The following is a 57,671-nucleotide window of genomic DNA, read 5'->3' on the forward strand; positions in this document are numbered from 1 at the left end:
CTTCTCGACTTCGCGCTGGGCGTCATCCTGCGAGGTGCCTGTGATCAACACCCTGGCACCAAGCCGGCGAATTTCGGCGACCTTGTTTTGCGGGACGAGGCGCGACATGCAGATTGTCGCAACGGTGCCTTCGGCTTTCGCGGCATAGGCAAGAGCCCGGCCGTGGTTGCCCGTGGAGGCGGCAACGACACCGCGCTTGCGCTCGGCGGGCGGCAGGGACAGGAGCGCGTTGCAGGCGCCACGCAACTTGAAGCTCCCCGTGGTCTGGTGATGCTCGAGCTTGAGGCCAACCGGCACATCGAGGCGTTCTGACAGGGATGGAGAGGGGGCGAAGGGCGTCCTCAGCACATGGGCCGAAATTCGCCGCGCGGCCGCTTCGATGCCGCCGAAGGTCACGGGCAGGAGAGATCCCGACATGCTCACGCTCCAGCCATCGGCAGCGTCATCAGCCGGCCGAGCTGAGAGCGGTGCATGTCGTCGCCGCAAAGGCGCAGGCAGGCCCAGGCGGTCGCCAGATTGCTAGTCACGACAGGTTTGCCGATCGCATCCTCGATCCTGGCGGCGACGGAGGCGGCGCGCACCGCCGTGCATGATACGAACAGCGCGTCCGAACTCGGTGCAGTGGCCTCGCGCGCGAAGGCGACGAGTTCGTCGAGGCCGATGCGCGCCATGTCGCGGTCGTCCGTCAGGCCAAGGCAGGTGAACCGGTCCATCGAAAATCCACGGTCGGTAAAATAGTCCGCCATCGGGCGGCTGGTCTCGAGCGTGTAGGGGGTCAGGACCGAGATGCTGCTGGCACCAAGGGCGCGCAAGCCTTCGACGGCCGCAGCGGTCGGAGTGACGACCGGTACGCCGGGCTTCGCCGCCCGGATTGCGGCCGTGACCTGATCGTCGCCGATGACGACGGAGGCCGACGTGCAGGAATACATCACGACATCGAGCTCTTCGTCGGGGAGGATGAGGCCGGCAGCCGTCGTCAGCTGCGGCTGCATCGCGCGAAGGTTCTCGGGCGTGACGGGGTTGGCATAGTGGATGCGCGCGACATAGACGCCGATGCGCTCGCTTGCGACCATGTGGCGGAAATCCGGCTCCGTCGTGTGATCGGTGGCAAGGATGATTAGTCCGACGCGTTTTTCGAGCGGGCGGTCGTCGAGCCTCGGGTGACGGGAGGCGAGTGCAAGCGTAAGCGTCTTGTCCATCAGCGTTCCTCCACGCGGCTGTAGCGTTCTTCGAGCCATCGCAGGAATACGACGGAGATCAGGCTCATGATCAGGAAGAACACGCCGACCAGGGTCATCGGCTCGATATAGCGATAGTTGCTGTTGGCGATGCTTTTCGCCTGGTTCATCAGCTCCAGAACGGTAATGGCCGACAAGAGCGGCGTCTCCTTGAACATGGCTATCAGGTAGTTCGCGAGCGCCGGGATCATCGGCGGGATCGCCTGGGGAAGGATTACGTGCAGCCAGGTCTGGTGCATGGTCAGGTTGGTCGCCCGGGCCGCTTCCCATTGGCCGCGCGGAACGTTCTCGATGCCGGCGCGGTAGACCTCGGCCGTATAGGTACCGTAGTGGATGCCGAGCCCGATCACGCCGGCGACGAGCGCCGGCAGGCTGATGCCGATGTCGGGAAGCACGTAGAAGATAAAATAGAGCTGCACGAGCAGCGGCGTGCCGCGGATGAATTCGACGAGGAAGCCGACGGTGCGAGCAATCGGCTTGGGTGCCGAAAGCCTGAGGATCGCAAAGAGAAGGCCGACGACGGCGGCGACTGCAGCCCCCAATACGGTGGCGAGGAGGGTTATCTTCAGTCCCTCGAGGAGGGTGGGCATGATCTGCCAGACGAAATTCCAGTCCCATTCCATAGATCAGGCCCTCACGCCGTCAAGGCCGCGCGTCATGCGCCGTTCGAGCCACCGCATGCTGCGCGAGATGACCCAGGACATCGCGAAATAGAGAACGAGGATCACGGTGAACGGGATCAGTGTGTTGCCGGTCTGGGCACGCACGACCTGGGCCTGAAACGTCATGTCCGTCAGCGAGATCAGCGACACGACGGCCGTGCCCTTCAGGAGCTCGATGGCGTTGTTGCAGAAGGTCGGCAGCATCAGCGGCAAGGCCTGGGGCAGGATAATGTGGCGCATCGACTGGTAGCGCGTGAGATTGAGCGCAATGCACGCCTCGCGCTGTTCGCGCCCGATCGCCTTCACCGCGCCGCGCACCACTTCGGCCCCATAGGCCCCGACGTTGAGACCGAGCGCCAGGACGCCGGCCTGTAGTGGCGTCAGCGTGATGCCGGCGAAGGGCAGGACGAAGTACACCCAGAAGAGCTGCACGAAAATAGATGTGCCGCGGAAGAACTCGATATAGGTGGTTGCCAGCGCCCGCACAGCAAAGAAGCGGCTGACGCGCGCAAGGCCCGCGGTAAAGGCCATCACGACGGCGAGTGCCGAGCCCAGTACCGTCAGCTGCAGCGTCACCAGCGCGCCCTGCAATATCAGCCCTATGTAGCCGGACCAGTCGATCATCTTTATCTACGTTCCAATCATCGTCAGCCGTGGGGACGGCTCCCGCGTCGAAAGTTCGAACGAGGGAGCCGGAGTGTGTCACTTGGCGGCGCAGAGCTTTTCGCGGGTGGTCGACATCGCGGCCTTAGCGGAAAAGCCATATGGTTCGATGATCTTGGCGAACTCGCCGGATTCCTTCAGCTTGGCCAACTCGACGTCGAAGGCGTCCCGCAGCGCTTCGTCGCCTTTCTTGAAGGCGGCGCCGTCACAATAGACCGGTGCACCTTCGACCGGGGCGACAACCTCCAGGTTCGGATCGTTGGCCTTCGACATCAGGTCGTTGATCGACAGGACGGGCAGGGAATAGACGTCGATGCGGCCATCCTGCAGCATTTTCAGTCCGCTCTGGCCGTCCGGCACGACAATAACGCGATCGCGCGGCACACCGGCTTCGAGCGCCAGTTTTTCCTCCGTACCGCCACCCGGCGCACCGATCTTCACATCGGGGTTGTCGGCCACGTCCTTGTAGCTCATTAGCTTCAGCGGATTGCCTTTCTTCAGCGCGAAGGCTTCCGCGTCGCACAGCACCGGCTCGGAATAGGCGACCGCTGCACAGCGCTCCGGCTTCATGAAGAGGCCGGCGGTAATGGCATCATGCCGCCCGGCCTGAAGACCGGGGATCATTGCGCCATATTCAGAGATCGACGCGGCGACATCGGCGACGCCGAGACGCTTGAAGATCTCGCGGGCGACATCCGGTGCGGCACCCGAAACCTTGCCGTCGGCGCCGACCGCGGTGAACGGCGGTTCGTTGGCAATCGCAATGCGAGCAAAGCCCTGATCCTTCAATTGCTGCAGCTTGTCGTCGTCGGCCGCGGCCGGTGCAGCGGAAAGGACAGCCACCAACGTCGAAACGCTTGCGGCCATTGACATGAAATGCGTGATTTTCATCGGTATCGGCTCCTCTGGCTGTTCTTCATCTTTTTGGTTGGGGCACATCCCGGCGCGAACGCTCAGACGCGGTGCCCTGCCGCGATTATCTTGCGCAGGAACACTTGCGTGCGCTCCTGCTTGGGATGACGGAAGATGTCGTCCGGCTTGCCTTCCTCGACGATCCGACCACGGTCGAAGAAAAGGATCCGGTCGGCGAAATCATGGGCAAAACCCATCTCATGCGTCACGAGAAGCATGGTCATGTCAGTCTCCGACGCGAGCTTGCGCATGACGTTGAGCACCTCCTCGACGAGTTCGGGATCGAGGGCGGAGGTGACTTCGTCAAACAGCATGATCTTCGGCGACAGCGCGAGCGCGCGGGCGATTGCTACTCGTTGCTTCTGTCCGCCAGACAGCTGCGCCGGCATGCTTTTCGCCTTGTCGGCCATGCCAACCATGTCGAGAAGCTCCATCGCCCGCTTTTCCGCAACAGGCCGGGCCATGCCCTTCGTCAGCATTGGAGCGAGCGTGACATTGTCGAGAACGCATTTGTGCGGAAACAGGTTGAAGTGTTGGAACACCATGCCGATCTTCGCGCGCATCCGCTGGAGATACCGCTCGTCGGCGGCGACAAGGCCGCCATTGCCCGGCATGTGATAGAGCTGCGCTCCATCGACCTCGATATGGCCACCGCTGATCGTCTCCAGCGTCATCAGCATGCGCAGGATCGTCGTCTTTCCTGACCCTGACGGGCCGATGAGCGCGAGCTTCTCGCCCGGCATGACCTGCATCGACAGACCGTCGAGTACGGTCAGCGGGCCGTAGCGCTTGATGATGTTGTCGATGCGGATGATGGGATCGGGCATTCACGTCTTTCCCTTGGTGGGGACCGGTGATGCCCTAACGATGATCGTCCATCTAAATCATGTCAATTGGAATAATAATATCATTACAATTATTCCGAGTCCGCCCATGAATTAAGCGAAGACCTCAAATCGCAAGCAACAGCGCTTCGGGATTTCCAAGCGCCAGCGAGGCGACGATGCCGAGGCCCTGTCGCAATTCCTGCTCGCTCGTCGAGCCGAGGGAGATGCGCACCGCCGGCCGCCAACCGAGTTCGGAGGTGCGGAAGGAAGACCCCGGAGCGATCGCGACGCCCCGCAACCGCGCCTGTGAGACGAAGCCTTCCTCGCTATGGCCCTCCGGCAGGGGCAGCCAGATGTGCAGGCCCTGGGGGTGCGAGCGATAGTCGAGCGTGCCGAGGCTTTCGGCGGCAATCGCATGGCGCGCAGCCAGCGCCCGACGCTGCCAGTCGACCAGTTCCAGTGCGGTTCCGTCGCTGACCCAATGGGTCGCGATCTCGGCGATGGCTGGGGTCGCCATCCAGTTGGAAACCAGGTGCCGATTGGCGACGGCTGCCACGTAGCGGTCGGGCGAGGCGAGATAGCCGATGCGCAGGCCCGGCACGGTGATCTTGGTGAAACTGGTGATGTAGAGCGTGCGCTCCGGCGCGAAGGCCGCCACCGGCTTCAGCCCCGCATCGACGAGCGGACCGAGGATGTCGTTTTCGATGATGGCGATGTCGTGCCGGCGGGCAACGTCGGCAAGGGCTGCGCGCCGCGCCTCGCTCATCAGCGTCGCCGTCGGGTTGATGACCGACGGCTGCAGGAAGATCGCCCGGATGACGCCTTTGCGGCACGCTTCGTCCAGCGCTTCCGGGATCATGCCGTCGTCATCGATGGGCAAGCCTTCGAGGTGGATGCCGAGATAGGTCGACAGCGGCACCAGCGTGTGGTGGCTGACTGCCTCGGTCGCGATCGTCGAGCCGGGCGGCGCGACGCTCATCAGCGCCACCGTCATGGCCGATGTCGCGCCGTTGGTGAGGCTGATGTTGAGCGGCGAGATCTGGAGGCCGCACCGCGCGAGCCATTCGGCGGCGACGCTGCGGTGGCGCGGGAAGACCATGTTGGGGCGGAAGGAGAGCGCCGAGCTGGAAGGCAGGTTCTCCGCAAGCCAGCCGAAGGCGCCGCGCATCTTCTGCAGATGCAACTGTTCACAGACCGGTTTGAGGATCGACAGGTCGATCAGCTCGCCGAGGCGCTCGGGCAAATAGGGCGGTTCCGGCTCCTTCCCCTGGGTCTGCACGAAGCTGCCGCGTCCGATTTCGCCGGACACCAGCCCCCGGCGGATAAGCTCGTCATAGGCACGGCTGACGGTTTGAACGGAAAGTGCCAGCTCGTCTGCGAGTTGACGATGGGTCGGGAGGCGCTGCCCGTTCGACAGCTTGCCGTCCTGGATGGCGCGCGCGAACTGCTCGGCCAGGGAGAGATAGGCCGGGCGGCGGAGCTGTTCGGGATCTGGGCGCCAATTTGTCATGATTTTACACTGCTGAAAATCAGGTCAATTGACAACGCCAAAATCAACACCCAATCTCTTTTCCTGATTTGACATGAAACAGCACGCGCGAAAGCCCCGAAATGAAACTCGACGCCATCGACCTGCGCATCCTTGAAGCGGTCCAGCAGGACGGGCGCATCACCAAGCTGGCGCTCGCCGAAAAAGCAGGGCTTTCGCCGACGCCTTGCTGGATGCGGCTGCGCAAACTGGAAAAGGCCGGCATCATCACCGGCTATCATGCCCGCGTTGCGGTGCGCCGCGTTGCGCCGGTCGCGAGCGTGATGATGGAGGTGACGCTCGGAAATCACCGTCAGGCAGATTTTGAACGCTTCGAGCGTGCCGTCGCGACCATTCCCGAGATCACCGCCTGCTGGTCGGTCGGCGGCGGCGTCGATTACATCCTGAAGATCGTGGCTGCCGACATCGACGCCTACCAGCGGCTGGTCGATGGCCTGCTTGATCGCGAGCTCGGCATCGACCGCTACTTTACCTACATCGTGACAAAGACGATCAAGGATGAAACCGTTCTGCCGCTCGCCGCGTTACTTTCCACTTCGCTTTAGACCATCTGTCTGCGTTCAAGCGAAAATTCAGACAGATTCTCTCTTGGCTGCGCGTCGAACAGACAATTTCTCGTCCGCCGGCTGTCACCATCTCTGCACCACCTGCCGAGGAGATGCCGATGACCGCCGTTTTCGCCCGCCCGCCTTTCCACGATGCCTTGAACCAGCTGAAAGATCGCCATCTGCTACGCGAGCTTGCCTATGTCGGCGGGCGCTGGACCTCTTCGCGCCAAGGCAACAGCTTTGCGGTCACCGATCCTGCGACAGGCGGTTCGCTCGCCTGGGTAGCTTCACTCGACGGTGACGAGACGCTAACGGCGATCGATGCGGCAGTTTGGGCCTTTCCCGGCTGGCGTGATCTTCCTCCCCACCACCGCGCTGCGAAGTTGCGCCGCTGGGGCGACCTGATGATTGGCGCCAAGGACGACCTCGCCTTGATCATGGCACTGGAGCAGGGAAAGCCGATTGCCGAAGCGCGCGGCGAGATCGACTACGCCGCATCTTTCCTCGACTGGTACGCCGAAGAGGGAAAGCGACTGAATGCCGAAAGCGTCACCAGCCATCTCACGGGAGCGGAGATGATCGTGCGGCGGGAAGCGCTCGGCGTTGTCGGCATTGTCACTCCCTGGAATTTTCCTTCGGCGATGGTAACGCGAAAGGCGGCGGCTGCCCTTGCGGCCGGCTGCACGGTCGTCGCCCATCCATCCTCGGAAACGCCGCTCTCGGCGCTTGCGCTCGCCGAACTCGCCGAGCGGGCTGGCATTCCGGCCGGCGTCTTCAACGTCGTCACCGGCAATGCCGCGACGATCGTCGGGCAGATGTGCGCCGACAACCGGGTCCGTGCCATGAGCTTTACTGGTTCGACGGAGATCGGTCGGCTGATCGCCGGGCAATGCGCCCCGACGATGAAGCGACTTGTCATGGAACTGGGCGGCCATGCCCCGCTTATCGTATTTGCCGATGCGGATATCGAAAAGGCCGCCGATATCGCGATTGCAGCAAAGTTTGCGACCTCCGGCCAGGATTGCCTGGCCGCCAACCGCATCTATGTCGAGCGCCCGGTCGTTGAGGCTTTCAACGCCGCCCTTGCGACACGCATCGCCGCGCTGAAGGTTGGCCCCGGCCTCTGTGCGGGTGTCGACATCGGACCGCTCATGCATGAGCGCGCGATCGCCAAGGTGGAGGAGCAGGTCGCCGACGCCTTGAAACGGGGCGCGACGCTCGTTTGTGGTGGCGGGCGGCACGACACAGGTCCGCTATTCTACGAACCGACGCTTTTGACGGATGTTCCCGACGACGCCCTGATCATGCGGGAGGAGACCTTCGGTCCGGTTGCGGCCGTTACCGCATTCGACAGCGAGGCGGAGGTGATCGCCCGGGCCAACGACACGGAATACGGCCTCGTCGCCTATGTCGTGACGGAAAACGGCACAAGACAATGGCGCATGGGCCGTGCCCTGCAATTCGGCATGGTGGCGATCAATCGGGTCAAGATCACCGGCGGGCCCGTTCCGTTCGGTGGCTGGAAACAATCGGGTCTCGGCCGCGAGGGCTCCAGGCACGGGCTCGAGGCCTTCACCGGACTCAAATATCTCTGCATCGACACCGCCGCCTGACATCAAGCGCGGCAAACCCATTCAAGACGACGGCATAAGGATAAAGGCAATGCTCGACCGCAACAACGAACTGACCGCCTGGGACCGGGATCACTTTTTCCACCCATCGACCCATATGGGAATGCATGCGCGCGGCGAAACACCGACGCGGGTCATTGCCGGCGGCGAGGGCGTCTACATCACTGATGTCAACGGCCGCACTAGTCTCGACGCCTTTGCCGGGCTCTACTGCGTCAATATCGGCTATGGCCGCCAAAAGATCGCGGACGCCATTGCCGAACAGGCGAAGAACCTTGCCTATTACCACGCCTATGTCGGCCATGGCACCGAAGCGTCGATCACATTGTCGAAGATGATCATCGACCGCGCGCCTGAGGGCATGTCGCGGGTCTATTTCGGTCTTTCAGGCTCCGATGCCAACGAGACAAACATCAAGCTGATCTGGTACTACAACAACATTCTTGGCCGCCCCGAAAAGAAGAAGATCATCTCGCGCTGGCGCGGCTATCACGGTTCCGGCGTGATGACTGGATCGCTCACCGGTCTTGCGCTGTTTCACAACGCCTTCGACCTGCCGCGCGCGCCGATCCTGCATACGGAGGCGCCCTATTACTTCCGCAGGCCCGACCGTTCGATGGACGAGGTGCAGTTCGCGCAATATTGCGCCGACAAGCTGGAAGAAATGATCCTTGCGGAGGGACCTGAAACGATCGCTGCCTTTATCGGCGAACCGATACTCGGAACAGGCGGCATCGTGCCGCCGCCCAAGGGCTACTGGCAGAAGGTCCAGGCCGTGCTCGACAGATACGACATCCTGCTTATTGCAGACGAGGTTGTCACCGGATTCGGTCGCCTGGGCACGATGTTTGGTTCCGATCACTACGGCATGAAGCCGGATCTTATCACCATCGCCAAGGGACTTACTTCCGCCTATGCGCCGCTGTCCGGGACGATCGTTTCCGACAAGGTCTGGCAAGTGCTGGTTCAGGGATCCGACGAACTGGGCGCGATCGGCCATGGCTGGACCTATTCCTCCCACCCGATCTGTGCGGCAGCGGGGATCGCCAATCTCGAACTGATCGACGAGCTTGGCCTGGTCGAGAATGCCGGTGTGACCGGCGCCTATTTCCGTGAGCGCCTTGCAGACGCAGTAGGGGGGCACAGGCATGTCGGCGAGGTTCGCGGTGACGGAATGATGGCGGCCGTGGAGTTCGTTGAAGACCGGGACGACCGCCGATTCTTCGAGGCCGGCAAGAAGATCGGCCCCCAGGTCGCCGCAGCCCTTGCCGAACGCGGCGTGATCGGCCGGGCCATGCCGCAGGGTGACATTCTCGGTTTCGCCCCGCCTTTGTGCCTGACGAGGGAAGAGGCTGATGTGGTGGTGAAGGCAGCAGCGGCGGCCATCGAAGAGGTGTTCGCACGATGATCACCATGCGCGCGATCCCAAGCACGATGAACGCAGTGCAACTCGTTGGTCACGGGGGTATCGATAAGCTCTTCTACAACACCTCCGTCCCTGTACCGGAACCTGCCGGTGACGAGGTGCTGATAAAAGTCTCGGCTTGCGGCATGAACAATACCGATGTGTGGGTGCGCCAGGGTGCCTATGGCACCGAGGATGATGCCGCAGCGGTTTCTACGTGGCGCCGGCAGGGAAACACACTCACCTTTCCGCGCATCCAGGGCACGGACACGGTTGGCCATATCGTAGCCGTCGGTTCGGGCATCGATCCCGCGAGGATCGGGGAACGAGTCATGGTGGATTTTTCAATCTACAACCGTGACGACGACAGTCTCGCCGACATCGATTACATAGGCCATGGCCGCGATGGCGGCTACGCGCAATACATGGCGCTTCCGGCGCAGAATGCGCATGTGGTTGATACGGACCTGACGGATATCGAGCTTGCAACATTCTGCTGCGCCTATTTGACGGCGGAACGCATGCTCGAGCGGGCTCGTCTCGCTGACGGTGAGACGGTGCTGGTGACCGGTGCATCGGGCGGGGTAGGCAGCGCAATCATCCAGTTGGCGCGCGTCCGCGGTGCCATCCCGATTGCCGTCACGAGCCCAGGCAAGGAGCAATCCGTGCTCGCTCTCGGCGCGCAGGCCGTGGTGACGCGTGGCGACGGTGATCTCGTCGCCGCGATCCACGAGATTGCGAATGGCAGGCCAATCGATGTGGTCGCCGATCTCGTCGCCGGACCGCTCTTCAATGACCTGTTGAAAGTGCTCAGACCGGAAGGCCGATATACGACGGCCGGCGCGATTGGCGGACCGGTGGTCCAGCTCGATCTGCGCACGATGTATCTGAAACAGCTCGAACTGCACGGCTCGAGCCAGGGCAGCCGGGCGGATTTCCGGCGGCTGGTCGGTTTCATCGAAGACAAACGAATCCGGCCGCTGGTCGGCGGCGTCTATCCGCTTTCCAATTTCCATCGCGCGCAGACGGATTTCATGGCCAAGGGCTTCGTCGGCAATCTCGTCGTTGTTCCGGATTGAGCCGCGAACTGGCGGCTCGCGTGGGCCGGCGGCCGCCAGCCGCGTATGCCGGCGCGCGCGTCATCGCCGCCGCAAGGACTTTCGCCTCGATGGCGACGACGCTGACTATGCGGATCGAATGTCCGGCGTCCTATGTTTTGGATCTTCCAAGTGCTTGGCCGGACCCCAGAGATGGCGCATGACGTATCTCAATGACAGGCTTTCCGGCGTCGGCCAGGGGAGGGACTGCTACTCGTTGATAAGACGCGTCTCTCCCGGCGGAAGCCCATGCTCGATCAGCCTGTCGAGGTAGTCGCAGTAAGGGCTGCCTTCATAGAATGGGTGGGCCGCCTCTCGGACGTATCCCGCATTCAGGTTCGGAAATTTCTTCAAAGCCTCAGAGATCCAGACCTTGACTTCATCGGTCTCGCCCGTCCTGAGAGCCAGCAACGCTGCCCCGATGAATGGATAATAGGTTGTGCGCTCGAATGACGCGCCTTCCCGTAGATGCATCCGGGCCGTTAGGAGGTCATCGGGCTCGCCCCTCAGCATCAGGCCAACGCCAAGCAGTGTCTTGAACGCAAACGTAGATGGATCGTGAGGACTGAGGTCGATGGCATTTCGCGCGGCTCTGATCGTTGTATCGGCGTCCCTGAGCCGTACGGCTGCCATTCCATGGGCGAAGTGAAGAAACGCGTAGTTGCGATTTAATGCAAGGCCCTGTTCGGCGACAGGCATGGCCTCAGCCGCTCGCCCGGCCACCGTAAGAAGGAGCGACATCATCGCGTAGGCGATATCGCTCCGCCTGTCGATTTCTAATGCCTTGGTGGCGAACGATAATCCCTCCTTGATGGCGACAGGCACGTCTGCGGCACGTCCCCAAAGGACGAGTGCGTATCGGTGACGCGCCAGGTAGGCGTAGGGAAGGGCGAAATTAGCATCGTGTTCGAGCGCCTGTCGCAGGAATTTCTCGGCAGTGGCTTGCGAACCTGCTTCGAAGGAAAGCAATTCGGCAAGGCCGCGGTGGCACAGCTCCCAAGCAGTGAGGTTGTCGGTCGATTTGGCGAGAGCGAGGCCTCGTTCGTGCGCTCCGAGTTCCGGTTCGATGCCCGCGATAATCCGGCGTGTTATCTCATCCTGCACATCGAAAAAATCGGCGATCGGACGATCCCACCGCTCGGCCCAGATATGTGCTCCGGACAGTGCGTCGATGAGCTGCACAGTGATCCTCAGCCGATCGCCTGACCGCCGAACCGATCCTTCCACGATATAGCGCACGCCAAGTTCTCGGGCGATCTTGCGTACGTCCCTGGCTGTTCCCTTGTCGGCGAAAGTCGAGTTGCGAGCGATCACGAACAGCCATCGAAAGCGACCCAGTTCCGTGATGACGTCTTCGACCAACCCGTCGGCAAAGAAGTCCTGATCGGAGGTAGCGGAAAAACTCTGAAATGGGAGAACCGCGATCGACGCACGTTCCTGTCCGGAGAGCCGAACCCTGCTCGGCTCCGTGCCGTCCACCTCGACCTGCCACACGTCAATTGGGTCGGGAATGTTCTTGACCGACTGCGGGCCGAGCCACGTCATCCCCGCCTCTATCTTGCCTTGCACATGATCGTAGATCGCGCGAGATATGCAGATGCCTCCGGCGGGTGCGATGGTTTCGAGACGCGCGGTGATGTTGACACAGTCGCCGAGAATATCGTCCCCATCGATCACCACGTCTCCCAGATGAAGACCGATACGGAAACGCAGACGTCGGTCTTCCCCTTGCGGAGATTCGCGCGAGATCAAGTTGCGCTGCATCAAAAGCGCCGCTCTTACCGCCAACACTGGCGACGAGAAATCGACTAGCAGCCCGTCGCCCATGGTTTTGACGATGCGGCCACCGCCTTCGCTGATCGCCGGGTCAATCACGCAGGTTCGCGCGTCGCGCAGCCGTGAAATGGTGCCTTCCTCGTCCGCCGCCATGAGACGAGAATAGCCGACCAAATCGGCCGCCATTATTGTGGTAAGGCGACGCTCCACTGTTTCCCCTCCGCCAGGAAAGTACAGTATCGCCTGATAGGCAAATGCGAAAGCACTCTTGAACCGCGCCCATCAGTTGTCGGTCTTGGAACCAACGTCTACCCGGTAGAGGGCCGCTGCCGACTGGTTGCCTTTCGCTTTAAGATGGCGATGGGCCGGGCGAAGAGAGCGTCGATGTCTTCCAGGCGATCCCCGTCACATGACGCCGAAGCGCTCGAAGGCCTCGACGGTGCTCATGCCGGCTTCGATCGCCAGGCGGACCTTGTTTTCCGTTTCGGCTTTCTCAAGCGCGAGCGTGATCGCCTCCTTCTCGGCTTCGCGTGGGATGATGAGAACACCGTCGCGGTCGCCGAAGACGATATCGCCGGGGCGGATACGGATGCCGCCGATCTCGATCGGGATATGGTAGTCGACGACCTTTCCGCGCGGGCCCTGGTCCTGTGCATAGGATCCGTAGCAGAAGGTCGGGAAATCGAGGGCCAGGATGCCGGCGCTGTCGCGGCAATAACCGTCGCAGATCGCACCTGCCGCCTTCAGCTTCATTGCCCGCGTCGACATCAGCTCGCCCCAGACCGCATAGCGCGGCGATGAACCCGAACAGACATAGATCTCGTTTTCCTTCAGGCTGTCGAGTGCGTGGAACATCAGACCGAAAGGTTTGCTGCTGAACTGTGAGTGGCCGCTCGCTTCGGCAGTCGCGAAGAAATCGGCCTCGAGGACCGGCATTGCCCGCCCGACCGCAACCATGTCGTCGCGAAGCGCCTTGATCTGTGGAGGCAGGAACTGATGCTGCAGGCCCATGGTGTCGAGGATGTCACCGACCACGGCGGTGAACAGCCGGCTGCGCATGGCGGCAAACAGCTCGGTATCGTTGTCAAACTTCGTCATGTCTCTTCCTTCAAGCCTTTTGCGCCATTGCCGTCGCGATCCCGTGCATGACGCCTCTGATTTCCGCGAGGCCCTTCAGCCGACCAATCAGCGAGTAGCCGGGATTGATCCGTTCCTTGCCGATATCATCAGCCAGGAGATGTCCGTGATCGGGCCGGAGAGGGATCTGCCAGTCGATGCGATCTTCCGTTACCCGGCGTTCCTGTTCCTGCATCAGCGCAAGGATCACGGCCGGCATGTCGCTCGACCCGCCAAGATGGTCTGCCTCGTAGAAAGAGCCGTCATTCTCGCGCTGGACATTGCGCAGATGGGCGAAGTGGATGCGGGGGCCGAACTCGCGCACCATCTGGGGCAGGTCGTTGTCAGCGCGGGTGCCGTAGGAACCGGTGCAGAAGGTGATCCCGTTTGTAGGGCTATCGACGGCGGAAAGAATGCGCCTGACGTCGGCGGCTGTCGAAACGATGCGTGGCAGGCCATAGAGTGAAAAGGCGGGATCATCCGGATGGATGCACAGCCGGACACCAACTTCCTCGGCGACCGGCACGATCTCTCGCAGGAAACGGGCGAGGTTGTCATGCAGAGTATCTGGCGTCACGCCATCATATTCGGCCAGTGCGGTCAGAAAGCTTGCTCGGTTGAACTGGCGCTCGGTTGCCGGCAGCCCGGCGATGAGGTTGCGCTCGATCCGTTCGATTTTCGCCTGGTCCATCTCCGCCAGGCGTTCGCCTGCGAGCAAAATCTGCCGCTCGGAGTAGCTTTCCTCTACACGCGGTCGCTTCAGCACGAAGAGATCGTAAGCGGCAAAGTCGACGGCGTCGAAGCGCAGAGCATAGCCGCCGTTCGCCAATGGCTGCATCAGCTCGGTGCGGGTCCAGTCGACCACCGGCATGAAATTGTAGCAGACCGTGGAGATGCCCGCGCGAGCCACGGCTCTCAGCGTGTCCTTGTACCAGCCGATATAGCGCGCGCTGTCTGTGGTCGCGAGCTTGATCGAATTGTGGACCGGAATGCTCTCGACGACGCTCCAGCGCATGCCGGCCGCTTCGATCTGCGCCTTTTGCGCCAGGATCGCCTCCTGCGGCCAGGGCGAGCCGTCGTAGATGTGGTGCAGCGCCGAGACGATCCCCGTGGCGCCTGCCTGCCGGATATGGTTGAGCGGCACCGGATCGTTCGGTCCATACCAGCGAAAGCACTCTTCCATCAATCTCATGCCGAACTCCTACCCGCTTCGGTGGTTATTGTTGGACCACATCGAGCAATAATGTCCCATTGGTCCAACAATTCAAGTCTGAAAGCGGATACTTCGCAGGATAAATATCTATTTCGTCGAGCATTTCAAATTTCGGCTTGACGGAAACTGCAATCTGGACCAACAAATAAGACATCGTAGGGAGAGTGGTCGGTGAGCAGTTCAGTCAGGGAAGATGCGTTGTCAGGCGTAGACGTCGTGGAGCCCGGCAAGACCTCGGCCGTCGACCGGCTGGTCGAGCAGATCCGCGACATGATTTCCGAGCGCGGGCTCGGCATCGGCGACGCGTTGCCGACCGAACGCGATCTCGGGGAGCAGTTCCAGGCGGGCCGCAACACGGTGCGCGAAGCGCTGCAGGTTCTGCGCGCCTATGGTTTGGTCGAGACCCGGCCAAAGGTCGGCGCCGTCATCAGCGGCGGCCACGGCGAAGCGATCCGCAGGCTTTTCGCCTTCCACAACGGCATCTCGCCGGACTCTTTCCATGACCTGCAGGGTTTCCGCCGCATCATCGAGACTGGCGTCGGCGAACATATCATCCTCACGGCAAGCGATGCCGATTTCGACCGGCTGGAAGCGATCAATGCTCGCATTCTGGAGGCCGAAAGCGTCGAGCAGGCGGCGGAGTGCGACTACCAGTTCCATTCGACGATCGTCGAACTCTCGGGCAACCGCACCACGCTTGCCGCCTATCACATGCTGCGTTCGGTGATCGAGGAGGTCATGCGGCTCGGCAAGGCGGAACGCCCGGTGCACGCCGCAACCTTCGAGGCCCATGCCGAGATCATCCGAGCGCTGCGCGCCCGTGACCGCATCGCCTACGCCTACCTGATGAGTCGTCATCTGGAGTTCGGCATTCGCTTCGTCGATGCCGCGCCCGGCGGCCAGTCGTCACGATGAAAGCATAGGATTTTGGCCCAGGCCGCTGCCGGTGGACGGAGCGGTCAGGGCAGACATTTGCCGGATCCGCTCGCCCGTTGGTCCGGCAACGCAAACAGGGCAATTGGGAGGAGAACCAACATGAGCAATATGAAACGTCTGGCGCTGGCAACATTGCTCGCGACCGTCAGCTTCGCACCCGGTGCTGCCTTTGCCGGTGGCAAGGCGATTGCCGGCATCGTCTTTCAGCAGGATCAGTATTTCCGCGGCATCCAGATCGGCATGGAGAAGGCGGCGGAAGCCGCCGGCGACGAGCTTCTCGCCGGCAACAGCGACAGCAAGCTGGAGAAGGAAGCGCAGCTGATCGATACCTATATCGCCCGCGGCGTGAACTCGATCGTCGTCGCACCGCTCTCGGCCGATGCTTCGGTTCCGGCGCTGAAGAAGGCGCGCGACGCCGGCATCACGGTGGTGACCTACGGCACGTCTGCCAATGGCGATGTCGCCCAGGCGACGGTGACGAGTTCGGACCGCGATATCGGCATCGGGACAGGCAAGGCGGCGACCGATTTCCTGAAGACGCTCGGCAATGGCGAGAAGGTCAAGATCGGCACACTCGCCTTCAAGGCGCTCTTGCCCGAGCAGTCGAATGCCCGCGTCGACGGTTTCCTAAGCATCGTCAACGATCAGGTCGATATCGTTGCCCAGCAGGACGCCTGGCTTGCCGAGAAGGCGCTAGCGGTCGCAAGCGACATGCTGACCGCCAATCCGGATATCAAGGTGATCTACGCCGCCAATGAAGGCGGCACGATCGGCGCGGTGCAGGCGGTGAAGAAGGCCGGCCTTGAAGGCAAGGTCTTCGTCTTCGGAACCGATGGCTCGGAGCAGCTCGCCAACATGCTCCTGAATTCCGACAACGTACTGCAGGCGACGACCGCGCAACAGCCGCTCGAAGTCGGCAAGCAGGCGATCGAGGCAGCCCAGAACCTGCTCGACGGCAAGACGATCGAGACCAAGGTCAACGTGCCTGTTCTGCCTCTGACCCGCGGCAATGCTGAAGGGGTCGCTGCCTACAAGGAAGGCCTGAAGGCCCTGAAGTAGCGCCTGGACGTGAGCCGGTCGGCGGGTATTTGCCCGCCGCTCCTTCACCGCCGACAGCAGGAAATCCGCATGAGCAATCCGCAACCAAGGTCAGCCGCGTTGCAAGGGGTGCAGGGACGGCTGGACTTTCGGGTCGTAACCAAGCGTTACGGCCCGACTGTCGCCCTTTCCGAATTCACCCACAGCTTCGCGCCCGGTGAAGTCCATGCCCTGATGGGCAAGAATGGCTCGGGCAAGTCGACGCTCGTCAAGCTTCTTGCCGGCGTCACCGAACCGACTTCCGGCATAATCAGCGTCAATGGCGAGGACCGGCATTTCACCTCCCCGCACGATGCTTTCAAGGCGGGCATCGTCACCGTGCATCAGGAGCTTTCCCTGGTGCCGGAGCTTTCGGTCGGCGAGAATATCTTTCTCGGCCGGCTGCCCCACCGTCGCCGCGCCGGCTTCAGCGTCGTCGACTGGCCGGGCCTGCATCGGCGCGCCGGCGAACTGCTGGCCGACATGGGGCTTGCGATCGATTCCCGCCAGCCGGTCTCCGCTCTTAGCGTCGGCCAGCAGCAGGTCGTCGAGATCGTCAAGGCGATGTCCTTCAACCCGTCGATCCTGCTGCTCGACGAGCCAACCTCGGCGCTCGCCTCGCGTGAGGTCAAGCAGCTCTTTGCGCTGATCGAGCGCCTGCGCGCCCGCGGCGTGACGATGATCTACATCACCCATCGGATGAGCGAACTCTTCGAGATCGCCGATACCTGCACGGTGATCCGCGATGGCCACTATGTCGGTTCTGTCGCCATGAAGGAGACGACGCCGCCCGCCATCGTCGGCATGATGTTTGGCGATGCCGCCCGCGCGACACGTCCGCCGCGGCGACAGCTCGATCGTGCAACACCTGTCCTTGAGGTGCGCAATCTCTCCCGGTCAGGGCATTTCCAGGATGTCTCCTTCGATCTCTATCCGGGCGAAATCCTCGGCATCGCCGGGTTGCTCGGCGCCGGCCGCACCGAGCTGATGCGAGCGATCTTTGGCGCTGACCGGATCGACGGCGGTACCGTTGCATTTAATGGTCGTGACATGACCGGTGCGAGCCCGCGCGACATGCGCAAGGCCGGCCTCGGCTATACGCCGGAAAACCGCAAGGAAGTCGGCCTCGTGCAATCTCTGTCGACTGCTGACAACCTGTGCATGGCGAGCCTTGGTCCGATCTCGACCAAGGGTTTGATTTCGCGCCGGCGCGAGCAGCCTTTCATCCGCCGCCAGATCGCCGACCTGCACATCAAGTGCGGTGATCCGGAACTGCCGGTGTCGTCGCTGTCAGGCGGCAACCAACAGAAAGTCGTGATCGGGAAGTGGTTGAACCGGCAACCCTCTGTGATGTTCTTCGACGAACCGAGCCGCGGCGTCGACGTTCAGGCCAAACGCCAGATCTTCGATATCATCTGGCAACAGGCCGCCGACGGCCTTGCCAGCTTCTTCGTCTCGACGGAACTCGAGGAAGTCCTCGAAGTTGCCGATCGAATCCTCGTCATGCACCACGGCGCAGTCGTTGCCGAAGTGGATCCGACGAAAACCGACCTCACCGAACTTTACGGCCTGTGCATGGAAGGGGCCAAGCAATGACACTCGTGAGCCAGACGACGGAATCAAGCGGACAGAACACGCCGCTCAAGTTCCTGAAAACCTATCCGATGGAGATCATCCTCGCCGCCTTGGTGATCTTCCTGATATTCGTGGCACCCGGTTTTGCCTCGACGGGCAACGTCCTCAATGTGCTCAGGACGGTATCGATGCTCGGCATCATCGCCTTCGGCATGACGGCCGTCATCATCAGCGGCGAGATCGACCTGTCTGTCGGCGCCGGCGCCGCACTTGCCGGCTGTATCGTCGCCTGGTTCGCCGACCGCTTCACCGATGTCTTCGGCGATTGGGGCGCGGTCACCGTCGGTTTCGCGGCGGCGCTGCTGCTCGGCTTCATGCTCGGTTTTCTCACCGGCCGATTCCGGCAGTGGTTCAACGTGCCGACTTTCATCACCACCCTTGCGCTCTTTGCCGCACTGCGTGGTGTCGCGAACCTCATCACCGGCGGCTTCCCGATGTCGTCCTTTCCGATCGGCTTTGATTTCCTCGGCGGCGGCTATCTCTTCGGCATTCCGTTCCCGGTTTACATCTTCGCCCTGACCTTTGCCGGCATGCACTTCCTGATGAAATACACGAGCTTCGGCCGCGAGGTTTACGCCGTCGGCGGCAACATGGAGGCCGCGCGCCTCTCGGGCATCGACGTCTGGAGGGTGAAGGCGCTGACGCTTGGTCTCACCGGTGCGCTGACGGCCGTCTCCGGCACGTTGATCGCATCGCAGATCGGTGCTGGAACCGGGACGACCGCAACCGGCATGGAACTAGACGTGATCGCGGCTGTGATCATCGGCGGCACCTCGCTCTTCGGCGGCAAGGGCCGCATCTGGGGCACGCTGATCGGTGTCCTTTTCCTCGGCTGTATTTCCAACGGTATGACGCTGATGAATGTCAGCGAATATTGGCAGTACGTCGTGCGCGGCGGGATCATTCTCGGCGCCGTTCTTCTCAACCAGGTCCTGGAACGGGTGCGTTGAGGTCGGAGCGGGGTGCCCGGCATCCCGCTCTCCAGTGAAAATAGATCACGTTTGTGAGTTCGGACCTGTGCGGCCTGAAACCATCGCGATCCATCGCGGAGACAATCATGACTGAATTTGAAGGAAAGATCGCTCTGGTCACCGGCACGTCCGGAATAGGCCTTGCCTCGGCGATCCGGCTGGCGTCGTCGGGCGCGACCGTGCTCGCCTGCGGCAATGATGTTGCCACCAACGCGATCTTCGATCGGATAGCCAAAGAACGCGATCTGCCGATGTCGACGCGCCTGACCGATGTCTCCGTGGAGGCCGAGGTGGAAGCGGCCGTGCGCGAGACGGTGCTTCGCCATGGCGGCCTCGACATCATCGTCAATGCCGCAGCCGTCCATCCCTATGGCACGGTTCTCGATACCAGTGCGGAGACCTTCGCCCGCTGCCTCGGGGTCAATGTTGGCTCGATCTATCTGACCGGGCGTTTCGGCATTCCGGAAATGATGAAGCGTGGCGGTGGCGCCATCGTCAATATCTCCTCGGTGCAGGGCCATGCCTGCCAGCAGAATGTCGCGGCCTACGTCGCCTCGAAGGGGGCGATCCATGCGCTGACCCGTGCCATGGCGCTCGATCACGCGGCGGCAAAGGTCCGGGTGAATTCGGTGAGCCCCGGATCGGTGCGCACGCCGCTGCTTGCGCTTGCGGCCCGCACCTATGGTGGCGAGGGCGTCAGCGAGGCGGAGGCCTTCGCGCGCTTCGGCGCCGCGCACCCGATCGGCCGCATCGGCGAACCGGAGGAGGTGGCCGAACTCGTCGCCTACCTCGCCTCAGACCGGGCCGCCTTCGTCACCGGCTCGGATTTCCGCATCGACGGCGGTCTCACCGCCGGCATCGGCGTCAAGTAATCAGACAGGAAAATGACAAGATGAAAATCGGCCTTGGGCTCTACCGGGAACAACTCACCCCGGACAATTTTCAGTTTGCGCAGCAGGCGGGTGCGACCCATGTCGTCGCACACCTGACCAACTATTTCGCTGGCAAGGATCCGAAGATCGACAGTGGCGATCAGGGCGGCTGGGGCGATTGTTCCGGCGATCGGCTTTGGTCATACGAGGAGCTGTCGTCGCTGGTGAAGGATGTACGTGCCGGCGGCTTGGAGATTGCGGCGATCGAAAACTTCTCGCCGCGCTTCTGGTCCGATGTGCTCCTGGACGGACCCGAACGGGCTGAGCAGATCGAAGGGCTGAAACAACTCATCCGCGATGCCGGGCGGGCCGGTATTCCCTGCATTGGCTACAATTTCTCGCTCGCCGGCGTCTATGGCTGGACGCGCGGCCCCTATGCCCGTGGCGGTGCGGAATCCGTCGGCTTCGGTGTGGAAAACAGCATTGCGCCCAGCCCCCATGCCCCGATCCCCGACGGTATGGTCTGGAACATGCGCTATCGCCGTGGCGTCACCGGCGCCGCCTCCGTCTCCGTCAGCTCGGCGGAGCTCTGGGATCGCCTTGGCCGCTTCCTGAAGGAAGTCGTTCCCGTTGCCGAAGAGGCGGGTGTCGTGCTGGGCGCCCACCCGGACGATCCGCCGGCGGAGGAGCTGCGCGGAACAGCGCGACTCGTCAACCGCCCGGAAAAATACGATCGGCTGATGGCGATCGTCGATTCCCCGTCGAACGGGCTCGAACTCTGCCTCGGCTCGCTACAGGAAATGCCGGGCGGCGACATCTACGAGCACGTCCGCCGCTTCGCCCGCTCCGGCCGTATCGGCTACATCCATTTCCGCAACGTGCGTGGAAAAATGCCGCGGTATGTCGAGACCTTCGTCGACGAGGGCGATATCGACATGGCCGAGATCATCCGCATCCTGCGTGACGAGAATTATCAGGGCGTGCTGATCCCCGATCATACGCCGGCCATGACCTGCAGCGCCTCCTGGCATGCCGGCAAGGCTTTCGCCCTCGGCTACATGAAGGCGCTGGTGCAGAACGCCGAGGCGCTCGGGCCGTCGCGCTCCGTCCCGGCGAGCCTGGCGGCGGAATAGGAGGCATTGATGGCACGCGAGATCGTCTGTATCGCGCCTGTCGGCGACCGCTGCGGCGAGGGCGCCGTCTGGTCGGCGACGGAAGCGGTCCTCTACTGGACCGACATCAACCGTTTCCTCGTCCATCGCTACGACGAGGCGACACGGGCGGTTCGGACCTGGCTGTTCGAGGAGCCGGTGGTCGCAATCTCGCTGACGCGGGAAGACGGGTGTCTGCTCGTCGCTCTCGGCTCGAAACTGATCTGGTGGTGGCCGCAAACCGACCGGCGCGAGGATCACGGTTTCGTGCTGCCCGGTGCGCCGCGGGTGCGTTTGAATGACGGTCGCGCCGATCCGGCCGGAAACTTCTGGGTCGGGTCGATGAAGAACAACGTCCTGCCCAATGGCGAACTGGGCGAAGTCGGGCCTGACGAGGGCGTTCTCTACCGTGTCGCGCCGGATGGTGCGGTGACCGAATGGCGGGGGGGCCTCGGCATTTCCAACACGCTCTGCTGGAGCCCGGACCAACGCACTTTCTATTTCGGCGATACGCTGGCAAACGAAATCTATGCCTTCGACTATGATATGGAGGCGGGGGCAATATCCGGCGAACGGCACTTCTTCACCGGGTTCGACCGCGGTTCGCCTGACGGTTCGGCGATCGACAGCGAGGGGTTCCTCTGGAACTGCCGCTATGGCGGAGGGTGTATTGCCCGCATCGCGCCCGACGGGAGCCTTGCCGAGGTGATTGAGATGCCGGTGACCAACATCACCACCTGCACTTTCGGCGGCACCGATCTGAAGACGCTCTACGTCACCACGGCAGGCGCGCCTGGCGAACGCCTTGCTGGCAGTCTCCATGTGCTGCGCGTCGAGGTCGCTGGCCTGCCGGAAAACCGCTATGGCGCGCCGCCGCTATGAGTGCGACGACGACACGGCGCGCGCTCGCCTGGGCGCATGGCTGCCTTTCAACACAGTCGCTCGGCGGCATGCTTGGCCCCGTGCTGTTCCTGCTGCCCGATGGACGCCAGGTGAGCCCCTTGCATGTCGCGCCTTGGGGCAATGATCCCAAACGCGAAACGCTGCCGGAAATCCTTCAAGAGCTTCGCGGCGAGTGGCCTTGCGTTCCCTTCGGCAGCGATGCCGAGCGGCTGCTCCCGCCCGGCTGGTCAGCAACCGGCGAGAGTTTCGACGGCGCCGGCGTTCCGCATGGCCATGGCTCCAATGCCCATTGGACCTGGGGCGACTGCGACGACCACCAGATCACCATGGAATGCCATTACCCAGACGATCATCCCATCCGGTTGCTGCGCCGGCGGATCGTTCCTGACCAAAGTGCGGCTGCCGTCGACATCACGCTGGAAATCGAGGTGCGGCTGCCATGCCGCCTTCCGATCGGGCTGCATCCGACCTTCCGGCTGTCGCCGCGGCCAGGCTCGGTTGTGATCGAAGCCGGGAACTTCGACCGCGTCTGGAGTTTTCCAGGCCATGTCGAACCGGGTGCGGCGCTCTTTGCACCCGACCGGCAATGGCCGTCGCTCGCCAAGGTCGAGACACGGAGCGGCTTGACGGTCGATGCGGCGCAGGTGCCGCTTGCAGAAGAGACAGAGGACCTTCTGCAACTCTCGGGCATGGATGGACGTGTGGCGCTTCGCTATCGCGACGAGGGTTTTCGCGCACGACTGTCGTGGCAAAAGGAACATTTTCCGAGCCTGCTGCTCTGGTACAGCAACCGCGGCCGAAAGGCCTATCCCTGGAATGGGCGGCATGTGGCGCTCGGCGTCGAGCCGGTCGCGTCCGCTTTCGACCTTGGGCCGGCCGTCGCTACGGCGGCCAACCCCTTGGCATCATCGGGCGTTTCGACAGCAATCGCCTACGGGCCCGGCCAGACCTTCACCACCCGATATCGGCTTGCTGTCGAAGCTGCGCCCATGGGCTGAGCCGTGGGCTCGCCCGTTCCTTCCCAAGCGAAAGGCCATGACATGAAATTGTTGCGTTTAACGGTCGGCGGAGCCGCCGTGCCTTGCATCCTAGATAACCAGGGGCAGGCACGGGATGTGTCCTCACTGGTGCAGGACTTTACCTCGGAGAGCTTGCCCGGCGTCGACGCTGTCCTGTCGGCTGCGGACCTGTCGGCTCTGCCGGTGGTGCCCGTCATCGATGCGGACATTCTGCCACCGGTCGCAAAGCCCGGCACGATCTGGTGCGTCGGGCTCAACTACTCGGACCATGCGGAGGAGGCGGGCCTGCCGGTGCCATCTGAACCGATCCTCTTCAATAAGGCGGCCGGGACCTATTGCGGGCCGAATGCGCCGCTTCTTCATTCCGAAAAGATGTCGAAGCTCGACTGGGAGGTCGAACTCGGCATCGTCATCGGCAAGCGCGCCTTGAACGTCACGCGGGACGCGGCCATGGACCATGTCTTCGGCTACGCCATCGTCAACGATGTCTCCGAGCGCGCCTGGCAGATGGATCGCGGCGGGCAATGGGTGAAGGGCAAGAGCTTTCCCAATTTCTGCCCGACAGGGCCCTGGCTTGTTACCCGCGACGAAGTGCCGGATCCGCAGGCGCTGTCGATGTGGCTCGACGTCAACGGCGAACGCATGCAGGCGGGCACGACCGCGCGCATGATCTTCGATGTCGCAACCATCGTCTCCTACATGAGCGAGTTCTGCGTGCTGGAGCCGGGCGATCTTATCTGCACTGGCACGCCACCCGGCGTCGGCATGGGCAAGAAGCCGCCGCGCTATCTGAAGCCCGGTGACGTGGTGGAGCTTGGCGTCGATGGCCTCGGCCGCCAACGCCAGACGGTGCAGGCCATTTAACCCGATCGCCAGGAAGGAATGGATCATGAGTGAAAAGACCGGACGATTGGCCGGACGCGTGGCGGTGGTGACGGCGGCAGGCCAGGGCATCGGCCGCGCCGTTGCCGAAAGGCTGATGGCAGAAGGCGCCGAGGTTCACGCCAGCGACATCAACGACAGCCTGCTCGCCACGCTCGCCGGCGCTGCAACGACGCAGCTGGACGCAACCGACAACGCGGCGGTGAAAGACTACTTCGCGGCCTTCGCACGCGTCGACATTCTCGTCCACGCGGTCGGCTACGTGCACCAGGGCACGATCGAGGAATGCTCGGCGGAGGACTGGCGGCGGTCGGTAAACATCACGCTCGACAGCGCCTACAACGTCATTGCCGGCGCGATCCCGAAGATGAAGGTGGGTGGCGGCAGCGTTATCACCATCGGCTCGGTCGCCTCCTCGATCAAGGGTTTTCCTAGGCGCGCGGCCTATGGTGCGGCCAAGGGCGGTGTCATCGGTCTCACCAAGGCGGTCGCGGCGGACTACGTCTCACAGGGCATCCGTTGCAATTCGGTCTGCCCCGGCACCGTCGCCTCGCCCTCTTTGGAAGAGCGCATCGGCGAACTCGGGGTCACGCTCGGGAGCCGCGACGAGGCCTATCGGTCGTTCATCAGCCGGCAACCAGCGGGGCGCTTCGGCACGGTCGAGGAGGTCGCCGGCATCTGCGCCTTCCTCGCGTCCGACGAGGGGGCCTTCATCACCGGTCAGGCGATCAATATCGATGGCGGTATCACGATCTGAAGAGCGCACTTGTCTGCTTTATGTGCGTTTCGGGGCAAGCTCGAATCGAGACCGTCCATAGGAGGTGACTTGGTCAAACCACCAAAGACCGGGGCCATATGATGCTTCGATCTTGGCGCTAAGCGACTTTGGTTCGATTGCGGCCCGAAAGTTTTGCGTCATAGAGTAGCCTGTCGGCCTGTTCGTAAAGTTCTGCGAAGCCGATATCAGCGTTTGGCGGTGCATCCGCCACGCCCATGCTGGCCGTCACGGGTAGACCGAGGCGTGGAACCGCGTTGGCGACGACGAGGGGAATTGCCTGGCGCCGCCGCTCCGCGAGAGCCTGGGCATCATCGCCGCGTACAAGAAGCACGAATTCCTCGCCGCCTAGGCGGAACGCATGAACCTGCGGGTCTGCCTGAAGCGCCTCGGCCACGGCTTTCAACACCGCATCACCGACCACATGGCCGTGAACATCATTGATTGCCTTGAAGTGGTCGAGGTCGAGAACGGCAAGTGTGCCGAAGCCTTCGCCGCGAAACGTCTCGAAATTCTGCTCGATTGCGCGCCGGTTGAGCAATCCGGTCAATGCGTCACGTTCGGAAAGGCGCTCAAGCACGTCGGCCTCGAACCGCGCGCTGTCTCGCTGGCGCTTGATCGTCATGAAGCGGTCCGCCACGCCCAGCGCGGTGAACAAGACTTCACATGCGCATCCCACATAGAACAGGAGCATGGCGTCGTTGCTCTCGAGCCATGGAAACACACCGGTTGCCAGGCGGACCAGACCGGCCATGATGACAGGGGTATAGCCGATCGCCTGGAACTTGGCGGCTCGACTTCCGCGCCGCAGCGCGTCGGCAACCGCCAGTATGAATATGATTACCACGGGCGCAAAAGCCGCCGTGTAGATGGTTGATTGTACAGAACGTCCCACAAACGGAAATGCAGCGTGAGACAAGCTCAGAAACATGGCCCAGGCAGCGCAATAAAGCAGGGCCCGCCGCAGGAGTGGATGCATTCGGCCGGGCTCGATGAAGCTGTGCGTAAACATCGCTCCGGAGGCGACAGTAACGCCGAAGATCACCGTCGTCATCCAGCTCAACGTCATTGCCGGCGGATCGAAGAGAACGACCGCAAGTCCGGAGGTGACCAGGATCGTCAGCAGCAAAGAGACCGTGAGCATGGAGTGCCAGAGCAGGAACGGCTCGCGCAGGATCCGGTAGAAGGCGGCGTTGAAAATGACCGGCATGGACAGCATGCCTGCAAGTGTAGCCAAGAGAAGCAAGGACTTCAGAAGCTCCGGGCCCATGACAAGGTCAGACGGTGACAGATAGGCTCTCTCCAGCGTCATCCGGTGGCTCGGCAAATCGAAGGCGACGACGACCTGTCGTGTGTCGTGGGTTACGCCGGTCAGAGGGACCTTGAAATAACCGCCAGACAGAGAGCTATCCAATTCGTCGGCGGACATGGACCCCTGGCGCATTGCGCCATCTCCGTCGATCGACAGCAGATGCACGGCAACGAGTGCACTGCGCCTTGAAAAGAGATATCGGGGAAGGGCATCGTTCGGACCGATCTCGAAACGCAGCAGTGCCCGCTCGCCCTCTAGCGAATAGATCCGGTCCCCGCACATCCACCGCCCTGTTGCGTTGACGACCGTGACCAGGTCGTCCGACAAACTGCTGGACGTCCAGCACGCGCTCCGAATGTCCCTGGTTTCGGACGCGCCGAGTGTTGCCGGGGCCATAGATGCAAGCATCACTAAGCTCAGCAATATCGTCGCGAGCGCATTTCTCGTGTTATTCCAGGACATGGGTCGACGCTACAAGGTCAACCGTTGAGATGCGGTTACCGGCCTCCAAATCAAACGGTGCGGTTAAACCAAACGCAGGGCGAAGATCGACCAGTCGGACTGACGCGTGACCGTCGATGGCGCAGGTGGGCAAAGTGGATGCGCGGACCCCCATGCCCGGCAAGGTCGCCCGCCCTAGTGATCGCGGTATCGCGATCTGATCATGGGCGCTTGGCGAGCTGGCGCGTGATGCATGTTGGCCCGGAGAATAGCTACGTGCCTTTGCGGGAAAGCAATTCGTCGAGCTGCTCCAGCTGTTCCGGCAATGCGGCCGCAGAGCCCTGTAGTGCTTCCTCAAGCGCCTCCTTGGACGGATAGCTTTCGTGGAAACGCAACAGCGTCTTCCCGCCCTGGTCCTCGAAGCTTACGGTCGTGATCGCGCCCTCATCGCCTTCGTCGTTGGTCCAGACGATGCGCTTGTTCGGCACCACCTCGAGATACTTGCCGTAGAAGGCCATGGTGTCGGAACCGCCGGCGCCGAATTCCAGGCGATATTTGCCGCTCGTACGGACGTCCATCTCGCACGATACAAGTGAAATTCCCGATGCCGATTTTGGCACCCACCACCGCTGGAGCAGCTCGGGCTGGCTCCACGCCTTGTAGACAGTACTCGCAGGCGCATTGAATGTCCGCGTTACGACGAGTTCGCGATCCCCACCGCGCTCGACGGACGTGCGGTTCTGCTCGCCACCTGCACCGCTAACTTGCTGGTTCATCGTTTCCCTCCTTTTCCAGTTCGCTGATGATTTCGTCCAATGCTTCAAAGCGGGTCTCGAACAGCTTGCGATGCGCCTCGATCCATTCGGCCTCCGCCCCGAGGCCGCGTTTCCCAAGTTTGCACGTTCTCACGCGTCCGACCTTTTGCGTGACGACGAGGCCCGCCCGCTCAAGAACCTGAATGTGCTTCTTCATGCCGGTCAGCGTCATCTGGAACGTGTCCGCGAGACTGGTGATCGACGCGTCGCCTTGCCCAAGCTGATCGATTATCCCGCGGCGGGTCGCATCGGAAAGCGCCGCAAATGAGAGATCGAGCGGAGGACAATCATACTGAACCATATAGTTCAGTATTTAGCCTGCGCATGCAGAAAGCGCAAGCGTCCCGATCTTTTCCAAGGGGCGCTTCGTCATTCGAGGTCAGCTCGATCAGTGCAGCTGCTGTGGCACGATGTGGCGACGGTTGACGGTTTCGGGGCGGCCCGTGATCGAAAGCGTGGTATCGCGCTTCTTGCGTTCAGCCACCACCTTGCCCCTGGCAACAACGCAGAGCCGCTCGGCGCGAAGGCGCACCGCCTCGACGGGATTGCCGGCATCGAGCACTACCAGGCTTGCCGATTTGCCGACGGCCAGGCCGAGATGATCGAGCCCCATGATCTCGGCATTGACCCTGGTTACCATGTCGAAACAGCTGCGCATGTCGGCGGGCGAGGACATCTGGGCGACATGCAGCCCCATGAAGGCGACGTCGAGCATGTCGGCCGTGCCGAGCGAATACCAGGGATCGAGCACGCAATCCTGACCCCAACCGACGCGGATGCCTGCCTTCAGCATCTCGGGCACGCGTGTCATGCCACGGCGCTTGGGATAGGTGTCGTGTCGTCCCTGCAGCATGATGTTGATCAGCGGATTGGGGATCGCCGAGACGCCGGCCTCGGCAATCAAGGGCAGCAGTTTCGAGACGTAGTAATTGTCCATCGAGTGCATGGACGTGAGGTGCGAACCCGCGACCCGGCCTCGCAGGCCAAGCCTCTGGGTCTCAAAGGCAAGCTGCTCGATATGGCGCGACAACGGGTCATCGGTCTCGTCGCAATGCAGGTCGACCATCAGCCCGCGTTCGGCCGCGATCTCGCAAAGGTCGATCACGGACCGCGTGCCGTCGGACATGGTGCGCTCGAAATGCGGTATGCCGCCGACGACATCGACGCCCATGTCGAGGGCGCGGATCGTGTTTTCGCGGGCATTCGGCGAGCGATAAAGCCCGTCCTGCGGAAAGGCGACGAGTTGTAGATCGATGTAGGGCGCGATCTCCCTCCTGACCTCGAGCAGCGCCTCCACCGCGAGCAGGCGGTCGTCGCAGGTATCCACATGGGTGCGGATGGCGAGCAGGCCCATCGAGACCGCCCAGTCGCAATAGGCGAGCGCGCGTTGCTTGACGGCCTCATGGGTCAGGATCGGCTTGAGCTCGCCCCATAGCGCGATGCCTTCGAGCAATGTGCCAGAAGCATTGATGCGTGGCAGGCCATAGGACAGCGTTGCGTCCATGTGGAAATGCGGATCGACGAAGGGCTGGCTGACGAGGTCGCCCGAGGCGTCGACCACACGACCGGCCTCGGCGTCGATGCGAGGCTCGATCGCGGCGATCCTGTCACCCCTGATGCCGATATCGGCGACGGTTCCATCAGGCAGCGTGCCGCCCTTTACGATCAGGTCGAAACTCATCTTTCGCCTTTCTGGTACGGGATCATCAAAGCTTTAGGATAGGTGGCACGTCGCGCCACCAGGATCAACGCCAGGATCGACAGCGCATAGGGCATCATCAAGAAAACCTGATAGGGCACGATGCCGCCGGAAATCTGTTGCAGTCGAACCTGATAGGCATCGAAGGCGGCAAACAGGATGGCGCCGACCAGCGCCTTGCCCGGCCGCCAGGAACCGAAGACGACAAGCGCGATGCAGATCCAGCCGCGGCCATTGATCATCTGGAAGAAGAAAGAATTGAAGGCCGAGATGGTGAGGAAAGCGCCGCCGACCCCCATCAGCGCGCTGCCGACGGCCACCGCGCCCATGCGGATGCCGGTGACCGAAATGCCTTGCGCCTCGACTGCGGACGGGTTCTCGCCGGCGGCGCGAACGGCGAGGCCGACCGGCGTGCGATAGAGGATCCAGGCGACGGCTGCGACCGACACGAACGCGAGATAGGTGAGCGGCGTCTGGGTAAAGAGCGCTTCGCCAACGACGGGAATCCTGGACAGGCCCGGGATCGGCAGCGGCTGGAACGGTTCTATCTTTGGCGGCGAGGTCACCTCGGGCAAGACAAGCCGATAAGTGAAATAGGTCAGGCTAGTGGCAAGCAGCGTGATGCCGATGCCGACGACGTGCTGAGACAGGCCGAGCGGAACCGTGAGGGTGGCGTGCAACAGGCCGAACAGGGCGCCTACAAGGGCTGCGACCAGAACGCCGGCCCAGAGATCGCCACCGGAATAGACGGTGAACCAGCCGGCGAACGCGCCGGCCGTCATGATCCCCTCGATGCCGAGGTTGAGAACGCCAGCCCGCTCACAGATCAGCTCGCCCATGGTCGCAAAGATCAGCGGCGACGCGATGCGGATGGCGGCAACCCAGAAGGAGGCGGTAAAGAGGATTTCAAGCGCGTCCATTGTCACCTCCACCTCACCCGGTATCGCGTCAGCAGGATCGCGACAACCATCGTCAGCAGCGAGGTGGCGACCATGACGTCCGCGATATAGCTCGGCACCTTGGCTGCGCGGCTCATGGCATCGGCGCCGACGAAGATGCCGGCGACGAAAATGGCCGATGCGATGACGCCGAGCGGATTGAGCATGGCGAGCATGGCGACGACGATGCCGGTGTAGCCGTAGCCCGGCGACAGGTCGAGCGTCAGGTTACCTTTCAGCCCCGAAACTTCGGAAAAGCCTGCGAGTGCCGCCAGGCCGCCCGAAAGCAGCGCCGTCTTCATCAGCGTGCGGTTGACAAGAATGCCGACGAAGCGCGCGCCGTCTGGGTTATGGCCGACGGCGCGCATCTCGTAGCCGAGAACCGTCTTTTTCATGACGAGCCAGACGAGAACGGCCGAAACGATGGCGATGACGAACCCGTAATGCAGCCGCTTGCCTTGAATGATGCGCGGCAGCTGGGCGTCGGCGATGACCTTTTGCGATTGCGGCCAGCCGAGCCCCATCGGGTCCTTGAGCACGCCTTCAAGCAACATCGACACGAACAGCAGCACGATGAAGTTGAGGAGGAGCGTCGTCACCACCTCGTCGACGCCGAAGCGGGTCTTCAGCACGGCGGGGCCGAGCAGAAGCGCCGCGCCTGCAGCCATGGCGGCGATCATGATCACCGGAATGAGAACGGCCGAAGGCAGAGGAAGTGCGCCGGTCCCCAGCACCACGGTGACGACGCCGCCGATATAGAGCTGGGCTTCCGCGCCGATATTCCAGAGCTTTGCCCGAAAGGCGACGGCGATCGCGAGGCCAGTGAAGATCAGCGGCGTCGCGCGCGTCAGGGTTTCCAACAGCGCGAACTGTGAGCCGGCCGCGCCCTTGGCCACAAGATAGAAGACGGAGAGCGGCGAAGCGCCGGCGGCGAGCACCAGCATCGATGTCAGCACCAGCGTCATGGCGACGGCCGCCAGCGGGAACATCAGGGTCACCGCCAGGGACGGTGCGGGTTTCGGCTCAAGCCGCATCGTCGCCATGCTCCCCGCTATGGCCGGCCATAAGCTCTCCCAGTTCCCGAATGCTGCGCTCGCCGCGCGCGGACGGCGTCGAAAGGCGCCCCTTCGACATGACGATGATGCGGTCGGACAATGTCAGGACTTCCTCGAGGTCTTCCGAAATCAGCAAAATCGCCGCGCCTCGGGTGCGCGCTTCAAGCAGCATGCGGTGAACATAGGCGACGGCGCCCACATCAAGCCCCCGGGTCGGCTGACTTGCCAGGATGATCTCCGGGTCGGGATCGAGCGCCCGGCCGAGGATCAGCTTCTGCATGTTTCCGCCGGAAAGCAGGCGGATGCGGGCGTCGGGCGAGGGGCATTTGACCTCGTAGTCGGCGATCAGTTTCTCGGCGAACTGGCGGGATGCCTTCCAGTTCAGGAAGCCCATGCGGCTGAACCGCGGGCTCCGGTAGCGTTCGGCGATGACATTCTCCGTCACGCTCATGTCGCCGATGCTGCCGATGGCGTGCCGATCTTCCGGAATTCGGGCCACGCCATGGGCGAGTGCGGCGCGCGGTGACCAGTCGCGGACGTTTTGTCCGGCAATGGAGATGCGTCCGCTCGTCGGGCGCCGGGTCCCTGCGATGAGGGCTGCAAGCCCAGCCTGGCCATTGCCGGCAACGCCGGCAAGCCCGGTGATTTCACCGGCAGTGAGCGTGAGCGATACGTCGTCGAGGCCTGCGCCGTTATACGGCGTCGTGGAGACGCGTTCGAGCGCCAGCAGCGGTGCGCCCGGCTTCACCGGACTGACTTCCGCCTGTTTGACCTCCTGGCCGACCATGAGGGCAGCCAGTTCCTTTCGGTCGGTGGAGGCTGTGTCGCGCTCGCCGACGAGCTGGCCGGAGCGAAGAACGAGCACCCGATCGCTGACCGCCATCACCTCGTGCAATTTGTGGGAGATGAAGATGATCGACAGGCCCTTGGCGACCAGCAGCTTCAGCGTCCGGAACAGGGCGTCGGTTTCGGCGGGCGTCAGAACGGCCGTCGGCTCGTCGAGGATCAGGATACGGGCTTCGCGGTAAAGCGCCTTCAGGATCTCGACGCGCTGGCGTTCGCCAACCGAAAGCTTGGAGACGGTGGCAGCCGGATCGACGGCGAGGCCGAAATCGGCGGAGAGCTGTTCGATGCGCCGCCGTGCGGCAGTCCGATCAAGCCGCATGCGCCAGAGGCTTTGGGTGCCGAGCGCGATATTTTCCTGCACCGTCATGTTGTCGGCGAGCGTGAAATGCTGGTGGACCATGCCGATGCCGGCATCCAGCGCCGCGCGCGGATCGCCCGGCGCAAGCAGCTTGCCGAAGGCCTCGACCGTTCCCTCGTCGGCGACGTAGTGACCGAAGAGAATGTTCATCAACGTCGTCTTGCCGGCACCATTCTCCCCGAGCAGCGCGATGACTTCGCCACGCTTCAGCTCGAAGGAAATGGCGTCGTTGGCCCTGAGCGGACCGAAGCGCTTGCTGATACCGGAAAGACGAAGGGCAGGATTGCTTGACACGGGCGTCACCGGGAAGTGGCGTTGCGGGAAGGCTTCCTTCCCGTTCATGAAGGAATAGGCCGCAACCAGCTGAGGGCACATTCTCGATCGCCACGGACCATCACCACCCCATGAACGGCAGCGGGAGCTAGCTCGACTTCGGCTCGGCGTCGTTGATCTCGACGGTGAACGAGCCGTCCTTGATCGCCTTTTCCTTCTCCGCGACCTTGGCCTTGATGTCGTCTGCAACCTTGCTGTCGAAGGCGCCGAGAGGTGCGAGCGAGCAGCCGCCGTTCTTCATGAAGGAATAGACGCCGTAGTCGTCCGCCTTGAACGAGCCAGCCTTCACTTCGGCGATCGCCTTGTCGAGCGTCGGCTCGAAATGCCACAGTGCGGAAGCGACAACGGTGTCGGGATAATCCGCCTGGGTGTCGATGACATTGCCGATGGCGAGGATCTTCCTCTCCTTGGCGGCATCGGACACGCCGAAACGCTCGGCATACAGAAGGTCTGCACCGCCATCGATCTGGGCGAACGCCGTCTCCTTGGCCTTTGGCGGATCGAACCACGAGCCGATGAAGGCAACCTGGAATTTGGTGTCCGGGGCCACTTCCTTCACGCCGGCCATGAACGCGTTCATCAGCCGGTTGACCTCCGGGATCGGATAGCCTCCCACCATGCCGATATTCTTGGACTTGGTCATTGCGCCGGCGATGAGGCCGGACAGGTAGGACGCGTCCTGGATGTAGTTGTCGAACACCGAGAAGTTGGGCACGGCGGCATCGGGCTTGAAGCTCGAGCCCATCAGGAAGGCGACGTCAGGATAGTCCCTGGCGACGGCGCGGGCGGCATCCTCGACGCCGAAGACTTCGCCTAGGATCAGCTTGTGGCCGGCCTCGCAATATTCGCGCATGACGCGCTCGTAGTCATTGTTCGCGGTGTTTTCCGAATAGACATACTCGACGTCGCCGCGTTCCTTGGCGGCATTGGCCGCCTTGTGGATGCGGCTGACCCACTGCTGCTCCACCGGCACGGTGTAGACGGCCGCCACCTTTATCGGGTCTGCAGCGAGCAGGCGACCTGGCAGACCCGCCACAGCCACTGCGGCGGAAGCGCCGGCAATTTTGATCAGATTTCTTCTGGAAATGGTGAAGGCGAAGGAATTGCTATGCATGAAATTCCCCTCTGATTGATTGCGCGTTTTGGAACGCGTCTTTTACCACTTGGTCAATGTAGGTGAAGTTGAAGATTGCAGCAATTGGATGTGTCGGAAAGTTCACTGCGCGCTTGTGGTCGGTCGCCCAGCGCTTTCATGTCCCCATTTGCGATCGAAAGCGGCTCGATATCTCTCGACGCCGCTTTGCGCATCGCCGATGAAACCGACGGGATTTGCCGTGAGTGCCAGGCGGTCAGCCGGGGAGAGGAAAAACCCCGCGATGGATTGCCTTGGACGGAGACGGGGTTCGACGACGGTTGACGTCGATCCGCCGAAGGTAGAACGGGAGCGGGAACCGCCTCAATCACACGGCTTTTCAAGCAATCTTGATGCAGGACGACGATCCAGAGGTGCCGCCGCTCGGATTATTTAGGTGGCATCCTCGACCGTGACGGATTTGGAGCTCTCACCTGCGCAGCAGCGGTCTTATGAATGTCCTTTCGTATCGGAGGATGCACCCGCTTTCATCTCTTATGCGGTCCGCAGCTATGAATTCCGGATCGCTTCCGAACCGCGATCGATGCTTTTCGTAAGCCGCCAGGCTCTGAAAGTTGAACAGAGCAATCGCCCTGTCGCTGGCGCCTTCCGACGGCAGGAAATACCCAAGATGCTCTCCACCGTGCTTTTCGACGAGCTCAATCCAACGCCTGCCAAACTCCTCAAACTCACTGATCTTGCGAGGATCGATGACATAGTCGACGACGCAAGTGATCTTCTTTTGACATTCCATTTCGTTCAGTTAACGATCTTCCGGCCTCCTTTGATCTCCCCGGTCTTTGAAACGTTTCGCTGGGCGGCCGGCCCTAGATCTGGGTGATTGGTGGTTCGACGACGCCGGCATCTGATTGGGGGTCAAGGTAAAATCGGTGCCTTCTAAAAGCTGCCAGCGCGCGTTTCGTTCCCCGTGGGGCCGCTCCAATTTGGGCGAACATCCGTTCAAAGCTCATGTGGGGAGATGGAGGCCCGCGATTATCGCTTGCCGCCGTTGTGCGCCGGCGGCGGTTGTGGATTGGCGGCGATAGCATCGTCAGGGCGGCATGTCCGTTTTGCGTACCGACAGCGTCGGGCGGGCGCCGCACTCGGCAAGGTCGAGCGCAATCTCGGCGCCGGTGTTTCCCATGCCGACAACCAGAACCGACTGGTCAGCGAAGGGCGCAGCGTCAATGTAATCAGCGCTGTGCAGCCGCGTGCCCATGAAAGCCTCGATCTCGGGTAGGCTGGGAACGAAGTGCTCAGCGTTTCTGCCGCTGGCAATGACGACGTGGCTTGCACAGAAGGTATCCGTTCCGGCCTCGACCAGATAGCCGCCGTCGTCGCGAACGATGGACTTGACTGTCTCGCCGAAGCGGTCGCGCGTCGAAACGCTCGGCACTCTTTTAGGAACGCGCCGATCCTAAGAGTTCAGTGGATCGGAGTCTGGTGGCAGTTGCTATTTTAATCTGTCGTGCGTCTGCGATCGAAGCATTTCGTATGCGATGGATCGCCGGAGGCGATGAAAACGCCGTCGGCGCCCATCGACAATGGCTATCTCAGCCTTCGTCAGCACCGAAGCGAAGTTGTGGAAGTGAGCTGCCAACCGTGACTAGGATCGTCGCCAAAGATCGCTGCACGGCAACTGGGGTGGACTTTTGTGTTGGGCCCCAATCTGTGTTCCATAATGCTGATTATGCGATCATCGTGTGTAGCCGCAAAGTTGGAATGTCCTGATTCTGCGAAGGTGGAATGTCACTCTCCCCGGGTTTTGGTGACTTGGGAGATTGCGGATGGGATTGATTGCGATAAGCGAACGCGATCTGCAGCGGATTGAGTCTTGTCGGAGGTCATCGGTGGCCGCATGACGCTGGTGTCAGCGTCGCATGTGCTTGAGTTGAGCACGCACCAGGTTCACCGGTTGCTGGACCAGCCACAGCGCCTCTTCGCAATAAGTGTAGGTCGCTTGTGCGTAAGCGACAACGAATCGCGGCGGATACGGACGCCTTTACAATAGGTCCGACAGAGCTTGTATTGGCCAGCGATCTTCAAATCTTGGACACTTCAAATAGCGCCCCGCAAGCTGCTCGCCATGCAATCCGTCGCGATAAACGACAAGTTGAGGAATTGGGGCAAAAATGCGATGCAACCTATGGCGTCCCGTTGCGAAACAATCTATGGCTTCAAACTGCAGTTACAAGTTGAAGCTCCCGCCTCCCTCCGGCCGAACACAAAGCTCGTTGTAGGATTGGACCACCGCGTCGTTTTCGCGGCGCGTTGAAAGATGGGTTGAGCAACTTATGAAGGCACGCGTTGCGCGGTGATGCAATTCAATCCGGGCATATCAGCTTCCGCCACGTGCGATCTTTAAGCTGTTGTTTTCGGCGATGTGGTTGGGGGACTACAAAGTGCGGGCATGGGGTGTTGGAACGTGGAATGGCCTTGGCTCCAAGTCGAGGCTCGGCCGGGACATGTGCTTGAAAGCATGGTCTGCAGCCTCAGAGGCGATCTCAGGCGCCGTGCTGCCGGGCGTTTTCGGGTTCGTTCGTGCCGGTGCGATAGCGGTAACGCTCTGGTTGGCAAGCGCGCTGGCGGCGCAGGCCGCCGGCAACTGCAATTTCAACGTTACCTTTAACGCGGTCGGCGACTTCCAAGAGATCGATACCAACGGATGCGAGACAACGTGGGGGGGGAGTTACAGCAGTTTCTACAACACGCAGACACCACTCAAGAAGCCAGGCGGAGGCTTCAATTGGGGCCTCGGCGCAAATGATATAGGGGCTTCCACCCCGGAAAACGCAAGCGGCGTCAATAATGGGGTCTATCAATTCGAGTTCGCTGAAACAACCAGCCGACTGAAGATAACGCTGGTAACCGCGCCCTCCCAGAGCACGGACACCTACAACGGCTTCATGTATACCGGTACCAACACCGCAACGGATCCGATAGCCGATACGCCTGCATCGCTGAACATCACCTATACGGGCCAGGCGACTGTCACGGCCGTCGCGCCGAGCGCGGGCCCGACGGGCGGTGGAACGAACGTGACCATCACGGGCACCGGCTTTACCGGCGCAACGGCGGTAGCATTCGGCGCCACGCCGGCAACCGGCTACACCGTCATCAGCGGCACCCGGATCGACGCGATCGCGCCGGCAGGCTCGGCAGGCCAGGTGGATGTCCGCGTTACCACGCCCACCGGGATAAGCGCGATCAGCGCTTCCGACAAGTACACCTATGTCGCCGCACCGACCGTGACCGCCGTGTCGCCGACGGCGGGCCCGACAGCGGGCGGGACGTCTGTGGTCATCACCGGCACCGGGTTCTCGACCGCCAGTCCGACGGGCGCGGTGAAATTCGGCGCGACGAACGCGACCTATACAATCAACAGCAACACCCAGATCACCGCGACATCACCAGCCAATTCGGCCGGCACCTATGACATCACCGTGGCCACACCCGGCGGCACCAGTGCCACCAGCGCGGCCGACCAGTTCACCTATGTCCCGGCGCCGACCGTGACCTCGACGTCGCCGTCAGTGGGCCCGATGGGAGGCGGAACGAGCGTGACCATCACGGGCACCGGCTTTACCGGCGCAACGGCGGTGACATTCGGTGGTGCGCCCGCTTCCACCTACACCGTCATTAACGGTACCCAGATTACCGCAACCGCCCCGGCCGGTACGGGCACTGTGGACATCCGCGTCACCACCGTCGGCGGCACGAGCGCCACCACTGCATCCGACCAGTTCACCTATGTCCCGCCTCCGACGGTGACGTCGCTGTCGCCGACGGCAGGCCCGGCAGCAGGTGGAACGACGGTTACCATCACGGGCACCGGGTTCGCGGTTGCGAGTGGCACCGGGGCAGTGAAGTTCGGTGCTGTGAACGCGACCTATACGATCAACAGCAACACGCAGATCACCGCGACGGCGCCCGCCAGTGCGGCAGGCATCGTCGACATTACCGTGACCACGGCCGGTGGCACGAGCGCCATCAGCGCGTCAGACCGGTACACCTATACCGCCGCACCGACCGTGAGCGGGCTATCACAGAGCGCCGGGCCGACGGCGGGCGGGACAACCGTGGTTATCACCGGCACCGGGTTCTCGGCCGCCAGTCCGACGGGCGCGGTGAAATTCGGCGCGACGAACGCGACCTATACGATCAACAGCAACACCCAGATCACCGCGACGGCGCCGGCCGGTGCGGCAGGCACCTATGACATCACCGTGACCACGACCGGCGGCACGAGCGCCACCAACGCATCCGACCAGTACACCTATGTGGCAGCACCGACCGTGACCGCAACATCGCCGACCTCGGGCCCTGCCGCAGGCGGATCGACGGTAGTCATTACCGGAACCGGGTTCGCCAGTGCTACTGCCGTGTCGTTCGGCGGCACCGCGGCAACCGGCTTCACCGTCAACAGCAACACGCAGATCACCGCGACCGCCCCGGCAGGTACGGGCACGGTCGATATCCGCGTCACCACTGTCGGCGGAACCAGCGCCACCAGCGCGTCCGACCAGTATGTCTATGTCGCGCCACCGGTAGTGACCAGCTTCACCCACGGCACGATCGTTCCCTACAATAGTTCCAGTCAGTCGATCGACCTGTCCACAAACGCGACCAACAATCCGACGAGCTACGCGGTCGGTTCTGCGACCACCGCTCAAGGCGGGTCGGTCAGCGTCAACAGCAGCGGACAAGCCACCTACACCGCGCCGGTCGGCTTCCGCAATGCCAATGACAGCTTCACCTTCACGGCGACCAACCTCGGCGGTACGTCGAGCCCCGCCGTCGTCACCGTGACGGTCGGCAATCCGACGATTGCGATGTCGCTGCCGTCGGCAACGGCCACCGTCGAAAGGGCCTACAACACCGGCGGCGCCGCGGTCGCGTTCTCGGGCGGCAACGCACCCTATACGGTCAACAGCATCAACGGCCTGCCCGCGGGCCTGGTCCATAGCGGCGGCGGTGTCATCAGCGGCACCCCAGCGGTCAACGGCACCTTCACGGTGACCGTCAACGTCACCGACAGTTCGTCGGGAGCAGGTCCCTACAACGCCAATACGACGGCGACGCTGACGGTTTCGCTGCCGCCGGCGCCGGTGGCCTCATCCTTCACCATCAACGGTTTGGCCTACAATACCGGCTCGGCCTCGGCCACGACGTTCAGTGCTGCCCCGCATGCCACCGAAAGCCCGACCGGATATCAGGTGGGCGCGTCGTCCCTTGGCGCAACGGTCAGCGTCGATAGCGCCGGGCTCATTAGCTACACGCCGCCGGTCGGCCTCCGCGGCACCGACACCTTCAACTACGTCGCGACCAACGCGGGCGGCACCTCCAATTTCGGCCTGGTCACGGTGGTGGTGAACGATCCTGCCTTCTCGGTCACGCTGCCGGCCTCCACCGGTACGGTGGGCGATGCCTATAACAGCGGCGGGATCGCCGTCAGCGTCAGCGGCGGTAAGGCGCCCTACACCAACTTCTCGGCAACCGGACTGCCGATCGGCCTTTCCATCAGCAGTGCGGGCGTCATCTCCGGCACGCCAACAGCGGCAGGAAATGCCACGGTCGTGATCACCGCCACCGACAGCTCGGGGGGGAACGGCAGCTTTACCAGCACGGCCTCGGCAAGCATCAGCATCGCCGCGCCGACCATCTCCATCAATCCCCCGACCTTGCCGAACGCGGCGAACGGCGTTTCGTACGGCGCGACGTTGACCGGTACGGGCGGCATTGCACCGTTTACATTTGCGCTCACCGCCGGCTCGCTCCCGGACGGACTCACACTGGCCGCCGATGGCACCATTTCTGGCACGCCGACGGGCGGAGGTACCTACAACTTCACGGTCACCGCGACTGACAGCGCAACGGCGACGGGACCCTATACGGGCGCGCGTGCCTATGCCTTGACCGTCGACACGCCGACGATCGTCCTGTCGCCCTCAGCGGGCGCCTTGCCCGGCGGCACCACCGGTCTTGCCTACAGCCAGTCCTTTGGCGCCTCCGGCGGAACCGGCCCCCACGCCTACTCCGTTACGGGCACGCTTCCGGCAGGCCTGAGCTTGAGTTCGGCCGGCGTTCTCTCCGGCACACCGACCGCAGGCGGCACGTTCACGTTCACGGTCAACGCGACCGACAGCTCGACCGGGACAGGACCCTTCACAGCCTCTGAGAGCTATTCCCTGACGCTTGCAGCTCCGGCAATTGCGGTTGCACCGTCCACCCTTCCGAACGCGGCCTTCGGCGCGGCCTATAACCAGACCGTGACGGCATCCGGAGGCGTTGCCCCCTACAGCTACTCCGTCACATCCGGCACGCTACCACAGGGCCTCAGTCTCAGCCCCGCTGGCGTTCTCTCGGGCGCGCCGACAACGGTTGGAACATTCAACCTCACCATCAGTGCGACAGACGCCGCGACCGGAACAGGTCCCTTCACCGGCACGCAAAGCTACGCGCTCGTCGTCGATCAGGTCCTGCCCATCGCCAATGCCGTGACAACCACGGTTGCGGCCAACTCCGCGGCCAACGGGATCACGCTTGCGATCACCGGCGGCGTCGCTGACAGCGTAGCCGTCGTCAGCCCTGCCACCAACGGCATGGCAACCGCTTCCGGCACGACCATCTCCTACACGCCAACGGCTGGCTACTCCGGAACGGACAGCTTCACCTATACCGCCACGAATGCGGCCGGCACCTCGTCGCCAGCAACCATTACCGTGACGGTGACGGCGCCGACCCTGAGCTTGTCGCCTGCGGCAGGAGGGCTTGCGGATGGAACGAAGGGTACGAGCTATTCGCAAGCACTCTCCGCATCCGGTGGCACCGCACCCTACGCCTACAGTGTGACGGCTGGCGCGCTTCCGGCCGGACTTGCGCTCGACGGCGCAACCGGCCGCGTCAGTGGCACACCGACTGCAACTGGCAGCTTCGGCTTCACCGTCAGTGCCACCGACGCCTATGGTGCCACGGGTTCGGCGGCCTATTCGCTTGCCGTCAAACCGTCGATCGCTGCCTTCGCCTTCACGCCGATGCCAGGAAGCCTGGCCGACGCCATGGCCGGCGAGGACTATAGCCAGCAGATCACGGCGACCGGAGGCACGGCCCCCCTCCTCTATCGGATTGGATCCGGTGCCTTGCCCGGCGGCATGGTGCTCAATGTTTCGACCGGTGAACTGACCGGCCCGCTCGATGCCGCAAGCGCGGGCGACTACACCTTCACCGTGGTGGTCGAGGACAATAACGGCGCGACCGGTTCTGCGACCTACGGCGTGACGGTCAAGCAACGCGGCGCAACCGTCACCGACCAGGTGGTGAACGTCCCCGCCGGCTCGAGCCCGCCTGACGTCTATCTCAACCGCGGCGCGACCGGCGGGCCGTTTACATCGGCCGATGTGACATTCGTCGAGCCCGCCAACGCCGGCACCGCTACGGTTATCCAGGGACGGCTTGCCCAGGCAGGCCCAGTCGCCGGGCCGGTCGGCTGGTATTTGCAGTTCACACCCAATCCGGCGTTTTCCGGCGCGGCAAGGGTCGGTTTCCGCCTGTCGAGTTCGCTTGGATCGTCCAACATCGGCACCGTGACCTACAATCTCGGCTATTCGGCGACAGAGGTGGCCGAGGACATCAACGCCCTTGTCAGCGGCTTCATCGACGCGCGGCAGAGCCTGATAGCCAACGGCATTTACGTTCCCGGCCTTCTCGAGCGTCGGCAGATGCAACAGGCAAGCGATCCGGTCACCGCACGCATGACGCCGTCCGAAGAGGGCATGACAGCGAGTTTCTCGACCAGCCTTGCGCAGTTGGACGCGGCGCGCGACGCTGCGGATGGCATCGAGGGCGCCGCCTTGCCGCCCTTCAACATCTGGATCGATGGCACATTCCTCGCGCACAAACGCGATCAGAACGACGGCAAATGGGGCAGCTTCGCCATGCTCAATCTCGGCGCCGACTATCTGCTTTCGGATCGTGCCCTGGTCGGCCTGTCGTTCCACTTCGATCGCATGACCGATCCGAGCGACGCGGACGCCGAACTGACGGGCAACGGCTGGCTCGCCGGTCCCTATGCCTCGTTCGAAATCGGCAAGGGCATCTACTGGGATACCAGCCTGCTTTATGGCGGTTCGGCCAACGATATCGACACTGCGTTCTGGGATGGCAATTTCGACACGACGCGCTGGATGATCGATACGGCGATCGAGGGAGAGTTCCAGCTCGGCGAAGCAACGGTTCTCACGCCGAAGCTGCGGGCCGTCTACTTCAACGAAAAGGTCGATGACTACTCGGTACGCAACGATGCTGGCGACGAAGTAGCGATCGACGGCTTTGACGCCGAGCAGTTCCGCGTCAGCCTCGGTGCCGAAATCGCCCGCTCCTTTACGCTGGACAACGGATCGGCTCTGACACCCAAGCTCGGCGTCACCACCGGTTACTCGGGCCAGGACGGTTCGGGGCTTTTCGCGTCGATCTCAGCAGGACTCTCGCTTGAAACCGCCGATCTTTGGATGCTTTCAGCTGACTTGCTCTTCGGCATTGAAGGCGATGGCGAAAAAGCGGTTGGTGGCAAAGTCAGGGCCGGAAGGCAGTTCTGACGCAAGCGCGTCGCTGGCCAAGCGAATGCCGTTCCCCAAACCACACCGCGCCCTGTTGGAAAGCGGTCTGGCTTGGGGATGGCCCCCTTGAACCCGGATGACGGTGATCAATCGAACTGCGCTTGTGCAAGGCGGCAGAGGCAGTTGGAAGGCGTCACTCCGGGGCCCCACGACATGAGCAATCGTCACCTTCCACGCCTCCTTTGAGGCAGGGCGCCGGTTTGGGCCGATTGACGGAGTGTCGGATTTTGAGGGGATCGCATCGCCTATAACCGTGCATGGCGCTCACTCTGAGCCGCCCATCACCTAACACGAGAGACCATTTCAAGGCGCCTTAGGCTCATTGCTCGGCGTCATGATGGTCTCGGATAAATCTTCCGGGCCAAGCCAGCAACCGGCCGCGCTTACCGCACGTGCGCGGCGCGTTGGCATATGAGTTGGCTGCGCAATTCGGTCCTCGCATGATCCTGCAGGCGAGCAGCGTAGTTGGTCTGCCATACCCCTCCGTGTCCCTGGCGGCGCGCTGAGAGCGGAGCGCGAAATGCCCACCAACCCGTTACACCCGTTGGCTGCCGCCTGTCCTACCCTTGATCGTGCCGGAAGCACTTTGAATGACGTGCCGCCGGGAACGCCGCAAAAACCATCGCAGCAGCTCTCGTGAAGCAAAGCACCGAAACGACCGGAACTTTGGGCGAAATGGTTCGTTTAGTGACGCCGAAGCTTTCGTTTCGGATCACATCAGGAGCATTTCATGAAATCCATTCTTCTTGCCACTGCGATCACCCTGACGATGGTAGGCGCGTCCCACGCCCAGCAGCAAACCGCGGCGACCGGGGCAGACGCAGTTTTGGCGGGCCCCGGCATCACCATGGGCACCGCCGCGACGATGCCGTTGAAATATGTCGAGATCAAAGGCACAGATTTGGTGACCTCGAAACTTGTCGGCGTCGACATCTACAACAAGCAGAATGAGGCGATCGGTGAGATCGCCGACGTCGTTATCGCGGACGGCAAGTCGGTGATCGGCGTGGTTGCAAGCGTCGGCGGCTTCCTCGGGGTTGGTGAAAGCTATGTTGTTATCGATCCAGCGTCTCTGGCGCTGGCCAACGATGGCGGCACCTGGAAGGCGTTCGTCGACACCAACAAGGACGACCTCTCCAAAGCTCCCAAGCTCGACTATTCCAAGCTGACGAAATAGCCACATCCACCAAAGCTGGCCGCCGGGCAGATGGTTGAATGTCCTTGCGATATCGCAAGTGTCCGGCGGCAGCACCTTTTTTTTCTTTCGATTGGCGGCACGAAACAGGCATCGGAGCGCAGGGTTCGCCGTGTTCAGCCATCCGGTGCAGCGCCTTTGAATGCGACGGCAGCCGATCAAAAGCCGGCACTCTGCACGACAGTCGAATTTCGTGCGGTGGGACGAGTTTACCGCCCTCGCCTCCCGGCCCCGCCGCAATCAGCCCGCTGCCATCCGAGTCTATCAGGATGAAATAGTCGCTAAAAGTCTGGGCCACCTTTGACCGTCACCAGACTGTTGCCCTCGATCGCTGAGATCAAGGATGGCCTCATCGGGGAAAGATCAATGCTTGGTCGCTTCACCTTCATCGCGCCGGCATCGACAGCCGCCCCCGGCGATGGAGATGGCTCGTGCCACCCCGAAGGCGGCGTACCCGCAAGAGACTCATCACCGATGGCATCGGCCTGACGCCACGATGATCGAAATGAATGGCCTATAGCGCGGGCACTGCGACGACGGCTGGGCCCTAAAGACCTCTCGGCATCATCCTATGCATCTCCGGCTCGTGCGACCGATCGTGGACGGAATCGACGGAGCCTCCGGGCCCACCTCAAAAATCGTCCCGCCGCGCGCATCCGGCAGCAGCAGATTTGTTATGTAGTGATGAAATTGTATTGACATTTCAATCAAAAACCTAAGATTTAAAGATAACAACAAATCTATCGGAGTTCGTCTCATGCTGGCCATTGTCGCCGATGACCTGACAGGCGCCCTGGATGCAGCCGCACCCTTTGCCAGCAGAGGCCTTCATACGGAGATCGCGCTCGCCATCGGGGCGATCCCCCAAGCCCTGAGCGAGCAGCCGCAGGTGATTTCCATCAACGTTGCGTCGCGGGAACGGGACGTCGCCGGTGCGAGGATGGCGACCGCAGCGGCACTTGCCGCGTTGCCGGCTGGCACACGTCTGTTCAAGAAGGTCGACTCCCGCCTCAAGGGCCACATCGCGGCTGAACTCGATGTCACGCCCTTTCGTTTAGCGCTGATGGCGCCGGCCATTCCGGATTTCGGGCGCATCGTGAGGAACGGCCACGTTGAAGGTTTCGGCATCGATACACCGATATCGGTTGCCGAGACGCTCGGCAGGCATGCGGAACAATCCATCGTCCCCGACGTCGCAACGTTCGAAGACATGAGCCGTTGGCTACACGCCGCGCAGGAACGGGGGATAGACGTGCTGGTGGGCGCGCGCGGGCTTGCGGAAGCCCTCGCGCACCAGATGACCGCCGGCGCCAAGCCGCTTGCAGCTGAGATCCCCCACGGACCGGGCCTTTTCGTGATCGGTTCGCGCGATCCGATCACACTCACCCAGGTCGACGAACTGCTTGCGTCGCACCGGCCGCGGTTCCTGCCGGCACAAAACGGGCGACTGACTGGCGCCGCCGCCGCCGAAAGCCCGATAACTCTGGTTCAGACCGTTCCTGGGCCTACACCGACCGACCCGCAGGAGGTATCCCGGCTCTTGGCGGAAAGCATATGCCCGGCGCTGACCGACGTTGCCTCCACCTTGCTGCTTTCCGGCGGTGCGACTGCCGAAGCCGTGTTAGAAAAGATGGGGATCACCCGCTTCAGACTCGTTGGCGAGTGCCTGCCCGGCTTGGGCTTGGCCCACGCGGACGGCCGTTGCATCATTGCCAAGTCCGGGGGATTCGGCCAACCGGGAACTTTGAGGGAGATTGCCGACAGGATTCTCCGCAATATGGGATGACAGATGGGACTGGAGAACGGAACGACACGCAAGAGCCTCGCCGACTTTGCCTTCGAGCGGATGCACCGCGCGATCAAGTCCGGCGCATACCAGCCTGATGAGCGGTTGCCGACAGAGCACGAACTATCGGCGGAATTCGAAGTTTCACGTCCGGTCATCCGAGAGGCGCTCCAACGCCTTCGTGACCAGGGATTGATCTATTCGCGCCGGGGCGCTGGCAGCTTCGTTCGCGCCCTCGGCATGAAGGAGCCGCTCGGCTTCGGGCAGTTGGAGAATGTTGCGGATCTCCTGAATTGCTACGAGTTCCGCCTGACCGTCGAGCCGGCGGCCGCTGCAGCCGCCGCCGCCCGCCACGATACCGCAAGCCTCGGCGCCATTCGTCAGGCGCTCGAGCTGATGCGGGATGCCACCAATCGCCAGTCGCACCGGGAGGATGCCGACTTCCAGTTTCATCTCGCGATCGCGCGTGCCGCCAGAAACAGCTATTTCTCGACCGCGATGGAAGCGCTCAAGGACCATATTGCCGTCGGCATGAAATTTCATGGCGCATCGGTCAAGCGCGAGGCCGCCGGCCTCACCCGTGTCTTTGCCGAACATGAGGCGATCGCAGAAGCGATCGCCATCGGCGACGGCACGAGAGCAAAGCAACTGATGCACGATCACCTGACCGGCTCGCGCGAGCGCCTTTTCCAGGCGACCAGGTAAACCGACCCGCCTGGACATCGTGATTTCCGCCAGAGGCGGCGGTTTACAGTGCATACGAAGAAAAATGCCTCGACACATGGCCGAGGCATTTTTGCCGGCAAGAGCGAGCGCCGGACCAGCCTAAAAGGCTGCCTTATAGACCGACAGGACATCCTCGACGGTCATATCCGCCGGATTGTTGTCCATCAGGCGGCGGTTTGCATGCGCCTCACTTGCGTAACGGGGCAGGTCATCCGCAACCGCACCATGAGCGGCAAGCGACATCTCGATGCCCAGGCTCCTGCAGAACCCCTGCGCGGCGCTCAAAAGCTGGGCATCGGACAGCGCACCGCCGAAGCCGAGCGCAAGCGCGACTTCGTCGGTCTTCTTGGCCGCGACCGGCTGGTTGAAGGCGAGCACGTGCGGAAAGATGATGGCGTTGGCGAGCCCATGCGGCAAGCCGAGCCGGGTGCCGAGCGGGTAGGCAATGGCGTGCCCGGCTGCCGTGTTGACGGGACCAAGGCAGATACCGCCATAGTAGGATGCGAGCATCAGCCCTTCCCGCGCCTCGGTATCGGAGCCGTCCCTGACTGCCCGCGACAGATACTTGCCGACGAGACGAAAGCCCATGCGCGCGAAACCGTCGATCATCGGATGCGCCCGCCTGTTGGTGAAGGCCTCGACGCAATGCGCCATCGCGTCGACACCGGTCGCCGCCGTGACCGCCGGCGGCACAGAATAGGTCAACTCGGGATCGAGAACGGCAAAATCCGCGATCATGTGCGGGCTTTCCACTGCGACCTTGTTGCCTTTTTCCGGGTCGGTGATCAATGAACGAATACCGGCCTCGGACCCCGTCCCGGCCGTTGTCGCGACCTGAACCAGCCGCGTGCGGCGACCCGCAACGCGGTTTGGCCCCGCGACATCGCCGAGCGTCTGGTCAGAATCCCAAAGCACGGCAACGAGCTTTGCCACGTCGAGTACCGAACCGCCGCCGAGCCCGACAATCAGGTCCGGCTTGCACTGCCGCGCCGCCACGAGTGCTGCCTCAAGCGTCGCGATATCCGGTTCGCCCGGAATTGCGTCGAAGACGGTTACGCGACCCGAGAGCTTCAGCCGATCGGCAAATCCTGCGGTGATCGGCGTCGCAATCACGAGCGTGGACTGCAGATCTGCCGCCCATGCGCCGACCTCGCCGATGAGGCCGGCTCCGACCGCAAGGCGGCGGGGCTGGTGAAGGGTGATTTGAGCAATGGTCATGGCCGGGTCATCCTTGCTTGTCGCGGCCGCTCACGAGCTTGCGCGCGTAGGCGATGGCGGAATTCATGTTGCCGTGGTTGGCAATCCCCTTCCCGGCGATGTCGAAAGCCGTACCGTGGTCGACGGACGTGCGATCGATCGGCAGATCCACCGAGACGTTCACCGCCGTGTCGAAGGCGACGAGCTTGATGGGGATGTGTCCCTGATCGTGATACTGGGCGACGATCAGATCGAATGCGCCGGAATAGGCGCGGTAAAACACCGTGTCTGCCGAGATTGGCCCTTGGACGTCGATGCCTTCCGCACGTGCGGCTGCCACTGCTGGCGCGATCTGATCGTCATCTTCGGTGCCAAACAGGCCGTTCTCGCCGCAGTGCGGGTTGATCCCGGCAACCGCGATCTTCGGTGCGGCATAACCGATGCGCTTCAGATGGGCGTCGCCGGCCCTGATCGTCGCCAGCACCCGTTCGGTCGTCGCCCGCCTGATCGCCTCCTGCAGCGAGACATGTGTCGAGACATGGATGACTTTCAGACGCTCGGAGGCGAGCAGCATATAGGCCGCCTTCGAACCGGTCAGGCTGCGCAGCATGCCGGTATGCCCGTCATAGTGATGGCCGGCGAGGTTCAGCGCTTCCTTGTTGATCGGGGCGGTGACGATGCAGCCGATCGCACCAGCCTCGGCATCCCGCACCGCCTTCTCGATGAAGCGAAAGGCCGCGTCGCCCGCGACTGCACTCAACTGACCCCAGGCAAGCGGCGCGCCCTCGATCGGCAGGTCGACCACGAACGGCGCCAGATCGACATCGATATCCAGTGCGGAACGCGCCTTCTCGAGCGTGACCAGATTGCCGTAGATCCGGGTCCGGTCCCGCTCTTCGACCGACATTTCTGCCAGGGCGCGGACAGCGATCTCCGGGCCGACCCCGCATGGGTCGCCCATGGTTATTCCGATGATATTGCTCATGAAACACTCCGTCGAGCCGCACTGTCCCAGCCAGGAGCCAGGCGGACATATTTGATCGCACGCCGATGATAGGTGTAGGCGAGATGCATCGCGCCGTCGGGACCTTCAAGCAGCCACGGGTAGGACATCTCCTGGTTGCGGCCGTCGGTCGAATCGTTGGACAGGCAGGTGCCCGGGCCATCTTCGATCCGTTGACGGGTTGCAAAGCTGCGCCCTTCGTCATCGGAGACGCAGAGCGCCACAGGCGCGCGCGGCACACCCCAGATCGGAACGCATCCTCCGCTCGGATCGGCGTCCGGCCGGCTGTCATCCTCGCCCAGTTCGTCGTAGAGCGAGGCGCGCCGGTCGGTCGACGACAACGCATTGACCGGATTGCAGATCATCGCGACCCGACCGTCGCGCAGACGGGTGGCGGCAATCGAGGAGTTGTTGTTCGGCACATCGGTTGCATGGGGTACGGACCAGGATCGCCCGCCGTCGCTGCTGTCGCTGCGGTAGACGAAATCGGCCTGCCGACGCCGGAAGAAGGCGGCCAGCCGATCCTGCCCGAGAGCGACGGGCGACATGTGCACGCAGCCGATGGACTGGTCGATGTCGTCGAGCCGCCAGGTCTCGCCACCATCGAGCGACACACCGACGGCTGCCGTATCGTGGCTGCCGTTCCATTTTTGGCCGGGGCGCTGCACGCACCGAAAAATTGGCAACAGCCATGCTCCGTCATCGCGAACGACGACGGGCGCGCGGACGAAACATCCACGTGGCAGATCGAGATACCGTTCTCTCGTGGTCGCGAGCCGGTTCGGATCGGCCGCGTCGCGCGCCACCTCGGCCATGCGAACACGGCATTCATCCTGGTTACCGGACGGTTGCGAGGTATGAAACAGCCGGAGCGTCCCGTCAGGCGCGGAAAACAGCACCGGGTTCTGCTCCGAATGCGAGGGATCTTCGCTCAGGCGCTGGGGCGCGCCCCATGTCGTCGAGCCTTTCTCCAGCACCGACGCGAAAATGGAAATGTCCGACTTTCCCTCAAGCGTTCCGCCGAACCAGGAGCAAACCAGGGCGCCATCATCGAGCAAGTGCAGGAATGCCGCGTGATTCTGGATCATTGGTGAAGGCAGCAGGGCCTCAGCGCGCCCTTCGGACACGGATTGAAGCACGCCGGTCATGTTGCGAGCGATTTCATCGGGATGCATTGGGCCCTCCAGTCACGTCCGAAAATCGCTAATTTTTTCAAGTTGTCAAGTTTGAGAATGTTCATTTATCGAACGAAGCGCTTCAGCACAGATGCATATCATATTGATTTAATGTCATTGTTTTAATATCTATGTCGTCAGATAATTTTTACAGCATAAATTAATTTGACAAACTTTTTCAAAAGATGGATGTTCGAGCCAGCCTGGATCGAGGATGACAGGCCCGGAGGAGTTTCATGTCAAACGCCAGCAGTCGCCTTCAGGCTACGACGGCCGTCGCCTTTGCGGCAGGAGCGGCAACGCTCGCCGCAGCGGATGCCGTGATCGTGCGGGCGCTGAGCGGTGCGGTACATCCTTTCGTCATCGGATTTTTCCGGGCGTTTTTTGGCGCACTCATCCTTCTGCCCTGGATCGCCTGGCGCCCATCCGTTTTGCGCACGACACATCCGCTGCGCCAGCACGCATTGCGCGCCGCATTCAAGCTCCTGGCGATGATCGCGCTGTTTGCAGCCTTCAGCTGGGGGCCGCTTGCCGAGGTAACCGCCATCGCCTTCACCTCTCCGATCTTCGTGGTGCTCGGTGCGGCGCTGACATTGGGCGAGCGACCAGGCCCAGCGATGATCATTGCGGTCGCCCTCGGTTTCGCCGGCGCCATGCTGGTAATCGGCCCTTCGGCAACGGGCTTCACGCTGGCGATCTTGCTCGCCTTGACCGGTGCGTTGCTTCAATCGGCGATCCAGCTGATCCTGAAGTCCATGTCAAAAGGCGACGCCACGTCGACGCTTGTGGTCTGGAACCTTCTTCTGACCGTGCCGATCGCGCTGCTGTTCGCCCTGCCCTTCTTCACCATGCCGGGACCGAGGGAAATGGGGCTGCTGGCACTTCAGGGCGTTGTCGGTACCGCCTGCATGGCGCTGATGACGCATGCCTTCTCGCTGGCACCGGCAACCATCGTGGCGCCGGTGGATTTCCTGCGGCTGCCACTCGTTGCCTTTGGCGGTTTTGCCCTGTTCGGGGAAACCATCGCCCTGACCACCGTCGGCGGTGGGGCGCTCATCTGCTGTGCGGCGTTGATCGCCGCTCGTTCCGGCAAGATCGGATCTGACACCAAATCGAACTGAACCAGACTTTCTAGGGAGGAGAATGCAATGAAGAAAACGCTTATCCTGGGTGCGCTCCTGTTGGGCTCCACCATTTCGCCCGTCCTTGCCGCATCGGGGCCGATCAAGATCGTGCTTGCGGAAGAGGCCGATCTGCTTGAGCCCTGCATGGCGACCCGCTCCAACATCGGCCGCGTCATCATGCAGAACGTCAGCGAAACCCTGACCGAGCTCGACGTTCGCGGCGGCAAGGGCGTCATGCCCCGCCTGGCCGAGAAGTGGGAACAGAACGAAGACGGCAGCTGGCGTTTCCATCTTCGCCAGGGCGTGAAATTTTCGGACGGCACGACCTTCGACGCCAAGGACGTCAAGCATAGTTTTGACCGCATCATGAGCGACAAGAACGCCTGTGAGTCTCGCCGCTACTTTGGCGGAATGACTGTTACTGCGAATGTTGTCGACGATTTCACCATCGACTTCAGCGCCGACCCGGTCCAGCCGATCCTGCCCCTGTTGATGTCTCTGGTAACAATCGTTCCCGAGGAAACCCCGCTGGAGTTCATCCGCGAGCCGATCGGTACCGGCCCCTACAAGCTGACAAACTGGACGCCGGGCCAGCAGATCGTACTGACGGAACGCGACGACTACTGGGGCCAGAAGCCGCAGGTCACCGAAGCGACCTATCTGTTCCGCGCTGATCCGTCCGTTCGCGCCGCAATGGTTCAGGCCGGCGAGGCAGATCTCTCGCCTTCGATCTCGCAGCTCGACGCGACAAACCCGAAGACCGACTTCTCCTACCTCGACAGCGAGACCGTCTATCTGCGCATCGACCACAATATCGAGCCGCTGAACGACGTGCGCGTCCGCCGCGCCCTCAACCTGGCGATAGACCGGCAGGCCTTCCTCGGCACTCTGGTTCCCGACAGCGCTCTGCTTGCAACGGCCATCGTGCCACCGCCGACGCTCGGCTGGAATCCGGATGTCAAGGTTTTCCCGTTTGATCCGGAAGGCGCGAAAAAGCTCCTGGAGGAAGCCAAGGCAGCAGGCGTGAAGGTCGAGACACCGATCACCATCATCGCACGCTCGGCCAACTTCCCCAACGTGACCGAGATCATGGAAGCCATTCAGGCGCAATTGCAGGAAGTCGGCTTCAAGGTCGACCTGAAATTCGTCGAGGTCGCCGAGCATGAAGGCTACTATTCCAAGCCGTTCAAGGAAGGACGCGGTCCGCAGCTCGTCGCCGCCATGCACGACAACTCCAAGGGTGACCCTTCGTTCTCGATGTTCTTCAAATACGCAACCGAGGGCACACAGTCAGGCTTCTCCGACCCCAAGGTCGACGATCTGATCAAGCGAGCCTCGGCCGCGACCGGCGAGGAACGCGCCAAGCTGTGGTCAGAAACCATCGCTTATGTGCATGATGAGGTGGTGGCCGACGTGCTGCTCTTCCACATGGTCGGCTTCTCGCGCGTTTCCGAACGGCTGGACTTCAAGCCCACCATGGCCACCAATTCGATGCTCCAGCTGTCGGAAATCGGCATCAAGTGAACCGTTCTGGCGGTCACCAGATCCGCCAGGGACAGACGCAATCAAGGCGGCGGGACAGTCCCGCCGCCTCTGCAATCGAGGGGCACAATGATGAGCTTCATTCGTAAACGCGCCGTGGCCAGCCTGATTTCCCTGGTCGGCCTGATCGTGATGGTCTTTTTTCTGTCGCGTCTGACGGGCGATCCCGCAGCACTCTTCCTTCCCGTCGAAGCGTCGGCGGAGATGAAGCAGCAATTTCGCGAGATCCACGGCCTCAACGATCCGCTCCTGGTCCAGTTTGCCCGTTATGTCGGCGACGTCGTCACCGGCGATTTCGGAGAGTCGCTGCGCAAGGCGCGCCCGGCACTGGACGTGGTCCTCGAAGCTTTCCAATGGACGCTCTGGCTTGCAGTCATCACCATGTCGCTGGTGACGGGCGCTGCTATCGTTGTGGGGTCGCTGGCCGCCTTTCGCGCCGGTGGATTTTTCGACCGCCTCTCTTCGGTCATTTCGCTGATCGGCGCGGCCGTGCCGGACTTCTGGCTCGCGATCGTTGCGATCGTGGTGTTCTCGGTAAACCTTGCCTGGCTGCCCACGTCCGGTACGGGTTCGCTGCTGCACTGGATCCTGCCGATCTGCGTCCTCTTCGTTCGGCCCTTCGGCATCATCGTACAGGTGGTGCGCGGATCGATGATCAGCGCGCTATCGTCGGCCTATGTGAAGACGGCGCGCGCCAAGGGCGTGAAGTCAGGGCCGATCATCTTCCTCCACGCGCTGCGCAACGCCATGCTCCCGGTCATCACGGTGATCGGCGACCAGGCGGCGAGCCTTCTGAACGGCGCCGTCATCGTCGAAACCATTTTCGGTTTTCCCGGTGTCGGCAAGCTGATGATCGATTCCATCCTGCAGCGTGACTTCAATGTGGTGCTGGCCGCCATTCTCGTCACCGCGCTCGCGATCTTCGTCATGAATCTGCTGATCGACCTTGCCTATGCGCTGCTCGATCCGCGCATCCGTCATTGAAGAGTTCGGCCATGACCTTACAGACGACAGATACGACAATCACCGCGGAACCCGGGTTCCTCGCTCGCATGGCGCGCATGCTGTGGGCCGACAAGTTCGCCCTTTGCGCCGCCATCTTCCTGATCGTCATTCTCATCTTGGCGATCGTCGGGCCGAGCTGGCTCGGCGACCTTGCCACCAAGCAGAACCTGCGAGGCCGAAACGCCGCGCCGTTCGAGTGGGAACGCGGTTGGGTCTGGTGGATGGGCGCGGACGCGCTCGGGCGCCCGCTGCTTGCCCGCATCATCGTGGCAACGCAAAACACGCTCATGGTTGCTGCCGGCGCCGTTGCGATCTCCGCAATCGTCGGAACGACGCTCGGGCTCATCGCCGGCTTTTCCTCGCCACGCGTCAATCAGGTCATCATGCGGCTGGCCGACGTTATCATGTCGTTTCCATCGCTCCTGATCGCGGTGATCGTGCTTTACGTGCTCGGGTCCTCGATCCTCAATCTGATGCTGGTTCTGTCGATCACGCGCATCCCGGTCTATCTGCGCACCACCCGCGCCGAGGTGCTGGAGATCCGCGAGCGCATGTTCGTGCAGGCGGCTCGCGTCATGGGCGCATCGAACCGACGCATCCTGTTCCGGCACATCCTGCCGGTGGTTCTGCCGACCTTGACGACGCTCGCCACCCTCGATTTCGCCTATGTCATGCTGGCAGAAAGCGCACTCTCCTTCCTCGGCATCGGCATCCAGCCGCCCGAAATCACCTGGGGCCTGATGATTTCACAAGGCCGACAGTATCTGACCAATGCCTGGTGGCTGTCTTTCTGGCCGGGCCTTGCAATCATCCTGACCACGATGTCGCTGAACCTGCTGTCGAACTGGATGCGTATCGCGCTCGATCCCGTGCAGCGCTGGCGCCTGGAAATGAAAGGCCGCAAAAATGGCTGACCATCTGCTGGAAGTCCGCAACCTCTCGGTCGAATTTCACACCGCCATGGGCGTGGTCAAAGCCGTGCGCAACATCTCCTATCACCTCGATCGTGGCGAAACGCTCGCGATCCTGGGCGAGAGTGGGTCGGGAAAGTCGGTCTCCTCCTCGGCGATCATGAACCTGATCGACATGCCGCCAGGGCGCATCAGCTCAGGCGAGATCCTGCTCGACGGCGTCGACCTCCTGAAAATGCCGGCGCATAAGCGACGCGAGGTGAACGGCCGTCGCATCGCGATGATCTTCCAGGATCCGCTCAGCCACCTGAACCCGGTCTATACGGTCGGCTGGCAGATAAGAGAAGCGTTGACCACGCATGGTGCCGCGGCTGCTGCGGCACAATCGGAGGCGCTGCGCCTGTTGACGCGTGTCGGCATTCCCGACCCGGAAAAGTCGCTCGACAAATATCCGCACGAATTCTCCGGCGGCCAGCGCCAACGCGTCATGATTGCCATGGCGCTAGCACTTCGTCCCGATCTGCTCATTGCCGACGAGCCGACGACGGCACTCGACGTGACGGTGCAGGCGGAAGTGCTGGCACTGCTGGAGGAATTGCAGCAGGAAACCGGAATGGCCGTCCTGATCATCACGCACGATCTCGGCGTCGTTGCCGAGATCGCCGATCGCGTCGTGGTGATGGAAAAGGGCGAACTGGTCGAGGCAGGAACGGTTCGCGAGGTGTACAAGAACCCGCAGCACCCTTACACGCGCAAGCTGATCGCCGCCGCCCCCGGCAAAGGCAAGATGCATGCGCCAGGCGCACGCGGCGAGCCGGTCCTGTCGGTGCGCGAGGTGCGCAAGCACTATGGCAGTTTCGAAGCGTTGAAAGGCATCTCCTTCGATCTCATGCCCGGCGAAACCATGGCGGTCGTCGGCGAAAGCGGCTCCGGCAAATCCACCCTCGCCCGCATTCTCGTGCGACTGGACGAACCCGACAGCGGCAGCGCCCTGTGGAAGGGCCGCGACCTTTTCCAACTGTCGCCGGCGGAACTCTACAAACTCCGGCGCGACCTGCAGATGGTGTTCCAGGATCCGACACAGTCGCTCAATCCCCGCATGACCGTGTATCAGCTGATCTCGGAGGCCTGGGTGATCCATCCAGACATTTTGCCCAAGGCTAAATGGCGCGAACGGGTCGCCGAGCTGCTGGTGCAGGTGGGACTGGGCCCGGAACATATGGGGCGTTATCCGCACCAATTTTCCGGTGGCCAGCGCCAGCGCATCGCCATCGCCCGCGCGCTCGCGCTCGAACCGCAATTGATCATCTGCGACGAAGCGGTTTCAGCACTTGATGTGTCGGTCCAGGCCCAGGTCATCGCGCTCCTCGACAGACTGCGCAAGGACATGGGCATCGCCTTCATCTTCATCGCACATGACCTTCCCGTCGTTCGCGACTTCGCCGACCACGTCATGGTGATGCAGAAGGGTAATGTCGTGGAGCTCGGTACCGTGCAGGAGGTGTTCGAAACCCCGCGCGAGGACTACACCCGCGCGCTGCTCGCAGCCGGCCTCGATCCCGATCCCGACGTCCAGGCGGCCAATCGCGCCGCCCGGCTCGAATACGCCTCCTGAGGCGTCCCCCAATTACTGGAGACTGAAATGTCCAAGCAAGCCTTTGTCGCGCTCGTCACCTGCTTCAACGACGATGAGACCATCAACTATGAAGCGACACGCGCGCAGGTGCGTCGCCAGGTCGACGCCGGCAACAACATCATGTGCGCGGGTACCAACGGCGATTTCAGCGCCCTCACCTTCGAGGAGAAGGTGCGCCTCACGGAGGAAGTGGCCGACGAGGTCGCCGGTCGCGTCAAGGTCATCGTTAATGCCGGCATGCCCGCCACCTTCGAAACACTGAAGCTTGCGCGTGAATTCGACCGCATCGGCGTCGACGGGATCGCCGTTATCACGCCGTTTTTCATCGCCTGCACCCAGGACGGCCTGATCCGGCATTTCTCGACCATTGCCGATGCCGTCGAAACACCCGTTTATCTCTACGATATCCCCGCCCGCACCCAGAACCACATCGAGCCCGAAACCGCCCGCACCCTGTCTCGCCACGGCAACATTGCCGGCATCAAGGATTCCGGCGGCGCCAAGGAGACGCTGGAGGCCTATCTTGCCGTGGCTAAGGACGTGGATGGTTTCGATGTCTACTCCGGTCCCGACCACCTGGTGCTGTGGGCTCTGCAGAACGGCGCGGCCGGCTGCATTTCCGGCCTCGGCAATGCCATGCCGACCGTTCTGGCCGGCATCTTGAACGCCTTCAACGCCGGCGATATTGCCGAAGCCGAGCGTCAGCAGGCGATCTACTCGGCTTTCCGCACGGATCTCTATGCCCTTGGCTTTGCACCTGCCATGGTCAAGCGCTCGCTTTATCTTCAGGACGCTTCCGTCGGCGCAAGCCGCCAGCCGGCGCTTCTGCCCAACAGCGCCCAGGACGCCCAGATCGAGGACATCCTGCGCCGCTACGAGCTCATTTGACCGCCGATTGCTTCGGAAGCGATCGCGTTCCGGGAACGTCCTAAACACAGGCGTCGTCTGTGTTTAGGAGCCGTATTGGAGGCTGCTTGGCCCGATCAGGCCAGTGCAAGGGCGTCGTTGGCCGTCGAAATTCTCACCTTGTCGATATTGCGACCGCTCAGGGCAACGACTTCGAAGGAGAGGCTGCCATAGACGACGGTCTCGCCCGTGCTCGGAAGATGGCCGAGGCGCCAGAGAATGAGTCCGGCGAGCGTCGAATAGCGATCTGTCTCGTCGACAAGATCGACATCCAGCAGTTTCGATGCCTGGCGTATGTCGATCCATCCATCGACAAGCAGCGAGCCGTTCTCGCCCCTCTCGACAGTCAGCGCCTCGTCATTATCGTCCGCGAATTCCCCGGCAATCGCCTCGAGAATATCGGTCGGGGTCACCATTCCCTCGAGTGAGCCGAACTCGTCGAGAACCATCGCGACTTGCAATGGCGATTGACGAAGCTGTTCGAGCAGCCGCAGGGCGCTCGCACTTTCATGCACGACGAGCGGCTGGCGAAGCGAGCGTTGCAGGTTGATCCGGCCTTCCTCGAGCAAGTCGCGCAACAGGTCCTTCGCAAATGCGATGCCCAGGAACTGGTCGAGACTCCCCCGCGCCAGCGGAAAGCGGGAATGACCCATGTCGATGATCTTGCGCCGCAGCGTCTCGTCGTCATCCTCGATATCGAGCCAGTCGATGTCCATCCGCGGCGTCATGATCGATTTTGCCGGACGCTCGGCAAGCGTCAACACGCCTTCGATCATGCCTTTTTCCTCCTTTGAGAACAGGTCGGATTCCGCCGTCTGCTCGGCGATGAGGTCGGCAGTCTCGCCGAGCGCAATTTCGCCACGTTTGCCGCCAAGCAGGGAAAGCACCGCATCCGCGGTCTTGCTGCGCAAATCGCCCGCTGTCACGAAGCGTTCGCGGTTGCGACGGCCGATCTGGTTGAACATCTCGATCAGCACAGAGAAGCCGATCGCGGCATAGAGATAGCCCTTAGGGATGTGGAAGCCGAGACCTTCGACGATAAGGGAAAAGCCGATCATCATCA

The 57,671-nt window shown here is 62.3% G+C and carries 47 protein-coding genes and 2 pseudogenes (2 of these 49 running past the window's edge); 25 read left to right on the plus strand and 24 right to left on the minus strand.

Translation table 11 applies throughout. From position 1 onward, the window contains the following. From eutB to RTP54_RS14505, 7 genes and pseudogenes are all read right to left on the minus strand, one after another. A protein-coding gene (eutB, locus tag RTP54_RS14475; protein ID WP_312363672.1) for a hydroxyectoine utilization dehydratase EutB crosses the window boundary here: on the minus strand, positions 1 to 417 show its start. Its footprint begins 591 nt before the window's first position; the window shows 417 of its 1,008 coding nt (coding positions 1-417); its start codon is at positions 415 to 417; its stop codon lies beyond the left edge, outside the window. A gap of 2 nt (positions 418 to 419) precedes the next feature. Then, complete coding sequence (gene eutA, locus RTP54_RS14480; protein ID WP_312363673.1) at positions 420 to 1,199, minus strand: ectoine utilization protein EutA; 780 nt, start codon at positions 1,197 to 1,199, stop codon at positions 420 to 422. After that, a complete protein-coding gene (gene ehuD, locus RTP54_RS14485) occupies positions 1,199 to 1,861 on the minus strand; it encodes an ectoine/hydroxyectoine ABC transporter permease subunit EhuD (protein ID WP_312363674.1) in 663 nt (220 codons plus the stop codon). Before ehuD ends, eutA begins: the two co-directional genes overlap by 1 nt. Positions 1,862 to 1,864: 3 nt before the next feature. Beyond that, a complete protein-coding gene (gene ehuC / locus RTP54_RS14490) occupies positions 1,865 to 2,524 on the minus strand; it encodes an ectoine/hydroxyectoine ABC transporter permease subunit EhuC (RefSeq protein ID WP_112817264.1) in 660 nt (219 codons plus the stop codon). Positions 2,525 to 2,602: 78 nt separating this feature from the next. Then, positions 2,603 to 3,454, minus strand: coding sequence for an ectoine/hydroxyectoine ABC transporter substrate-binding protein EhuB (gene ehuB, locus RTP54_RS14495; protein WP_112807020.1), 852 nt, complete (start codon positions 3,452 to 3,454; stop codon positions 2,603 to 2,605). Between the two features lie 62 nt (positions 3,455 to 3,516). Continuing rightward, a complete protein-coding gene (ehuA, locus tag RTP54_RS14500; RefSeq protein WP_312363678.1) occupies positions 3,517 to 4,302 on the minus strand; it encodes an ectoine/hydroxyectoine ABC transporter ATP-binding protein EhuA in 786 nt (261 codons plus the stop codon). A gap of 124 nt (positions 4,303 to 4,426) precedes the next feature. Further along, positions 4,427 to 5,847, minus strand: a pseudogene (locus RTP54_RS14505) (PLP-dependent aminotransferase family protein). 66 nt (positions 5,848 to 5,913) lie between these two features. Between RTP54_RS14505 and RTP54_RS14510 the strand changes: the two are divergent. The 4 genes from RTP54_RS14510 to RTP54_RS14525 all read left to right on the plus strand — a co-directional run bounded on the left by RTP54_RS14510 (position 5,914) and on the right by RTP54_RS14525 (position 10,514). Continuing rightward, positions 5,914 to 6,396 (plus strand): Lrp/AsnC family transcriptional regulator, encoded by a 483-nt coding sequence (locus RTP54_RS14510; RefSeq protein ID WP_312363680.1) that lies wholly within the window; start codon positions 5,914 to 5,916, stop codon positions 6,394 to 6,396. A 119-nt stretch (positions 6,397 to 6,515) separates the two neighbouring features. Continuing rightward, positions 6,516 to 8,012: an NAD-dependent succinate-semialdehyde dehydrogenase gene (locus RTP54_RS14515; protein ID WP_312363681.1), complete on the plus strand. Its 1,497-nt coding sequence runs from the start codon at positions 6,516 to 6,518 to the stop codon at positions 8,010 to 8,012. Between the two features lie 49 nt (positions 8,013 to 8,061). Beyond that, positions 8,062 to 9,438: an aspartate aminotransferase family protein gene (locus tag RTP54_RS14520; protein ID WP_312363682.1), complete on the plus strand. Its 1,377-nt coding sequence runs from the start codon at positions 8,062 to 8,064 to the stop codon at positions 9,436 to 9,438. Between the two features lie 5 nt (positions 9,439 to 9,443). Then, the gene (locus RTP54_RS14525) at positions 9,444 to 10,514 is read left to right on the plus strand and encodes an alcohol dehydrogenase family protein (RefSeq protein WP_409517151.1); all 1,071 of its coding nucleotides are present in this window, start codon (positions 9,444 to 9,446) and stop codon (positions 10,512 to 10,514) included. A 228-nt stretch (positions 10,515 to 10,742) separates the two neighbouring features. Here the strand turns inward: RTP54_RS14525 and RTP54_RS14530 are convergent, their stop codons facing one another. The 3 genes from RTP54_RS14530 to uxuA form a co-directional block, all read right to left on the minus strand. Beyond that, entirely contained in the window at positions 10,743 to 12,518 is a 1,776-nt protein-coding gene (locus RTP54_RS14530) for an adenylate/guanylate cyclase domain-containing protein (RefSeq protein ID WP_312363686.1), read from the minus strand. A 195-nt stretch (positions 12,519 to 12,713) separates the two neighbouring features. Beyond that, a complete protein-coding gene (locus RTP54_RS14535; RefSeq protein ID WP_112832362.1) occupies positions 12,714 to 13,406 on the minus strand; it encodes an RraA family protein in 693 nt (230 codons plus the stop codon). Between the two features lie 10 nt (positions 13,407 to 13,416). Next, positions 13,417 to 14,607, minus strand: coding sequence for a mannonate dehydratase (gene uxuA / locus RTP54_RS14540; RefSeq protein WP_312364410.1), 1,191 nt, complete (start codon positions 14,605 to 14,607; stop codon positions 13,417 to 13,419). A 201-nt stretch (positions 14,608 to 14,808) separates the two neighbouring features. Between uxuA and RTP54_RS14545 the strand changes: the two genes are divergently transcribed. From RTP54_RS14545 to RTP54_RS14590, 10 genes are all read left to right on the plus strand, one after another. After that, complete coding sequence (locus RTP54_RS14545; protein WP_312363689.1) at positions 14,809 to 15,552, plus strand: FadR/GntR family transcriptional regulator; 744 nt, start codon at positions 14,809 to 14,811, stop codon at positions 15,550 to 15,552. Positions 15,553 to 15,672: 120 nt separating this feature from the next. After that, positions 15,673 to 16,632: a substrate-binding domain-containing protein gene (locus RTP54_RS14550; RefSeq protein WP_112832359.1), complete on the plus strand. Its 960-nt coding sequence runs from the start codon at positions 15,673 to 15,675 to the stop codon at positions 16,630 to 16,632. A 69-nt stretch (positions 16,633 to 16,701) separates the two neighbouring features. Then, positions 16,702 to 18,246, plus strand: coding sequence for a sugar ABC transporter ATP-binding protein (locus RTP54_RS14555; RefSeq protein WP_312363693.1), 1,545 nt, complete (start codon positions 16,702 to 16,704; stop codon positions 18,244 to 18,246). After that, a complete protein-coding gene (locus RTP54_RS14560; protein WP_312363695.1) occupies positions 18,243 to 19,235 on the plus strand; it encodes an ABC transporter permease in 993 nt (330 codons plus the stop codon). The genes RTP54_RS14555 and RTP54_RS14560 overlap by 4 nt, the downstream gene beginning before the upstream one ends. A 107-nt stretch (positions 19,236 to 19,342) precedes the next feature. Then, positions 19,343 to 20,128 carry an SDR family NAD(P)-dependent oxidoreductase gene (locus tag RTP54_RS14565; RefSeq protein WP_112832356.1) on the plus strand — a complete coding sequence of 262 codons (786 nt, stop codon included), beginning with the start codon at positions 19,343 to 19,345 and terminating at the stop codon, positions 20,126 to 20,128. Between the two features lie 20 nt (positions 20,129 to 20,148). Continuing rightward, entirely contained in the window at positions 20,149 to 21,261 is a 1,113-nt protein-coding gene (locus tag RTP54_RS14570) for a mannonate dehydratase (protein ID WP_312363698.1), read from the plus strand. A 9-nt stretch (positions 21,262 to 21,270) separates the two neighbouring features. Continuing rightward, positions 21,271 to 22,161 (plus strand): SMP-30/gluconolactonase/LRE family protein, encoded by an 891-nt coding sequence (locus RTP54_RS14575; protein ID WP_312363700.1) that lies wholly within the window; start codon positions 21,271 to 21,273, stop codon positions 22,159 to 22,161. Continuing rightward, positions 22,158 to 23,180 carry a hypothetical protein gene (locus RTP54_RS14580; protein WP_312363702.1) on the plus strand — a complete coding sequence of 341 codons (1,023 nt, stop codon included), beginning with the start codon at positions 22,158 to 22,160 and terminating at the stop codon, positions 23,178 to 23,180. Before RTP54_RS14575 ends, RTP54_RS14580 begins: the two co-directional genes overlap by 4 nt. Before the next feature lie 42 nt (positions 23,181 to 23,222). Next, a complete protein-coding gene (locus tag RTP54_RS14585) occupies positions 23,223 to 24,065 on the plus strand; it encodes a fumarylacetoacetate hydrolase family protein (RefSeq protein ID WP_312363703.1) in 843 nt (280 codons plus the stop codon). 25 nt (positions 24,066 to 24,090) lie between these two features. Then, entirely contained in the window at positions 24,091 to 24,840 is a 750-nt protein-coding gene (locus tag RTP54_RS14590; protein ID WP_312363704.1) for an SDR family oxidoreductase, read from the plus strand. Between the two features lie 118 nt (positions 24,841 to 24,958). Here RTP54_RS14590 and RTP54_RS14595 read toward each other — a convergent pair whose 3' ends face one another. From RTP54_RS14595 to RTP54_RS14640, 10 genes are all read right to left on the minus strand, one after another. Beyond that, positions 24,959 to 26,497: a diguanylate cyclase gene (locus RTP54_RS14595; RefSeq protein ID WP_312363705.1), complete on the minus strand. Its 1,539-nt coding sequence runs from the start codon at positions 26,495 to 26,497 to the stop codon at positions 24,959 to 24,961. Positions 26,498 to 26,883: 386 nt separating this feature from the next. Beyond that, positions 26,884 to 27,387 (minus strand): SRPBCC family protein, encoded by a 504-nt coding sequence (locus tag RTP54_RS14600; RefSeq protein WP_312363707.1) that lies wholly within the window; start codon positions 27,385 to 27,387, stop codon positions 26,884 to 26,886. Further along, positions 27,371 to 27,727 carry a metalloregulator ArsR/SmtB family transcription factor gene (locus RTP54_RS14605; RefSeq protein WP_312363709.1) on the minus strand — a complete coding sequence of 119 codons (357 nt, stop codon included), beginning with the start codon at positions 27,725 to 27,727 and terminating at the stop codon, positions 27,371 to 27,373. Before RTP54_RS14605 ends, RTP54_RS14600 begins: the two co-directional genes overlap by 17 nt. An 87-nt stretch (positions 27,728 to 27,814) precedes the next feature. Beyond that, a complete protein-coding gene (locus RTP54_RS14610) occupies positions 27,815 to 29,107 on the minus strand; it encodes an amidohydrolase family protein (protein WP_312363711.1) in 1,293 nt (430 codons plus the stop codon). Continuing rightward, positions 29,104 to 30,045 (minus strand): ABC transporter permease, encoded by a 942-nt coding sequence (locus tag RTP54_RS14615; RefSeq protein WP_112817245.1) that lies wholly within the window; start codon positions 30,043 to 30,045, stop codon positions 29,104 to 29,106. Before RTP54_RS14615 ends, RTP54_RS14610 begins: the two co-directional genes overlap by 4 nt. A 2-nt stretch (positions 30,046 to 30,047) precedes the next feature. Continuing rightward, positions 30,048 to 31,097: an ABC transporter permease gene (locus RTP54_RS14620; RefSeq protein ID WP_312363713.1), complete on the minus strand. Its 1,050-nt coding sequence runs from the start codon at positions 31,095 to 31,097 to the stop codon at positions 30,048 to 30,050. After that, positions 31,087 to 32,664 carry an ABC transporter ATP-binding protein gene (locus RTP54_RS14625; RefSeq protein ID WP_312364411.1) on the minus strand — a complete coding sequence of 526 codons (1,578 nt, stop codon included), beginning with the start codon at positions 32,662 to 32,664 and terminating at the stop codon, positions 31,087 to 31,089. The genes RTP54_RS14620 and RTP54_RS14625 overlap by 11 nt, the downstream gene beginning before the upstream one ends. A gap of 79 nt (positions 32,665 to 32,743) precedes the next feature. Beyond that, complete coding sequence (locus tag RTP54_RS14630) at positions 32,744 to 33,769, minus strand: BMP family protein (protein WP_312363715.1); 1,026 nt, start codon at positions 33,767 to 33,769, stop codon at positions 32,744 to 32,746. Positions 33,770 to 34,217: 448 nt separating this feature from the next. Continuing rightward, positions 34,218 to 34,541 (minus strand): NIPSNAP family protein, encoded by a 324-nt coding sequence (locus RTP54_RS14635; RefSeq protein ID WP_312363716.1) that lies wholly within the window; start codon positions 34,539 to 34,541, stop codon positions 34,218 to 34,220. Between the two features lie 297 nt (positions 34,542 to 34,838). Continuing rightward, positions 34,839 to 35,183 carry an NAD(P)-binding domain-containing protein gene (locus RTP54_RS14640; protein ID WP_312363717.1) on the minus strand — a complete coding sequence of 115 codons (345 nt, stop codon included), beginning with the start codon at positions 35,181 to 35,183 and terminating at the stop codon, positions 34,839 to 34,841. 391 nt (positions 35,184 to 35,574) lie between these two features. Between RTP54_RS14640 and RTP54_RS14645 the strand changes: the two are divergent. The 5 genes and pseudogenes from RTP54_RS14645 to RTP54_RS14665 all read left to right on the plus strand — a co-directional run. Beyond that, a pseudogene (locus tag RTP54_RS14645) lies at positions 35,575 to 35,715 on the plus strand (ISNCY family transposase); the annotation flags it as partial. Positions 35,716 to 36,258: 543 nt separating this feature from the next. After that, entirely contained in the window at positions 36,259 to 42,381 is a 6,123-nt protein-coding gene (locus tag RTP54_RS14650) for an IPT/TIG domain-containing protein (RefSeq protein ID WP_312363719.1), read from the plus strand. A 751-nt stretch (positions 42,382 to 43,132) separates the two neighbouring features. After that, the gene (locus RTP54_RS14655) at positions 43,133 to 43,579 is read left to right on the plus strand and encodes a PRC-barrel domain-containing protein (RefSeq protein ID WP_112817241.1); all 447 of its coding nucleotides are present in this window, start codon (positions 43,133 to 43,135) and stop codon (positions 43,577 to 43,579) included. Positions 43,580 to 44,354: 775 nt separating this feature from the next. Next, on the plus strand, positions 44,355 to 45,383 hold the full coding sequence (locus RTP54_RS14660) for a four-carbon acid sugar kinase family protein (protein WP_312363722.1): 1,029 nt from the start codon (positions 44,355 to 44,357) through the stop codon (positions 45,381 to 45,383). Positions 45,384 to 45,386: 3 nt separating this feature from the next. Further along, complete coding sequence (locus tag RTP54_RS14665) at positions 45,387 to 46,088, plus strand: FadR/GntR family transcriptional regulator (protein WP_112806958.1); 702 nt, start codon at positions 45,387 to 45,389, stop codon at positions 46,086 to 46,088. A gap of 120 nt (positions 46,089 to 46,208) precedes the next feature. Here the strand turns inward: RTP54_RS14665 and RTP54_RS14670 are convergent, their stop codons facing one another. From RTP54_RS14670 to RTP54_RS14680, 3 genes are read right to left on the minus strand one after another with little or no spacing between them, the layout of a single operon-like run. Continuing rightward, positions 46,209 to 47,327, minus strand: coding sequence for an iron-containing alcohol dehydrogenase (locus tag RTP54_RS14670; RefSeq protein ID WP_312363724.1), 1,119 nt, complete (start codon positions 47,325 to 47,327; stop codon positions 46,209 to 46,211). A 7-nt stretch (positions 47,328 to 47,334) separates the two neighbouring features. After that, positions 47,335 to 48,291, minus strand: a complete 957-nt coding sequence (pdxA, locus tag RTP54_RS14675) for a 4-hydroxythreonine-4-phosphate dehydrogenase PdxA (RefSeq protein ID WP_112817237.1) — start codon at positions 48,289 to 48,291, stop codon at positions 47,335 to 47,337. Further along, entirely contained in the window at positions 48,288 to 49,484 is a 1,197-nt protein-coding gene (locus RTP54_RS14680) for a sialidase family protein (RefSeq protein ID WP_312363728.1), read from the minus strand. Before RTP54_RS14680 ends, pdxA begins: the two co-directional genes overlap by 4 nt. A gap of 236 nt (positions 49,485 to 49,720) precedes the next feature. Here RTP54_RS14680 and RTP54_RS14685 point away from each other — a divergent pair, with 236 nt between their 5' ends. The 6 genes from RTP54_RS14685 to RTP54_RS14710 all read left to right on the plus strand — a co-directional run bounded on the left by RTP54_RS14685 (position 49,721) and on the right by RTP54_RS14710 (position 56,590). Continuing rightward, positions 49,721 to 50,605, plus strand: a complete 885-nt coding sequence (locus RTP54_RS14685; protein ID WP_312363729.1) for a DMT family transporter — start codon at positions 49,721 to 49,723, stop codon at positions 50,603 to 50,605. 27 nt (positions 50,606 to 50,632) lie between these two features. After that, the gene (locus RTP54_RS14690; protein ID WP_112817235.1) at positions 50,633 to 52,132 is read left to right on the plus strand and encodes an ABC transporter substrate-binding protein; all 1,500 of its coding nucleotides are present in this window, start codon (positions 50,633 to 50,635) and stop codon (positions 52,130 to 52,132) included. An 87-nt stretch (positions 52,133 to 52,219) separates the two neighbouring features. Further along, complete coding sequence (locus RTP54_RS14695; protein ID WP_312363732.1) at positions 52,220 to 53,134, plus strand: ABC transporter permease; 915 nt, start codon at positions 52,220 to 52,222, stop codon at positions 53,132 to 53,134. Between the two features lie 11 nt (positions 53,135 to 53,145). Next, positions 53,146 to 54,069: an ABC transporter permease gene (locus RTP54_RS14700; protein ID WP_312363734.1), complete on the plus strand. Its 924-nt coding sequence runs from the start codon at positions 53,146 to 53,148 to the stop codon at positions 54,067 to 54,069. Then, entirely contained in the window at positions 54,062 to 55,681 is a 1,620-nt protein-coding gene (locus RTP54_RS14705) for an ABC transporter ATP-binding protein (protein WP_312363736.1), read from the plus strand. The genes RTP54_RS14700 and RTP54_RS14705 overlap by 8 nt, the downstream gene beginning before the upstream one ends. Before the next feature lie 27 nt (positions 55,682 to 55,708). Beyond that, positions 55,709 to 56,590 (plus strand): dihydrodipicolinate synthase family protein, encoded by an 882-nt coding sequence (locus RTP54_RS14710; RefSeq protein WP_312363738.1) that lies wholly within the window; start codon positions 55,709 to 55,711, stop codon positions 56,588 to 56,590. A 95-nt stretch (positions 56,591 to 56,685) separates the two neighbouring features. On the opposite strand, the gene RTP54_RS14715 is transcribed toward RTP54_RS14710, so the two are convergent. Beyond that, positions 56,686 to 57,671, minus strand: partial view of a TerC family protein gene (locus RTP54_RS14715; protein WP_112806937.1) — the 3' portion only. Its footprint extends 583 nt past the window's final position; only the last 986 of its 1,569 coding nucleotides appear in the window; its start codon lies off the right edge, out of view — the gene reads right to left on this strand; its stop codon occupies positions 56,686 to 56,688.

The sequence above is a fragment of the Ensifer sp. genome, assembly GCF_031989085.1.
In the GTDB taxonomy this organism is placed as follows: Bacteria; Pseudomonadota; Alphaproteobacteria; order Rhizobiales; family Rhizobiaceae; genus Ensifer.

Excerpts from the sequence above, each read along its gene's own strand:
- RTP54_RS14670 (WP_312363724.1), bottom strand. The coding sequence starts at position 47,327 with ATGACCATTGCTCAAATCACCCTTCACCAGCCCCGCCGCCTTGCGGTC.
- ehuB (WP_112807020.1), bottom strand. The coding sequence starts at position 3,454 with ATGAAAATCACGCATTTCATGTCAATGGCCGCAAGCGTTTCGACGTTG.
- RTP54_RS14635 (WP_312363716.1), bottom strand. The coding sequence starts at position 34,541 with ATGGAATGTCAAAAGAAGATCACTTGCGTCGTCGACTATGTCATCGAT.
- RTP54_RS14535 (WP_112832362.1), bottom strand. The coding sequence starts at position 13,406 with ATGACGAAGTTTGACAACGATACCGAGCTGTTTGCCGCCATGCGCAGC.
- RTP54_RS14695 (WP_312363732.1), top strand. The coding sequence starts at position 52,220 with ATGATGAGCTTCATTCGTAAACGCGCCGTGGCCAGCCTGATTTCCCTG.
- RTP54_RS14560 (WP_312363695.1), top strand. The coding sequence starts at position 18,243 with ATGACACTCGTGAGCCAGACGACGGAATCAAGCGGACAGAACACGCCG.
- RTP54_RS14705 (WP_312363736.1), top strand. The coding sequence starts at position 54,062 with ATGGCTGACCATCTGCTGGAAGTCCGCAACCTCTCGGTCGAATTTCAC.
- RTP54_RS14665 (WP_112806958.1), top strand. The coding sequence starts at position 45,387 with ATGGGACTGGAGAACGGAACGACACGCAAGAGCCTCGCCGACTTTGCC.
- RTP54_RS14520 (WP_312363682.1), top strand. The coding sequence starts at position 8,062 with ATGCTCGACCGCAACAACGAACTGACCGCCTGGGACCGGGATCACTTT.
- RTP54_RS14565 (WP_112832356.1), top strand. The coding sequence starts at position 19,343 with ATGACTGAATTTGAAGGAAAGATCGCTCTGGTCACCGGCACGTCCGGA.
- RTP54_RS14690 (WP_112817235.1), top strand. The coding sequence starts at position 50,633 with ATGAAGAAAACGCTTATCCTGGGTGCGCTCCTGTTGGGCTCCACCATT.
- RTP54_RS14570 (WP_312363698.1), top strand. The coding sequence starts at position 20,149 with ATGAAAATCGGCCTTGGGCTCTACCGGGAACAACTCACCCCGGACAAT.
- RTP54_RS14510 (WP_312363680.1), top strand. The coding sequence starts at position 5,914 with ATGAAACTCGACGCCATCGACCTGCGCATCCTTGAAGCGGTCCAGCAG.
- RTP54_RS14655 (WP_112817241.1), top strand. The coding sequence starts at position 43,133 with ATGAAATCCATTCTTCTTGCCACTGCGATCACCCTGACGATGGTAGGC.
- RTP54_RS14550 (WP_112832359.1), top strand. The coding sequence starts at position 15,673 with ATGAGCAATATGAAACGTCTGGCGCTGGCAACATTGCTCGCGACCGTC.
- pdxA (WP_112817237.1), bottom strand. The coding sequence starts at position 48,291 with ATGAGCAATATCATCGGAATAACCATGGGCGACCCATGCGGGGTCGGC.
- RTP54_RS14630 (WP_312363715.1), bottom strand. The coding sequence starts at position 33,769 with ATGCATAGCAATTCCTTCGCCTTCACCATTTCCAGAAGAAATCTGATC.
- RTP54_RS14620 (WP_312363713.1), bottom strand. The coding sequence starts at position 31,097 with ATGCGGCTTGAGCCGAAACCCGCACCGTCCCTGGCGGTGACCCTGATG.
- RTP54_RS14615 (WP_112817245.1), bottom strand. The coding sequence starts at position 30,045 with ATGGACGCGCTTGAAATCCTCTTTACCGCCTCCTTCTGGGTTGCCGCC.
- RTP54_RS14575 (WP_312363700.1), top strand. The coding sequence starts at position 21,271 with ATGGCACGCGAGATCGTCTGTATCGCGCCTGTCGGCGACCGCTGCGGC.
- RTP54_RS14580 (WP_312363702.1), top strand. The coding sequence starts at position 22,158 with ATGAGTGCGACGACGACACGGCGCGCGCTCGCCTGGGCGCATGGCTGC.
- RTP54_RS14525 (WP_409517151.1), top strand. The coding sequence starts at position 9,444 with ATGCGCGCGATCCCAAGCACGATGAACGCAGTGCAACTCGTTGGTCAC.
- RTP54_RS14710 (WP_312363738.1), top strand. The coding sequence starts at position 55,709 with ATGTCCAAGCAAGCCTTTGTCGCGCTCGTCACCTGCTTCAACGACGAT.
- RTP54_RS14585 (WP_312363703.1), top strand. The coding sequence starts at position 23,223 with ATGAAATTGTTGCGTTTAACGGTCGGCGGAGCCGCCGTGCCTTGCATC.
- RTP54_RS14700 (WP_312363734.1), top strand. The coding sequence starts at position 53,146 with ATGACCTTACAGACGACAGATACGACAATCACCGCGGAACCCGGGTTC.
- RTP54_RS14515 (WP_312363681.1), top strand. The coding sequence starts at position 6,516 with ATGACCGCCGTTTTCGCCCGCCCGCCTTTCCACGATGCCTTGAACCAG.
- RTP54_RS14610 (WP_312363711.1), bottom strand. The coding sequence starts at position 29,107 with ATGAGTTTCGACCTGATCGTAAAGGGCGGCACGCTGCCTGATGGAACC.
- RTP54_RS14680 (WP_312363728.1), bottom strand. The coding sequence starts at position 49,484 with ATGCATCCCGATGAAATCGCTCGCAACATGACCGGCGTGCTTCAATCC.
- RTP54_RS14590 (WP_312363704.1), top strand. The coding sequence starts at position 24,091 with ATGAGTGAAAAGACCGGACGATTGGCCGGACGCGTGGCGGTGGTGACG.
- ehuC (WP_112817264.1), bottom strand. The coding sequence starts at position 2,524 with ATGATCGACTGGTCCGGCTACATAGGGCTGATATTGCAGGGCGCGCTG.
- RTP54_RS14660 (WP_312363722.1), top strand. The coding sequence starts at position 44,355 with ATGCTGGCCATTGTCGCCGATGACCTGACAGGCGCCCTGGATGCAGCC.
- RTP54_RS14685 (WP_312363729.1), top strand. The coding sequence starts at position 49,721 with ATGTCAAACGCCAGCAGTCGCCTTCAGGCTACGACGGCCGTCGCCTTT.
- eutA (WP_312363673.1), bottom strand. The coding sequence starts at position 1,199 with ATGGACAAGACGCTTACGCTTGCACTCGCCTCCCGTCACCCGAGGCTC.
- ehuD (WP_312363674.1), bottom strand. The coding sequence starts at position 1,861 with ATGGAATGGGACTGGAATTTCGTCTGGCAGATCATGCCCACCCTCCTC.
- RTP54_RS14555 (WP_312363693.1), top strand. The coding sequence starts at position 16,702 with ATGAGCAATCCGCAACCAAGGTCAGCCGCGTTGCAAGGGGTGCAGGGA.
- RTP54_RS14605 (WP_312363709.1), bottom strand. The coding sequence starts at position 27,727 with ATGGTTCAGTATGATTGTCCTCCGCTCGATCTCTCATTTGCGGCGCTT.
- RTP54_RS14600 (WP_312363707.1), bottom strand. The coding sequence starts at position 27,387 with ATGAACCAGCAAGTTAGCGGTGCAGGTGGCGAGCAGAACCGCACGTCC.
- RTP54_RS14625 (WP_312364411.1), bottom strand. The coding sequence starts at position 32,664 with ATGAACGGGAAGGAAGCCTTCCCGCAACGCCACTTCCCGGTGACGCCC.
- ehuA (WP_312363678.1), bottom strand. The coding sequence starts at position 4,302 with ATGCCCGATCCCATCATCCGCATCGACAACATCATCAAGCGCTACGGC.
- uxuA (WP_312364410.1), bottom strand. The coding sequence starts at position 14,607 with ATGGAAGAGTGCTTTCGCTGGTATGGACCGAACGATCCGGTGCCGCTC.